Below are 57,671 nucleotides of genomic sequence, written 5' to 3'. Positions count from 1 at the left end.
CTTTATCGGGGTTGTCTTTAGCAATTTGCAGGCTATCTAGGGGAGAATACACCATACGAATATCCGCCCCAGTTGCTTTGGCTTGGAGGAGGCTTTTCTGGGAACCAGGAACCCGCATGGCGTCACCAAAGGTGGTGAGGATAACATTAGGATAATCCGCGATCGCGATCGCGTCATCTAAACGTCCCCTGGGCATGACACAGACGGGACAGCCGGGACCATGGATTAATTCGATGGTGTCGGGTAAGATTTCTTCTAGTCCATATTTAAAGATGGAATGGGTATGACCGCCACAGACTTCCATCACTTTTAGGGGTTGGGTTGAGGTTTTGCCTAATTGAGTGGTTAAGGTTTGGATTTCTCGCAGTAGGGCTTTGGCTTTTTGGGGATCGCGAAATTCGTCAACGTATTTCATAGTTTGTCATTTGTCATTTGTCATTTGTCATTTGTCATTTGTCATTTGTCATTCGTCATTTGTCATTTGTCATTCGGCTAAGGCGAGTTCTTGGAGTAGTTGTAAGGTTTCGGCGGCTTCTTGTTCGTCGAGGCGATTCATAGCGAAGCCGACATGAACTAATACCCAATTGTTAACACAAGCGTCAATGGGATGATTTTCATCAATAATACAGGCAATATTAACTTGGCGTTGGACGCCGCTAATATTAACCATGGCGAGTTGATGTTCTCTATCCGTTATTTCAGTAATTTGACCGGGAATGCCTAAACACATTTTTCTGTTGTCCTTTGTGGGTTGTTTGTTGTCCTGAGAAAGCATAGGTTTGAATTTGTAGTAGGGCTGGTTTTGTTGAAATGTTATACTTAGTTAGGGCGGGTTGTTTTTAAAGTTTATCTGTATGGAGGGCGTGTTTTGCGGACTGGTTATGGTTTGGGCGGGCGGGTTTTGTTGAATGGTTATCGGTAGGGTGGGCGGGTTTTGTTGAAAGGTTATCGGTAGGGAGGGCGGGTTTTGTTGAAAGGTTATCGGTAGGGAGGGCGGGTTTTGTTGAAAGGTTATCGGTGACATCTAATTGAGTCCCTAAACCCGCCCCTACAATTGTCCCTAAACCCGCCCCTACAATTGTCCCTAAACCCGCCCCTACAATTGTCCCTAAACCCGCCCCTACGTTTTGTTTCAATCTGCCCCTACGTTTTGTTTCAATCTGTCTCTACGTTTTGTTTCAATCTGCCCCTACGTTTTGTTTCAATCTCTCCCGATAACTGAGGGATTGTGCAGCGGCAATTACGGCTTGTCCTAAGGATAGTCCTCCATCATTGGGTGGAACTCGGCTGTGTGTCAATACTGTCATCCCCATCCTCTCTAAATTTTCCCTAACTTGGGTCAATAAAATCCTGTTTTGAAACACACCTCCGGTGAGGATCACTTGATTGCTGATTAAATCAGGACGTAACTGCTGAACCATATTCGCGATCGCGTCGGCTAATCCTTGGTGAAATTTGGCGGCAATGAGGGACTTTGACATAATAGTTTGCTGTAAATCGTCCAATAATGCAAGCCATAGGGGATAAGGGTCTAAAATTAATTCTGTTTCCTGATCTAGTTTGCCAATAGTAAAGGGATATGCCCCGACTTCTTTAACATAATTTAAACTATCTGGGGTAACCAGGGTTTCCATTTCAATCGCGGCTTGCCCTTCATAGCTACAGTCTGCCCGACAAATCCCCAACGCCGCCGCCACTGCATCAAATAATCGTCCAGCAGATGAGGCGAGGGGTGAGTTAATCCCTTTTTCCATAAGTTGATTCAGCAAGGGATGAGGTTTTTGATCCAGAAATTGAATCAGGTCTAAATCCCCATACTCTTGTTTTAACTTGTTCCAGTCCAATGCTGCCATTAAATGGGCGTAGGTATTGCGCCAAGGTTGATAAATTGCCTGTTCTCCGCCAATCATGGCGATGGGTTTAAATTTACCTAATCGTTTAAATCCCTGATAATCAGCTAAGAGGAATTCTCCCCCCCAAATTGTGCCATCTTCACCATAGCCTAATCCATCTAAGGCGATTCCTAATATGGGGGGAGTATTGAGTGGGATACAATTTTCTGCCATACAAGCGGCAATATGGGCATGATGATGTTGGATAGACTGTAAGGGGAGATTATTAGCGGTAGCGAGTTCTTGTCCGAGTTTCGTCGATAGGTATTCGGGATGTTTGTCTGTCGCGATCGCACTCGGTTTATGGTCAAATAAGTTTAGGTATAGATTTAGGGTATCCTGGTAAGCGTTAAAGGCGGCAGCATTCTCTAAGTCGCCTAAATGTTGAGATAAAATTGCTTGTCCGTCTCGCAATAAACAGACTGTATTTTTTAGTTCACTCCCCATCGCCAGAATCGGTGGACAAGGGTCAAATCCTGGGGGTAAAGGAATAGGTTTGGGGGCATATCCACGGGCGCGGCGTAGGGTTTGGGTGTGGATATGTCTTGCCATAGTTCGTCTGTAGGGGCGGGTTTCACAATTATCGTTTTTTGTCACCCTGATGTGACTAAACCCGCCCCCATCAAAGTTTTGAGGTTGTCGTTTAGAGGGAATAACTCGCACCACAGAATCATCGACACGATTGACAATATCACGGTTATGCAGCAGCAAATAATCAGCGATTTTGCTTAATTTTAAACGAGCGTCTTGATTATCGATACATTGCGGTTCATCGGAGAGATTCCCACTGGTTAAAATAATCGGATAATCCAGTCGTTGCATGACTAGATGGTGTAGGGGAGTATAGGGTAGCATAAACCCCAACGTTGTTTGTCCCGGTGCGACTGAATCCGCAATTTTTGCTGTAGAGACGTGCCATGGCACGTCTCTACAATTGTCGCGATTCGGGATAACATCAATTAAAACAATAGGTGCGGCGGGACTTTGTAATAATTCCTTTTCCTGAGCATTCAGAGTACAATACCGTTCAATCACCCCTAAATCTCGCGCCATCAACGCAAAGGGTTTATGATACCGTTGCTTACGCGATCGCAACTGTTGTACTGTGGTTTCATTGGTGGCATCGCAGGCTAAATGAATCCCACCTAATCCTTTAATCGCCACAATTTCCCCCTGTTTCAGCAAGGTACAAACAGTATCGATGGGGTTAGCTGTATCAATTTTTTCACCATTTGCCCGTTCTAACCATACCCTTGGACCACAAACGGGACAAGCGATCGGTTGGGCGTGGAAGCGGCGATTTTCGATATCGTGGTATTCCCTATCGCAATCGGGACACATCGCAAACTCTGCCATGCTAGTCTGTTTACGGTCATAGGGAATCGAGCGAATAATGCTTAGACGGGGACCACAATGGGTACAATTAGTAAACGGGTAATTGTACCAACGCGATCGCGAATCAAAGGTTTCGGCTTGACATTGGGGACAGGTGGCGGCGTCAGCAGGTATTTGAGTTTGAACAGTACTATTGACACTCTGGGTAATGGTAAAATCACAGAAAATGCGATCGCCTTGATAAAAAGTACGGTCAATCGATTCAATCTTGGCAAGGGGAGGGCAGTCTGTTTGTAAGCGTTGCACAAAATCTGCGATCGCGTCTGTTGTTCCTGATACGTAAATTAAGACGCCTTGACCATCATTACAGACTTCTCCGACTAGATTACACGCCTTTGCCAAACGATACACCGTTGGGCGAAATCCCACACCTTGTACTGTACCGCGCACGCGAATTTCTTCCTGGCTGATTGGGGATGGATGATTGTTGATTGCCATTCGCTTTTCTCCCCTAATATTTATGGGCGCAAGGATGGTGCCCCTACCAGGGTAATGTATCAATTTCAGCTTGCCAAGTCAGCCGTGGTTTTATAGCACTAGACACATTGATTAGGACAAGAGACGTTCCGCCGGAACGTCTCTACCAAATGATATGTCCTTTAAAGCAAATTTATCGTATTCTAAAACACTCGTTCACCGTAATCATACAATTAGGAAAAGCCAGGATATCAATCGACTGTTTCCATTTGAGAATTAACTGACGTTGGTAACCATCTAATTGAGGATCTCTAAAAACGTGGAGTTGCTGGGTTGTCAGATTAAACACCCAATAGTCAACAATACCTGCGGCGGCGTAAAGATTGGCTTTACTTCCTAAATCTCGATTGATTGTGGTATCAGCAATTTCGACAATCAGATAAACCTCCTCTGGGCGAGGATGATAGTCAGCATAAAAGTTAGCATTGGGATGGACGACGGCAATGTCAGGTTCTGGTTCTGAGTAGGTATCGAGTTGAATCGGATCTTGCAGTCGTACTAAGACTTGATCCCCCAGAAGCTTTTCCAAACATTTTTCAAGACGTTTACAAAGTGCGCTATGGGCAGGACCTTTGGGCATTTTCTGAATTATTTGTCCGGCGATGAGTTCAACTTTTTCATCCGCTGCTAAAATACCGACCTCTGCCATTCGATGGTAATCAGCCGTAGTAATCAGGCGAATATTGGTGAGTGGAAGGGGGGTTACGGTCATAGGTTGGATATCAGCTTAGAGCTTCATTTTATTATAAATTCTCAGTCATGAGTTAAAGTAGATTAAATGACTAATCGATCCATGTTGTGAATGTTAACACTTCGCCTCACTCAACAGGTTGAAAACCCACCCGACTCTTACCGAGTAGATGTTGTTCTAGACGACAAAGTAACGAGTCAGAGTACAAGAGTCTATTTTAAGTTCAACATCAACGAACAAGACCAAGAAAAAATCCGCTGGTATCTGGAAGACTTCCTTGAATACCCGCAAATCCCCGCGCCGACAATTGCAGCAACTATTGAACAGCAAATGGTAGCCATTGGGGGGGAACTGTTCGAGAAACTATTTCAAGCCAACGACGACACCCGCCAAATTTGGTCACAATTTCGCCACCGACTGAATCATACTCGTGTAGAAATTGTCACGGGTGTTACCGATGCGGCGGCTATTCCCTGGGAACTCATTCATAATCCTGATCATAATTTGCCATTGGTGTTACAGACGGGGGCGTTTGTCCGCACGCACCCTAATCCCCAACAGCCTCCCCAGCTTCCCGAAACAGACAGCAGTAAAATGCGGATTCTGCTGGTCATTTGTCGCCCCCAAGGTGGCAATGATGTACCATTTCGCTCTGTCGCCACCCAATTAATTCGGGGATTGACAGATAGCGCCCGTGAGATATTTCAACTCGATGTTTTGCGTCCCCCAACTTTTCAACGGTTGGAGGAAGTGCTGCGACAAGCCAAAGCCGAGGGAAAGCCTTATCATATCGTTCATTTTGATGGACATGGGGTGTATGAAGACCCCTATGCCAAGGATTCGGGAAAGCCAGCAAATCCGAAACGGATGCGGGGCTATTTATTATTTGAGAAACCTGACTATCAGAAGAATCGAGAACCAGTACATGGCAAGCGAATTGGTCAATTGCTAGCAGAGACAGAAGTCTCGTTGTTAGTTCTCAATGCTTGTCGTTCGGCTTACACAGAAGCACCCACTCAACCGGGTAAAACTCTGGCAGATAACCAGACAAGTGCTTATGGTTCCCTCGCGCAGGAGGTGATGAAAGCGGGAGTAGTGGGTGTGGTGGCAATGCGCTACAAAGTCTATGTGGTTACGGCTGCTGAATTTGTGGCTAAACTGTATGCGGCGCTTGCCCAAGGTCAAACCCTCGGTGAAGCTGTCACCCCAGGACGCCAGCAATTATACGACCAACCCCTGCGGGCAATTGCTTATGAGGCACAAACGCTACAAGATTGGTTAGTGCCAGTGGTATATGAGACTGTACCCAATGCGATTCGATTAACCTCTCCCCCAGCCTCTCTCTTGCAAGGAGAGGGAAGTCTAGCTTATCTGAGTAGTAGGGGACTTGATGGGCAATTGCCCAAACACCCAGAAGCGGGTTTTTTAGGACGCGATGAAACACTGCTAGGGATTGACCGCGCTTTCGATACCCAATCTATCGTTTTGCTACACGCTTATGCAGGGAGTGGCAAAACCTCCACGGTGGCTGAGTTTGGGCGCTGGTATCTTTTGACTGGCGGTGTGAAGGGATTGGTTTTGTTTACCTCCTTTGAGCGGTATCTGCCTTTAGCGCGAGTGCTGGATAAGATGGGTCAGGTGTTTGAACGTCAGTTAGAAGCGCTGGGAGTTCACTGGCTAACATTGAGTGATGAACAACGGCGGGATACCGCCCTGCAACTGTTGCAGCAAGTACCTGTACTGTGGATTTGGGATAATGTTGAGCCAGTCGCTGGCTTTCCTACGGGTACAGAGTCGGCGTGGAGTGGGGTTGAGCAACAAGAACTGGTAGATTTTTTACGAGAGGCGCAGCAAACAAAGGCAAAATTCTTGTTAACCTCCCGCCGGGATGAGCAAGGGTGGCTGGGTGATTTGCCGCACCGAATTACTATCCTACCAATGCCGATGCGGGAACGAGTGCAGTTAGCCAAGGCGGTGGCGAAGAAATACGGACATCAGCTAACGGAGGTGGAAGACTGGCGACCTTTGTTGCGATACAGTCACGGTAATCCGATGACTATTACTGTTGTGGTCGGTCAGGCGCTACGGAATGGGTTGAGAAGTAGAGAACAGATTGAAGATTTTGTCCTTCAGTTACGTTCTGGTGAGGCTGAAATTGATGATGATGAGCGTGAAGGGCGATCAAAATCTTTGGGAGCGTCGTTGAGTTACGGCTTTAGGAATGCTTTCACTGAGGAGGAAAGGCAGCAGTTAGCTTTACTGTACTTCTTCCAAGGATTTGTGAATGTGGGAGCTTTGTGTCTAATGGGTCTCCCTGAAGCAGAGTGGTGCGTGTCAACTGTGCGCGGCTTGACATTTGAGGCTGGTATAGCCTTACTGGATCGAGCTGTCGAAGTTGGTATGCTTATCAGGCTTGTTGAAAACTGGTATCGTATCCACCCAGTTCTACCATGGTACTTCAAGAAACTCTTCGACCAATACTATCTATCAGATGAGGGCAATAATCCTACATTAGCTTCCCATGCTTACGTCGAAGCAATAGGTGTGTTGGCGAACTACTCCAACAATCAATATGATGGAGGCAATCGCGATCTCGTGATCCTTCTGAATCTTGAGGAAGCCAACCTACTATACGCTCGAAAGCTAGCACAAGCCAATGGTTGGTGGCTGGCGCTGATGAAGATGGTGCAGGGTTTACGAACACTCTACGAACATACAGGTCGCCGATTAGAGTGGGCAAGGTTGGTGGAGGAGCTTATTCCACACTTCGTTGAGCCATCTACTGACGGCTCACTGCCTGGACGTGAAGAAGAATGGGCAATCATTACTGAGTATCGCGTGGAACTTGCCCGCGAAGGTCAGCAGTGGGAAGAGGCAGAGCGACTGCATCGCGCTAGAATGGAATGGGCGTGTCAACAGGCTTCTTCTGCTCTCGCTGCGCCTCCAGAGACGTTAAACAGTATAGATTGCAGGACTATTCGCACACTGAGCTGCTCGTTGCATGAACTGGGGCAAATTCTGCGAGAACAAGGTAAATCTGATTGTGTTACCGCTTACGAAAAAGCACTCGCCTTATTAGAGCGAATCGGCGACAAAGCTGGTGCTGCCGTCTGCTCCCTCAATCTGGGTCATGCCTACACACAAATACCTGCTATCCGTAACCTACACAAAGCAGAACAGTGGTATCAGCGCAGCCTAGAACTCCGCGATCAGCAGGATCGCTTGGGACGTAGCAAGTGTTTCAATGAGTTGGGGAGAGTTGCCCACGAACGCTTTCAAGAAGCTCAAACAACCAGCCAGCCAGATGAAAAATTGCGTCACCTTAATGAAGCCTTGCATTACTGCGCTCAGGCGCTTAATCTATTGCCCCAGAATGCCGTGAAAGATTTGGCGGTGGCGCATAATCAAATCGGTAACATTTGCAGAAGTGCGGGCGACTTAAATCGTGCCTTTTGGAACTATCGGGAGACCATTCGTTACGAAGAAGCGCAGAGAAATGTCTACGGTGCTGCCAACACCCGCTTCAATGTTGCCCTTGTCTTAACGCAAGCTAGTCGTTTCGATGAGGCATTGCGATACGCCCAAGCAGCTCTTTGTAACTTTCAAATCTTCGGCGATAGGGCAGCAGCGGATATACAAGATACAAAGCAGTTGATTACGTTGATTGAACAGTCTCTGAAACCTAGAGGAGGTTAAGCGGATAGCGTTCTTATACCAAAGTATTATTACTCTATTACTTGACAATAAATGACAAAACAAGGTTAAACATGACTACAGACAATTGGTTCGACGACTTACTCACAATTGGTGAACTACCACCGCAGGAAGCTGCTGCTAAATTACGGGAGGTAGGTGAGGATGAACTTGCCGATGCTCTAGAAGCTGCCCAATACAAAGTAACGGCAGATCCGACAAAGTTTGGTATTCTAGAAGATCTAAGGTTACGACCTCAACCCTGGTTGCACCCACATATTTTTGGATATTCAGTTCCTGAATTAAATAACGCAGAACTATCTATCCAATCAGCCAGCGATATTAATGCTGACCACACGCTACAGAATACCCCCATTCAAATCATACTCAAGCAGATGTATGTAGAAGCTTATCCTGGTGGCGGAACGCACCAAATATTATTTAATTTTGAGGCGACTCATCAACTCAAGGATCATGTAGAATCGCTGAACTTTCCAACGACTCAGCGAGTCCGTGAGAAATCAGTAGCCAATATAAATCAACCGATTTTTACAGCACTGAATGTAGGCGTCCAAGGTGTGGCATTTCGTTGTGCCGCTGTTAACGTCAAGAATGAAGAAGATGAACGTATACTTAAACGTCTAGAGTCTCCTTTATTTCAGCCAGGACTTACCTTATTTACAATGATTGCCAACCCAGCAATTGCCCTTTTCTCTGAGCTAGGTATTGCTTTCATCAACTCATTGGCTAATCACTACAAAAATTATACAGCTCAAAAGTTTGACCTGGGACTTGACTTTAGCAAAGACAGCAGCCGCGCACGCCTTGCCGAAGGTTACTATCTGGCTATACAAATTCCTGAATCTCTACAAACTAGCTGGGATTGGGAAGACTGGGTATACAATCCAACTAACGGTCAAATAGTCAGCCAATTCGACCCCACAGAGGTAATTCCCTACAACTACCTTGTATTCAGTGTCAGCCGCCACCAAGAAAAATAAAGGGTAATAATGCTGTCCAGTTACTGAGAAATAATTACGCGATCGCAATCAACTCTAACCTGACTAAATAGGACAAGAAATAATGGTAAATAGTCTCCAAGAACTGATTAACGAGCCAGAATTGACTCAAATTGATGACCCGGAGGAGAGATTCACAACCAGTGAGGTAAGCTGGAATCAATACGAAGCCCTCCTAGTAAAACTGGGAGACAACTCTCATTACCGCATCACCTATTTGGATGGAGTGTTAGAAATCGTGTCACCGTCTTTGAGACATGAAAAACTCAAAAAGCGTCTAGCCACTCTGATCGAGTTTTATTTGATAAAAAACCGAATCAAGCACACGCCAATGGGGAGTACCAGAGTCAAGAAGCAACTTAAAAAAGTGGGCGCTGAACCGGATGAATGTTATTGCATCGGAGAGGAAAAAGATATCCCAGATTTAGCGGTGGAAGTTATTCTTACCAGTGGGAGTATTGATAAGCTAGATATCTATCGACGCTTGGGAGTCACTGAGGTATGGCTCTGGAAAACGAATCGACTCAAACTTTACCATTTACGAGAGGAAACGCCATCTGTCTTTGAGGACACGTATGGGTATGAACAAACCGTAACCAGTGAATTATTGCCAGGATTAGATATAGCTTTGCTCGAACAGTGTGTTTTCATTTCTGACCAAATTGAAGCGATTGACGCTTTTGAACAAGGACTCAATGCTTAATGAATAAAAATGTTAACACCTGTCGCAACAACCCGCCAGGGATTCAAATCCCTGGCTAAAAGCTTAAGTCGTCTAAAGACGACTAAACACGAGTTTTAAGTAGTCGGACAAAAGTTTTGGGAATTGTATAAAGTTTTGTAAATGTGACTCTAATTGCCTTGAGGCAAAGGTTACAAGCATTTTTGGCTTTTGGGTACAGTGCTGTTTATTTATGTCCGACTACTTAGTCCACTTCAGTGGACTTAAGCTATAAGCCAAGAACTTGAGTTCTTGGCGGGTGACGGGGGGTTACTAATAATTATGATGCTGACAGATTTAAGAGGAATGGTTGTCGGTTGGGTTGACCCAGGAAACCCAACATCAAAGGTTAATGTTCTTACGGCAAACTTGGAAAAGCTAAGGTTCCCTGACTACGAACGAACTTAGATGGGTTTGTCGCCACGTTGCGTCTGTTTTGCGATTTGTGGATATTTCTAATACTCGAATTCCTTTACTCGGTAATGGATTCAGTAATTGCTGTAATTGTTGCCACGATTCAATCCGTTGATGTTCGACACCATACGTTAGACACAGTTGGGCAAAAGTGATATTTTGGGGGGTGGCAAAGAATTCTTCAAAGGGTGGCTCGAATTCAGAAATAGGTAACATCTCAAAAATACCACCGCCGTTATTGTTGATTAAGATGATGGTGATATGACCGATAAGTTTATTGTTGAGTAAAAAGCCATTGGTATCATGTAATAGGGCTAAGTCCCCCGTTAGCATGACTGTACTCTGATTCCGGTGAGCAATTCCTAATGCTGTGGATAAGGTGCCATCAATACCATTCGCACCGCGATTAAACCAGGGCTGAATTTCTGTATTCCCTGGCGACCAAAAGAATTCGACATCCCGCACGGGCATACTATTGGCAATAAATAAGGGTGTCCCTGTGGGTAAGGATTGAGAGAGTATCCAGGCGGCTTTTCCTTCAAATAATTGAGGCATTTCTGCCATTGTCTGATCAATTGCTTCCCTTACTTGCGTTTCTGCGTTACACCATTTTTTGAGGTAATATGGGTTTTGTTGTGATACAGTTTTTCCCTGTTTATCCATCGGGGCGGGTTTAGTTCCGTTATCGGTTTTGTGAACAACGTTATCTGTTAAACCCGCCCCTACAGTCTGATTTTGTGTCTTATTCGTGGTTAGCAATTGTACAATTTCTTCGATGGAAATCCGCAGATGTGTGGTTTTTCCATGCAGGGCATCTAAGTTATGATGACTGGGGTCAATAATCCAACGTTGGGGTTGATAAGTATTTAACCAAGCGCGTAGTTCTTTACTGGTGGGAAGTTCGCCAATTTGAATAACAATAGTCGGTGTAAGCTGTTGAGCGAGTCGGCGATTCCGCAGAATTAAATCGTAGGTGGAAATCAGATAAGGATTGAGGTGAGCATAGTTTCTCAGGGGTGAAAGCCCTTCCGCTAATACAGGAAAATGTAGGGCTTGGGAGAGTTGAGCAACAGCCTGACAATAGGCTTTGGGGTTTTGGGGTTGGGCTAAACCTGCAATAATTAAACCGCGATCGCACGCTTGCCAGTCTGAGTAGGGAATCGTTTGCACCAATGCAGGAGAGGGGGAATGCACAGATGGGGGAGTAATCCCGGCAAAGAAGTCATCCGCTGGGAATTGTGATTGTAACTCCGTGGCGTCGTCTTCCGGAATCGGTGCCAAAGGATCACGGAATGGGCAATTTAAATGAACAATACCTGGAACTGGAAAGCGCGATCGCTCCCAGGCGTGAATTACAGTTTGTCGCAGATATCTCAACATCCCGATTTCCAGAGAAGGCACGGCTAATTCCGTTTGCCAGTTGGGATAATTGCCATAGAGTTTTACTTGGTCAATGGTTTGCCCTGAATGACAATCGCGTAGTTCTGGGGGACGGTCTGCGGTTAAAATTAATAGAGGAATCCGGCTTTCTCGTGCTTCAATAATCGCGGGATAGAAATTCGCCCCAGCGGTTCCTGAGGTACAAACCAACGCCACAGGTAGCCCCGATTTTAGGGCCACTCCCAAGGCGAAAAACGCCGCCGAACGTTCATCGAGAATCGGAATTGCCTCAACCTGACTGTGTTGTGCAAAAGCAACAGTAAGCGGGGTGGAACGTGAACCGGGACATAAGACGGCAGTGGTTAATCCCAACCGCGTTAACGTTTCCACCAGTATAGAAGCCCAGACAGTATTGGTATTACGAAAGTCAATTAGCATCGCATCCCATACTATAGCAGAAGCCAAGTTCTGTAGGGGTACGACATGTCGTACCCCTACGATTCAGCGTCTGTGGGTCAATCCTAACTACAAACGAATCTCGGCTTTGACTAAATCATTACCTGCCCGTTCGAGATGGAACCCCACTTTTTCCGCCACCTTCTGCATCGGCACATTCTCTGCCAGAATATCAGCAGTAATCCGCGTCAGTTTCTCTTGGCGACCCACTTGAATAATGCGTTGCAGTAATTCCGTCCCTAATCCGCGACGCTGATAGGGGTCACTAATTAACATAGCGAATTCCGCTTCATTAATCCCATGCATCTTGCTCAATCGCGCCACGCCCAAGATTTGATGCTTTTTCGTCTCCGGATCTTTATAGTCTGCCACCAGCGCCATCTCCCGATCATAGTCGATAAAGCAGATGCGGGTTAATCGTTCATGGGCAATCCGCCGACTCAGCTTCATTAAGCTGAAGTAACGCAAATAGACACTTTCATCCGATAGCGTTTGGTGGAATTGCACGATTAAGGGTTCATCCTCTGGGCGAATCGGACGAATCTTCACGGGCGTACCATCATTAAGCTGCCATGGAGTGACATATTGCTGAGGATAGGGACAAACCGCAGTTTTGGGCAGTTGGTTTTCCTCAACGTCAACATCGTGGAGGATAATCCGGGCATCTAGGGCGATGAGTTGATCCGAAGACGCTTGTAGGGGATTGATATCAATTTCCTTGATCCAACGCTGTTCAATCACCAACTGACTAAAGCGAACCATAATCTGCTCAAGTTCGGCTAAATCAATGGCTTGACGCCCCCGTACTCCTTGGAGTGCCTTATAAATTTGCGTCTGTTCGATCATCCGTCGCGCTAGGGTGGTATTCAGAGGCGGTAGCGCGATCGCCCGATCCTTGAATATCTCCACTAACTGTCCCCCAGATCCAAACACTAACACCGGTCCAAACTGCGGATCAACGATGCTGCCGATAATCAGTTCATACGCACCATCCTGACGCACCATTTCCTGAACCGTAACCCCCAAGAAATGTTCAGCCCCAACTTTCTGTGTCACCGTGGATTTAATCGTGTTATACGCCCAGCGCACCGCATCTTCATCGGTGAGGTTTAACTGAACCCCACCTACATCAGTTTTATGGGTAATGGTTTCCGAGAAAAGTTTCAGCACCACTGGGTATCCCAGGGAATTTGCCCAATTCACCGCATTTTCTTCTGTTTTTGCCACCCCAGTATGCACAATCGGGATATTATAGGCAGCGAGCAGTTGTTTCGATTCCAACTCCGTCAGAATCGTTCGTCCCGCCTTGCGTGCCGTTTCAATCATCTGTTGCGCCAAAACGCGATCGGGTCCGGTTTCTTCGGATGATGGTAAAATCGGCGTTTCGTAGATCCCACTCAGGTTGTAGCTGTACTGCCACATTAAATTAAATAACCGCGCCGCATCATCAGGGTAGGGATAGGTGGGAATGCTGGCACGGTTGAGTAAGGTTTCCCCAGTTTTGGTTTCTGATCCTCCCATCCAACTAGCAAACACAGGTTTACCAGCTTTCTGGGCATAAGGTTTTAACTGTTCGGCAATTTGGGTGGGATCAGTCATGGCTTGGGGCGTGAGAATCACCAACAATCCATCACTATTGGGATCTTCAACCGCAATATCGAGGGCTTTGGTATAGCGATCGGGATCAGCATCACCGAGAATATCAATGGGGTTACCATGACTCCAATGGGGGGGCAGGATTTCGTTGAGGGCAGTTACCGTATCCTCAGAGAGTTCTGCCAATGCACCACCCGCGCTAATTAAGGCGTCTGTTGCTAACACCCCTGGTCCCCCGGCATTAGTAATAATGGTCAAGCGGGGTCCTTTGGGACGACGGGGCTGTTTCGCCCACACCTCTGCCATATCAAACAGTTCGGAGATAGTATTCACGCGCACCACCCCACAACGGCGGAAGGCAGCATCCAGGACATCATCGCTTCCGGCTAAAGAACCGGTATGGGACGCTGATGCCTTGGCGGCGGCTTCGGTGCGCCCAGTTTTAATCACAATAATCGGCTTGGTTAATGCCACTTCCCGCGCCGCTGAAAGGAACGATCGCGCATCGCCAATGGATTCCATATAAATGACGATGCTATGGGTGTGGGGATCATCACCAAGATAGTAAATCAGATCCCCCCAATTCACATCCATCATCGAACCAATGGAAATAAAGGCACTAAAGCCCACATTTTCCCAAAAACTCCAATCCAAGACAGCGGTACATAATGCCCCACTCTGACTAATAAACGCCAAATTACCCGGACGCGCCATGGTACTGGCAAAGGTAGCATTTAACCCACTGCGCGGACTCATTAAACCCAGGCAATTCGGACCAATAATCCGCATTTTGCCCCGGGCGGTTTCCAGGATTTGTTGTTCTAACTCGACTCCCTTCGGACCAATTTCTTTAAATCCGGCTGAAATAATAATCGCGCTTTTGACCCCAACATCAACGCACTCTTGGATGACTCCGGGTACCAGGGGGGCGGGTATAGCAATGATCGCCAGATCCACGAGATCTGGAATGTCTTTAATACTGGAATAGGCGGGAATCCCTAGGACACTATGGCGTTTGGGATTCACTGGAAAAATGGTTCCCCCGAAAGGATTACTCATTAAATTCCATAGCAGGGTTCGCCCCACACTGCCCTCTTTATCCGTCGCCCCAATTACAGCAACGGTATCGGGGGCGAAGAAGGTGTGCAGGGGTTGACGTTCGGAACGCAGAATATCGTAAGCTGGATCGGTGGTTGGTTTAAGTGGCTTAACCATTGTTTTTTCCTTTCCTTATTAATACTTCTGGGGAAAAATTGAAACGGAACGGTTAACACTGAACACACAAGGATTAAAACCTAGGGTTCTCCCTGATAATCTGCCATCTCAGTTGGAGAAGGTGGGGAAGATGGGAAGGTGAGGAAGATAATAGTTTGAAGTTTTACCCTTCACTTCGGAAAGAGGGCGTGGCGCTTTCTTTAACTCACCATCTCCCCCGGCTGCCCCGGCTGCCCCGGCTCCCCCAGCTCCCCCGGCTGCCCCGGCTCCCCCATCTCGGTGCAACCGGATGATTTTTGAGACGGCGATTCCGCTGGTATTGCCAACAGGCGATGAATATGAATCAGGGCGTCGGTAACTCCCTGTTGGGCAATGGGTGAGAGAATTTCGCCAAACTCGAAGTCAACAGCGGGGATGGTAACCAGCCAAGCGGGGGGAGAATGATCATAAAGGACTTGGGCTAACGCTAACAGCGATCGCGGATCACAATGATGCCCGACTGAGATTGTATCAGCATCCTCCGATCGCAGGGGAAAGACTTGCACCGTGGCTGTCTCTCCAGATACCGGATAAGCATCCACAAAAATCGCCCCCTCCACAGTGGCTAAGGTTTGTGCCAATTCTGGAGTCAGTTGGTGCAGGGAAAGCGATCGCACCCCCAGGCATCCCCACTCTTGTACCTCCATTGCCACAACTTGACCCACTCCGTCATCCCGCCGCAGCGTATTCCCATAGCCAATCACCACCCATTTGTCATTTGTCATTGGTCATTGGTCCTTTGTCCTTTGTCCTTCGTCAGGCTTGACTGGATGTTTACATAACGTAACATCATTCCCTTGATCTCCACTGACCTAACTTAGCAGTATTCTAACTGGACTTCTTTCTTATGGTTTTGCAAATACTTCACTACCTCTTCTACTAAATTCCGGCGGATGGAAATGTTTTTGGGTAACAGCGGATTTTGATAAAATTCGTTAATTTTCTGCCCCACCAAGAAAAGTACCGAATCCGCCATCAAGATTTCCTTAGCTAGAAGCGCTGCACCATTGCGATCCGTCGGTAAGCGATCGATATCACATTTACATTTTTTTAAGATTTCTAGGCTTTTCGAGATCGTTAATATCCCTTCAGTTACCAGGTCAATTTTGCTTAACTTCCCAATCGGCGGCAGATCCGGTCGCATCGTGGCAATATCCATTTCCACCTCTTCACCCAGATATTTGCCCACAATATTCCCCGTGGTTCCGCCACAGATCACTTTTCTGCCCTCAAAATTTAATAAGCGTTCCACATAAACCTTGTCGTGACGTTGATCCAGAGGGGGTCCCGTAAAAATCATTAACTCATTACGCTGCCGCACACAGACGCCCACAAACGTGGCATCATCCCCAATTTTCCCTTGATAGAGGTTGTGCGTTTCGCCAATCACTTTGCGGACAATATTACGAGCAGTGTAGGTATCCCGAATATATAGGCTTTCAATATATTTGGCAATATTTTCCCAGCCCCAGCCGAAATTTAAAACCGCACCCAGTCCCGCATACAAGACGCCATCACTAATCGCCCCCAGAAAATCCCCCCGTTCTAAATGCCCTTCGGAAATAACAATGTCTTTCTCCAGGATTTTCTCGGTTCGGGTTTCAACGGGGACAGGTTTTCCTTTCCTAAAATGAAAAATCGGTGGGTTATCAAAGTTTATAACTTTAAATTTATTGGTTTTATGATTAACACGAATTATAGTAAACGTGGCGTAAGCAATTTTCCGAACACTACAAATGGGCAACGTACCAATCACCGTTTCGATCACCTCGGTCAGGGACAGATCGGCATTCAACATGGTGATCAAGATTTCCGTCGTCAGCGTTGCTAGGATATTCGCCTTGACACCACTTCCTAAGCCATCGGATAAAACAATCGTCGTCTTATCCTTCGTCTTGATAAACTTAACCTGGTCGCCACACAGTTCCTCTCCCTTTTTATTTAAGCTTAAATCATAGATATCCAGAAAATGATCACGACTCATAAGCTTTTATATAGTTAAACGACATTTTAACTGTCTAGTGTATCGGCGCAAATATTGCGACTATCGTTTCTTCTCTCACCCAGATGCGCCTAAACCCGTCCCAAGTTGATGCTGCGCCCCCTCAATTTATGACAAATGACGAATGACAAATGACGAATGACAAATAACTACTACCCCATCTCCTGTTCCACCATTTGAATAATCTTCAATAGACTCACCTTCGTCGTTGCCGTCGTTTCTCCCAATATTCCCGCAATTTCTTGGACAACTTTCATTTGATTATCCACCACCTCATTAACCTTTTTCACCGTTTCTCGCTTAACTTTTATCAATTCTCGCTTACGCTGTAACTCATAACTCATATTCACCAAAATAGCTGCAATGATATTTTTCTCTTTAATCGGAAAAATAACTTCTCTGACATAAAGTTGGTGATTAGCGTACTCTTTTTCCTTCCCCTGAATCACCTCATCATTATCCCAGACCCGTTGAAAATCACTGACATCTGTCAAAATAGTGGAGGCGGACTCACCAATAGCCGCCTCCTGTTCTACATTAAACATTTTGCAAAAGGCAGGATTCACCAGCTTGATTGTCATATCTTTATCCACGACAATCAAACCATTCGGGTCATACTGCCACAATAATTCCCACAAACTCTTATCGTTACTTGCCATAGTATTTATTGATCAAGGTGCTATTGCCAGGTTAAGTGAAACTTATTGTTCCCTGTTCCCTGTTCCCTGTTCCCTGTTCCCTCTCCCTATACATCATTGAATACAAGGCAGAATCTCTTGTTTAAACTTTTGCTCAACATTATTCGCATTGATATTGACAAAGAATTTATCCTTAAACTTCATCACAATACCAGCGCTACAGGTCTCCAAACAAAAAGAACCCTTTAATTCAACTTTATCCTCCAAATTGTAGGTGCTAATCAACGCCTGAATTTTGGGTAATACTTCATAAACACCCAATTGATGACAGGCTGAACCCATACATAAATAGAGATTTTCTTTCCCGTCCATAGTCTACACCTCAATCTTACTGCACATGCAACCCCTGTCTTTGAAAGATGTCCATAACCTGCTGCACCTGTTGGGGCGTTGGCGAGGGTGTGTCTTTAAGCTGATAGTCATACCCTAGCTGTTGCCATTTATACTCTCCCATTTTGTGAAACGGCAGAACTTCGACTTTTTCCACATTGCCCAAGCTAGAGACAAACTGTGCTAATCCCTCGATACTCTCTAGGTTATCGGATAAATTGGGAACTAGGACAAAGCGAATCCAGGTCGGCTTTTTAATCTCACTCAGATACTGGGCAAACGCGAGTGTAGGTTCGAGGGAAACGTTGGTAATCTTAAAATAAATTTTGGGATCAAAGGACTTAATGTCCAATAAGACCAAATCTACATAATCCAGCACAGGTTTAGCGACATCCAAATTCACATAACCCGACGTATCTAGGGCGGTATGAATCCCTTGGTCTTGGCAACGTCGGAAAATTTCGCGGACAAATTCCGGTTGCATCAAGGGTTCACCCCCTGTTATCGTAACGCCGCCGCCGGAAAAGCGCATATAGGAACGATACTTTGGGATCTGGGTCATCAGTTCATCAACGGTAACTTCTTGACCTTCACGGATACAGCGACTATCCGGATTGTGACAATAAAGACAACGCAGGGGACAGCCTTGGGTAAAAATAACAAAGCGGATACCCGGACCATCTACTGTTCCGCAGCTTTCTAACGAGTGAATGCGTCCAGTTACAGAGGTTTTAGGAGTGGCGATTGGGGAGTGAGAAATTGATGATTGCATTACCATAGTTCAAATGTTGAGTGTTGAGTGTGTAGGGGCGGGTTTGATCACTATCTTTGCACCCAGATGTAACTAAACCCGCCCGTGTGTAGGGGCGGGTTTCACGACTATCGTTTACGAAAGCACCCAGATGTAACTAAACCCGCCCCGACTGAGTGTTAACTTTGTTCGAGGGAACCTGGTGCGTGATCCTTCGCTTTGCCGTGTTAGCTGGTGGGCAATGCCCACCCTACGGTGTATCTAGGGTTTCGGCGAACCCAAAATGTTTATTTGAGTCTAAATCCGTTCGTGGAATGTGCGATTAATCACATCCAGTTGTTGTTCGCGGGTTAACTTAATAAAGTTCACCGCATAACCCGATACCCGAATCGTTAACTGCGGGTATTTCTCTGGATGATCCATTGCATCTAGCAGGGTATCGCGATTGAAGACATTGACATTGATATGATGACCATCATCATGGAAATACCCATCCAGCATTCCCACCAAGTTGTTCACCTTTGCATCATCCGTCTTACCCAACGCTTGCGGCACAATGGAGAACGTATAAGAAATCCCATCTTGGGCGTGTTCATAGGGGAGTTTCGCCACTGACGCTAAGGCTGCGATCGCGCCATTGCTATCACGACCATGCATCGGGTTCGCACCCGGGGCGAAGGGTGCCCCAGCTTTGCGCCCATCGGGGGTACTTCCGGTTTTCTTCCCGTACACCACATTTGAGGTAATCGTCAGAATCGACTGGGTAGGAACAGCGCCGCGATAGGTCTTATTCTTGCGGATTTTATCCATAAACGCTTTCACCAGGTTGGCAGTAATGTCATCCACTTGATCATCGTTATTGCCAAACTTGGGATAATCTCCTTCCACCTGATAGTCTACGGCGAGACCCTGGTGATTGCGAATAACTTTCACCTTGGCATATTTAATCGCCGAAAACGCATCGCCAACCACCGACAAGCCAGCAATCCCACAAGCCATTGTCCGATAAACATCCCGGTCATGTAGCGCCATTTCCAAACGCTCATAACAATATTTATCGTGCATGTAGTGGATTACATTCAAGGTATTGACGTAGAGTTTCGCCAACCACTCGATCATTTGGTCAAATTTCCCCATCACCTCGTCATAATCAAGGTACTCTGAGGTAATCGGTGCGAGTTCTGGACCGATTTGTTCGCCAGCTTTTTCATCCTTACCGCCATTAATCGCATAGAGTAAGGCTTTCGCCAGGTTAACCCGTGCGCCAAAGAACTGCATCTGTTTGCCAATCGGCATTCCCGATACACAGCAGGCAATGCCATAATCATCACCATAGTGCGATCGCATCAGGTCATCGTTCTCGTACTGAATCGAACTGGTTTCTACCGATACCTTGGCGCAGAACCGCTTAAAGTTCATCGGTAGCCGTTCTGACCATAGCACCGTTAAATTTGGTTCTGGTGCAGGACCCAAGTTATAAAGCGTATGCAAGAAACGGAAACTCGTCTTCGTCACCAACGGACGACCATCTTCTCCCATTCCGCCAATCGCTTCGGTTACCCAAACCGGATCACCGGAGAACAGTTCATTGTAAGCAGGTGCCCGCAGGAAGCGCACCATCCGCAGTTTCATCACGAAATGGTCAATTAACTCCTGCGCCTCGGATTCGTTCAGCGTGCCGTTATTTAAATCCCGTTCAACGTAAATATCCAGGAACGTAGACACCCGTCCCAAAGACATCGCCGCACCATTTTGTTCCTTCACCGCACCCAGATAACCAAAGTACGTCCACTGTACCGCTTCTTGGGCAGTTGCCGCCGGACGGCTAATATCACAGCCATAGCTAGCTGCCATGTCTTGCAGTTCTTTTAGCGCCCGGATTTGCTCAGAAATTTCTTCCCGTTGTTGGATAACCGACTCGTCAATCGCATCGAATTCCAGGGAATCTTGCTGTTGTTTTTTATCCGCAATTAAACGAGTGATCCCATACAATGCCACCCGGCGATAGTCACCAATAATTCGACCTCGACCATAGGCATCTGGTAATCCCGTAATAATCCCAGAATGTCGCGCTTTCCGCATTTCCCGCGTATAGGCATCAAACACGCCATCATTATGGGTTTTGCGATAGTTGGTGAAAATCTCTTCTGTTTGGGGATCAAGTTGATAGCCGTAAGCTTCCAAGGATTTCTTGACCACTCGGATACCACCCAAGGGCATAATTGCCCGTTTTAACGGTTTATCGGTTTGGACGCCGACAATTTGTTCCAAGTTTTGATCAATATAACCCGGTGCATGGGCAGTGATACTGGTGGGGACTTTGGTATCGACATCTAAAATACCCTTTTCCCGCTCTTGCTGCATTAAATCGCAGACGTTTTGCCAGAGTGTTTTAGTCCGTTCAGTTGCTCCGGCAAGGAAAGAGTCGTCTTGTGTGTATGGGGTATAATTCTTTTGGATGAAATCCCGAACATTAATTTCATTCGTCCATTTACCGGGACTAAAATCCTGCCATTGTTCGCATAAGGAACTAGCTGTCTCTTGCTGTTGCGTAGATGTGTTAGGTGCAAATGTCCCAACCATAGGCATTATTTCCCTCTTTTTTTGTGCAAACTTTTGAACGTTAGACGTAGCCATGACCATTCTCCCTTTTGGGAAATTTTGGTCAAAAGCCTAAGGTTTTATTGTTCCGGCTAAAAACTCGTAGCGTTTTCTTTTTACCTCAGACTTTTGACTCTAGTCATGGGTCTATAGGAGGAACAGTAAGGTTTATCCTAACTAAATCTATTCCTTGCGGTCTATTTAGCCTGGACGTTTACTGCTCTCTCTAACTGTCTATCTATATCGTAACTCCATGGATATTAAATCAGCAAATTTTGGAGAAGTCAATCTACTGCTTTACAAATATTTTTAATGTCAAGGTTGGATGATTTTTCTATAAACTGTGCGGAGAATACTACCCTCGCTCAGGGTATCAGGAGAGGGACAAAGGACGTATGGCATGGACGCCGGGACTTGGCTAAATCGAGGATAAACCCATGTCTAGCAATATCCAAATCCATCCCATAATCACCACCAATAAGCTGTAGGGGCGAGTCGCTGCATCAATGTTCGGTGCGAGAATTAACCTATATCGACTCGCCCCTGTCTAAATGCGGTGTTGGAGCATTACTGATACCGGGTGGGGGCAACCCAATTAAATTAAGGGTTGGGGCGGGTTGCACCATTTTTACCTTTAATTGACGATACCTGATACAGGGCGACCCGAGCAAATTAAAGGTTAGGTGGTGTTAATTGGGTACGGCGGGTCGCACCATTTTTACCTTTAATTGACGATACCTGATACAGGGCGACCCGAGCAAATTAAAGGTTAGGTGGTGTTAATTGGGTACGGCGGGTCGCCCCTACAATTGTTTTTATAACCCACGCTATATTTTGGGGAAAGTTTGGCGCGTAAACCCGCCCCTACATAAAGACGCGCCATGGCACGTCTCTACATGATTCTATCTCCCTACCTTGATATCAACCTGTCACCACAAAATTGACCAGCTTTCCTGGTACAACAATCACCTTTTTCACCGTCTTACCTGTGATATAACGCTGGGCAACCTCTGATTCCCTGGCATACTGTTCCAATGCTGATTTATCGGAATCAGCGGGAACCTGAATGGTGCCACGGGTTTTACCCATGATTTGAATCACCAGGGTAATCTCATCGGCGACTAATGCCTCTGGTTCAAAAGTACACCAGGGTTGTAGGTGAACCGAGTCCGTGTGACCAATTCCATGCCATAACTCTTCAGCAATATGGGGGGCAAAGGGGGCTAATAACAGAATCAGTGTCTCGATTCCTTCGGCGTAAACGGGGGAGTCTTTGCACTTAGCATCACCGAGGGCGTTGCTGAGTTTCATTAACTCGGAAACCGCTGTATTAAATTGATACTCCCCATCTAAATCATCAGTGACTTCTTTAATCGCCGTGTGAATTGCCCGTCGTAGGTCTTTTTCCGGTTTAGTTAACTCATTGGGAGTGGTGGTGGAACGATTAGTTCCTTTTGCCGCAAACTCCTCCACCAAACGCCAAACCCGGTTCAGGAAACGGAACTGCCCTTCCACATCTGCATCATCCCATTCCAAGTCTTTTTCTGGAGGGGCTTTAAATAGGATAAACATCCGGGCGGTATCCGCACCATATTTGTTAATTACCGCTTCTGGTGCAACACCGTTATATTTAGATTTGGACATGGTTTTGTAGGACACCTCCAGGGTTTCCCCGGTTTCTGGGTCTTTGGGGTCACTGGGGTTGACTTCTACCGAGGGAACCCATTTCCCGGTTCTGGGGTTCATGTAGGTTAACCCCTGTACCATTCCCTGAGTTAACAGACGCTGGAACGGTTCATCAAAATTAAGTAAGCCGCGATCGCGCAAAACTTTGGTGAAGAAACGGGAGTACAATAGGTGCAAAATCGCGTGTTCGATGCCACCCACGTACTGGTCTACAGGCATCCAGTCATTAGTTTTACTAGAGTCAAACACCTGCTGGTGATTATTCGCATCAGGATAACGCAGGAAATACCACGACGAATCAATAAACGTATCCATCGTATCCGTTTCCCGTTTCGCCGCTGTACCACAGGTAGGACAAGGCACATCTACCCATCCCTCCACCTGGGATAACGAAGCGACACGCCCCCCACTCATCGCTACATTCTCCGGTAATTCTACAGGCAAATCTTGCTCCGGAACCGGGACAATCCCACAGTCAGGACAGTAAATCACCGGAATCGGTGCGCCCCAGTAGCGTTGGCGAGAAATTAACCAATCCCGCAGGCGGTACTGTACCCGGGCTTTCCCCCATCCTTTACGTTCGGCATATTTGACAATCTCTTCTTTGGCGGCGATGGATTCCATGCCATTAAACAAGTCAGAATTCACCACCACACCGGGTTCAGTATACGCCTGTTTCGGTTCAGCTTTCGGGTCAGCCGCATCTGCGGGTACAATCACCGTCTTGATGGGTAACGTCTGTTCCGTAGCAAATTGGAAATCTCGTGCATCATGGGCGGGAACACCCATCACCGCCCCTGTGCCATATTCATATAGCACGTAATCGGCAATCCAAATCGGGATTTCTTCCCCAGTAAACGGATTAATCGCCTTACCCCCAGTGGGAATACCCCGTTTCGGCTTATCCTCAGCCGTGCGTTCCAGTTCGCTTTCCTGAGTTACCTCGTTAATAAAGGCGTCAACCTCAGCTTTTCGGTCAGGAGTCGTAACCTTTGGGGTTAAGGGATGTTCCGGGGCTAACACCACATAGGTGACGCCATAAACCGTATCTGGGCGGGTGGTAAACACACCGATTTTTTCATCCAAGTCGATTATGGGAAACTCTAAATAAGCGCCGACGGATTTGCCAATCCAGTTGGCTTGCATCAACTTCACCCGTTCGGGCCATCCCTCCAGCTTATCTAAGTCGTTGAGTAATTGTTCGGCATAATCAGTAATTTTCAGGAACCACTGACGTAAGAGTTTCCGTTCCACTTTCGCACCAGAACGCCAGGAACGTCCCTCGCTATCTACTTGTTCATTGGCGAGTACAGTTTGGTCAATTGGGTCCCAGTTGACCGCCGCTTCTTTCTGATAGGCTAGTCCGGCGTGGAGAAACTGCAAGAAAATCCACTGCGTCCACTGGTAATAGTCCGGCGCACAGGTTGCCAATTCCCGGTTCCAATCGTAGGACAATCCCAGACGCTTTAACTCAGACTGCATCTGAGCAATATTTTGGTATGTCCACTTGGCGGGATGAACGCCGCGCTGAATCGCCGCATTTTCCGCAGGTAGCCCAAAGGCATCCCAACCCATCGGATGAAGGACTCGATAGCCCTGCATCCGGCTTTTGCGGGCAATGACATCGGTAATCGTATAGTTACGGACGTGACCCATGTGCAGGTTGCCCGATGGATAGGGAAACATCGACAGGGCATAGAATTTGGGCTTATCTGCCTTGTCCTGGGTTTGGTCTAGGTTTTGGTGTGACCAACTGGTTTGCCACTTTTCCTCTATCTCGACGGGGTGATAACGCGACTCCACAAAAGAATCTCCTACAGGGTTGAACTCATCCGTTCTAACAATTTTGGCATATCATCAGGGGTGACGGGGGATGGGGAGTTTACTTTTGACGCGAGGTAAGTGTTGAGGGTGTAGGGGCGGGTAATGGAACTTTGTTTTCGCTGTTGATGATAACGTTTGTGCAAAACCCGCCCTGACTTGACCCTTCGCTGCACTCAAAGACATGGTTTTGATTTGATGACTGGCATGCGCCCAGAAAACCAGCAAGGTTTGCTTGCGAGGTAAAAAACCGTAAAATCTATTCCCCTGTTCCCTTTTCCCCGTTCCCTTAAACTATGATTTTCATTAATCCGAAAACAGACTTTGCCTTTAAGAAAATATTTGGCTCTGAGCAAAGTAAAGAAATCCTGATTAGTTTTTTAAATGCCCTCCTCTACGGCGGACGCAGTATTATTGAAGATTTAGAAATTATCAATCCCTATCTAGCACCTAAAATTCAGGGAATTAAAGATACCTACTTAGATGTCAAAGCCCGACTCACCGCTAATACAACGGTCATTATTGAAATGCAAGTCTTGAATCTAGAAGGGTTTGAGAAGCGGATATTGTATAACGCCGCCAAAGCCTATTCCATTCAATTGGAACCCGGAGAAGATTATACGCTTCTGAGTCCAGTGATTGCCTTGACAATCACTGACTTTGAAATGTTCCAGGATTTGCCCCAGGTGACTTCTAACTTTGTCCTCAAAGAAAAGAATGTATTGACCGATTACCCAATTAATGACTTAGAGTTAGTCTTTGTTGAATTACCCAAGTTTACGAAAACTCTAGAAGACTTAGAAAGCCTAGCCGATAAATGGATATACTTTATCAAAAGTGCCAGACAATTAGAGACGATTCCCGAAATCATGGCACAAGTTCCCGAAATTCGCAGAGCTTTTGAAGTGGCAAATCAAGCCAATATGACTCGTGAAGAGTTAGAAGTATTAGAACAGCGAGAAATCTATATTCACGATCAACGGAATGCGATTCGACTAGGATTAAGACAGGGAATTGAACAGGGTATCGAAGTCGGGCGAGAACAGGGCATCGAAGTTGGACGAGAACAGGGTATTCAGGAATCTAAAATAGAAATAGCTAGGCAAATGCTAGGAGTGTTAGATGAAGAGACGATTAGTCGCATTACTGGCTTGAGTCTGGAAGAGGTGCGACGGTTGATGTAGAAATGGTTATTGTGAGGCAAGTTTACCTGGATTAGATGGCTTTGGGTTCTGGAATCGGAACCTCTTCAAAAGAAGTCATAAGTAGGGTCTGCTGCACAAGTCGGAAACCTATTAATTGTAGGGACGGGTTTAGGCAGGGTAGGGGCGGGTTTAGGGACTAACGCTAATTAAGTAGGTGGGGACAATTAATGTGAACGGTGGAGATCGTCATTCGTCATTCGTCATTCGTCATTTGTAAGGGTTGAAGGGGTGTTTACATAACTTAATATGGTTCAGTTTATTTATGACAGATTCTACAAGAAAGCAATACCTTGAGACAAACCCCTCCCTAACCCTCCCCTTGTCAAGGGGAGGGAATTCACAACGTCATCATTCAATTGCATCGCCAAATCTTAATGGTTTTATCCGCACTACCACTAACAATGATTTGCCCATCTAAACTAATCGCAATTGTATGTATAGCAGCCGTATGCCCTTTGAGGGTGCGAAGTTTCCGTCCTTTTCTAACCTGCCACAATTTAATCGTTTTATCGGCGCTACCACTAGCAAGAATTTGTCCATCGGGACTAAATGCTACCGCATTTACAGTATCATGATGCCCTTTTAAGGTTCGCAATATCCGTCCACTACTGAGTTGCCAGAGTTTAATCGTTCCATCGGCACTCCCACTTGCCAGCATCTGCCCATCGGAACTAAATGCTACTGCATTTACAGTATCAGTATGACCTGTAAGTGTGTGCAATTCCCGCGCCTTTCCCACCTGCCATAACTTAATTGTTTTATCGCTACTCCCACTAGCGATAATCTTGCCATCTGGACTAATCGCCACCCCATTTACTCCAGCAGTATGACCCTTAAACGTGCGTAGTTCTCGCCCCTTAGCCAGAGACCAAAGTTTAATCGTTTTATCATCGCTACCACTGCCAATTAGCTTACCATCGGGACTAATTATCACCGACTTAACCCCAGCAAATAAACCGGAATGTCCGGTTAAGGTTCGCCGTTCCTTCCCGGTACTAAGTTGCCAAAGTTTAATGGTTTTATCATTTCCCCCACTCACCAATATTTTCCCATCGGGACTAATCGCAATGGATTGAACATAGCCAAACCTACCTGCATGTCCTTTGAGAGTTTGCTGTTCCTTTCCCGTTTGCACATCCCATAATTTAATTTTTCCATCTGTACTACCACTCACCACTGTTTCTCGATCTGGACTAATCGCAACGGCGTAGACAAAATACGTATGACCTTTAAGAGTATGAACACAGCGCCAGTTCTGCTGGAGTGGCTGCAAGACTACATTTTGGAGCTTACTAATGCAGAAAAGGACATCTTGATAGTCTCGCAAATATTGGTATTGCCAATACAGACTAGCGGCTTGATTAAAATCCGCGATCGCATATCGGTATTCCCCCAGTTGAGAATACGCCAGTCCGCGATATTTATAGGCTTTAACCAAGTCAACATCCAGCCAGATAGCTTTACTAAAATAGTCGATTGCTTGCTGATATTGACAACCCTTTGCCAGTTCCATCCCCCACTGGTAATAGGTTGTCGCATCCACATCTTGGTCAACCTCTGGCTGAGGTAAAACCGGAGTGTATGACTTCAGATTTTGGTAAGCATCATTTATTTTTTTAAGTTCTTCTTGTCCTTTAGCTTGTCGTTGCGGATCATCAGGAAAACGATCCGGATGCCAACGTCTAGCTAATTCCCGATAGGCTTGTTTTATTTCCGCTAAAGACGCACCCGGTTGCAGTCCCAAAATTATATAATACTGATTAATCTGATCCATAAAACTGATGCATTATGAATTTTAACATTATGACGGTGAATAAACTCTAGCAATTGCAGCAAACTATTGAGGAAGTCTCGAATTTGCTGTTCAGTGAAAGCACCTTGAGCGATTAACATTTGAGCTAAATCGTACCCAGGAATATATTCTTGTACCAAATACTGGCGATTATCCCGATTAAAATGGGCAAACTTATTTGTCAGGGAACAGGGAACAGGCAATAGGCAATTAAAATTTATACCTAATTCATTGGGTATTATCTTGTAACCAAGCGGTTAAATCGGTAACATCAGTAAACGTCAGGACAGCATCGGCTAATGCTTCTAATTGCCCAGAGGGTAATTGACGGAGGCGGGTTTGCAGTTCCGGCGCGATCGCTCCGATACGACGTTCTAATAAACGCAAGATTAATCCAATTTCTCCTTCTTGTCTCCCTTGTTCTAAACCCTGTTCAATGCCTTTCAAAATAGCACCTTGTTGGTCTTCTAGAAACATCTGTTGCTTCTCTAGCGTTTCTAATTCTTCCAGGGTTAAGTTCGCTTGATTCGCAATTCTAAACGCTTTTTGAATAGCCACCACTTCATCCATTTTTTCCGGTACACTGTCTAGATTGCTCGTTTGTTTCATGAAATAAATCCATTTATCGGTTAAACTCTCTAATTCATTTAATTCTTTTTGAAAATTCGGTAATTCTACAAAAACTAATTCTAGAGAACGTTCAGGATATATAAATAAATCCTGCATATCGGCAAAAGTAAATCGGGAAATAACTTTATTTCGCTGAGGAAACATTTGAAAATCTGTAATTGTTAAAGCAATGACAGAATTCAGTTTAGAGTATCCTTCACCCGATTTAAGTTGAGTAGCAAAGGTTTTAGCCGCATTGAAGACAACTCTTTTATCAAAAGCGACTACATTTAAGACTTGCATTTCAATAATCACGATTTTATTTCCGGTGATTTTTGCCTTAACGTCCAGAAACGTATCTTTTAGAGCAGGAATATTCGGCGGCAAATACGGATCAATAATTTCCAAGTCTTCTATGATTGGATTACCTTCATATAGAAGCGCATTTAAAAAACTTATTAGGATATCTTTACTATCGGTAGATCCGAATATTTTCTTGAAAGCAAAGTCTGTTTTGGGGTTGATAAAAGTCATATATCGATCCTAATTTAGTTGCTAAACTATAGTTTATCCTGGGGAACAACGAAGCAAATACTTCACCAATTATCGAGGTTGGCTAAGCTGTCACACATTTAAATTGGGAATGGGTAGCGAGCAAGATGCAAAGCCTGCGGCATGGCTTCGCTTAACGCATTACAAGGGTTTTGCAGTTTTTGACATTAAGGTTTAAATGCCGAACAGCTTATAGATAAGAGGGGACTATAAAATATTGTATTATGTTCTCAAGTTATTGACAGATAGAATCGCGATCGCGGCGCAAGGCTGACCGGACTGGAGTTCAGGCGCGATCGCACTCCTAAAGCCTACGCCATATCTTGATTGTTTTGTCACTACTCCCACTAATCAATCGCTGCCCATCGGGACTGAAAACCACGGATGTCACCGCCCCTGCATGGTCAGATAAAGTGTCAATTAACTCCCCATGTCCTTTAAAAATGCGTTTTTGGGCTAAGGTATTAGCATCCCAAAGTTTAACGGTACAGTCAGCACTCCCACTCGCCAAGGTTAAACCATCAGGACTAAAGGCGACGGCGAGAAAATAGTAAAAATAGCCCTTTAGACTACGTTTCTGCTGTCCAGTGCGAGTATCCCACAGCTTAATCATAAGATCCGCACTACCACTGGCTAAGGTTTGTGCGTGAGGATTAAAGGCGATGGATAAAACTGGCTGGGAATGTCCTTTAAGGATGAGGTGTTTTTGTTCAGTTTGAATATCCCACAATTGGATTGTATTGTTAATCGTGTTAGTAGCGATAATTTGCCCGTTTGGATGAAGTGTAAGCGTGGTAATTGGCGCTAAATTTCCGGTGAGGGTGTTGACACATTGCCATCGGGTAATGGTGTCTGGTAAAAGCGGTTGAATTTCTACATCAGGCTCAATCGTGGGAGAATTGGGTTCTGGGGTTGGGAATTGTGCGATCGCACCCTGTAATTCTGCAATCTGGGATTTAAGCGAATCGGAGTTGGTAACTTGTTGTTGGAGGAGTGCGATCGCATCGCGTAATTCCGCAATCTGGGATTGGAGAGAGTCTAAGTTGGTAACTTGTTGTTGGAGGAGTGCGATCGCGGTTTCTGTCTGTGGATGAGTCTTCTGATCAAATCGCCCTCGATTAGCTAAATTTAATCCCAGAGTAATCGTAATCGGTGCGGCGGCGTAAACCGCCTGCTGAGTGGCGGCGGCGATAACCGTTCCCAATCCTGAACCAGCGAGGAAAAGGTATTCGGTAATCTTTAGCCAGTGGCTGTTACTCATAGCGGGTGCAACGGAAAATGGGTTGCGGGATTAGCTAAAAGGGTAGCCTAATTTTCACAGCATCTGGCAAAATCAGGGAAGAACTCAAATTGAGCGATCGCGACCCATTTCCCGATACAATATCTGGGCATTGTCGCAGCAAAAGGTAGGCAGAATGGTACAGGCAACGATTGGCATTATTGGCGGTAGCGGACTTTACCAAATGGATACCCTCAAAGATGTGCAAGAGGTGCAACTCGATACCCCCTTTGGCAAGCCGTCTGATGCTTTAATTGTCGGCACTCTAGAAGGAACGACCGTTGCCTTTCTCGCCCGTCATGGTCGTAATCATCATCTCATGCCCACTGAATTACCCTTCCGCGCCAATATCCACGCGATGAAACAGTTGGGCGTTAAGTATCTGATTTCCGCCTCAGCCGTGGGTTCCCTCCAGGAAGAAGCCAAACCTTTAGATATGGTCATACCCAATCAATTTATTGACCGCACCAAAAATCGTGTATCTACCTTTTTCGGTGAGGGGATTGTGGCGCATATTGGCTTTGCTGAACCCGTATGTAATCAACTCGCCGAGGTTTTAGCTGATGCGGTGGCTAGCTTACAGTTAACTGATATCACCCTGCATCGCGGTGGCACATACATCTGTATGGAAGGACCCGCCTTTTCCACTCAAGCTGAATCCCATCTCTATCGTAGTTGGGGCGCAACGGTGGTTGGGATGACGAATTTACCCGAAGCAAAACTAGCGCGAGAAGCAGAAATCGCCTACGCCACCTTAGCCCTAGTCACCGATTATGATTGCTGGCATCCCGATCATGACAGCGTAACCGTAGAAATGGTGATTGGCAATTTACGGCGCAATGCCACGAATGCTCAACAGGTGATTCAAGAAACCGTGCGGCGTCTTGCCCAAAATCCACCCCCATCCGAGGCACACTCAGCGTTAAAGTACGCGATTTTGACTCCACTCGACAAAGCGCCAGAGGCGACGAAGCAGAAATTAAGCATTTTCTTGGAGAAATATTTGTAGTCATTTGTCATTTGTCATTTGTCATTTGTCATTTGTCATTTGTCATTTGTCATTCGTCATTCGTCATTTGTTGATTGTTCATGGTTCATTGTTGATTGGTAGTCCTCTTCCCCTGCTTCCCCTGCTCCCCCTGCTCCCCCTGCTCCCCCTGCTCCCCCTGCTCCCCCTGCTCCCTCTAACTTCTGCCAGACTGAGAAAGTTTGCGTAATACAACGTAATATTAACAAACGTAAACTTATACCCATATTTACGTTTCCAATTGTGTATGATGGTTTGTATGACCCAACTGTATTACAGCGGCACCAAAAGATTTTCTCAAATCGCCGTTGTTACAGAAAGCCTCTGTTAGCTACAGGTTCCGACCCTGGTTGAGAGATGGTTAACAGAGGTTGGGTAAACAGGGTGCATCTACTATTCATAACTCAGACGCTTATGTGTCCCTCAACTCTCTCATTCAACTATCTCATACAACACTATTTGTAATACAAAATAAAATTTTCGTAATACGTTTGCTGTAGTGAGAGCAATCTCCCAGAGGATAGTCTTAGCTATAACCGCAAGCAGCCCTGCGCTCTACCGAAGGTGAGCGTCGGGAAGAATTGTGGGTTTGTCTCCGGGGTATTGAACCCCGGAGACAAACAAACTCCGAATGTATTGACGGAGTACATCGCTCCCTTGTTCTGTCGGTAATACGGCAGAATTCATCGAGGTGTTGCTTTTCAATGTCAGAGATTCGTAGAGAGATGTTCTTCATGTGTTGCATATAGGATTGATTTCGCGATACAATTATCCCATGAGAACCGCCTACCAGTACCGATTAAGATTGACGAAACAGCAACAAGCCACGGTTGATAAGTGGATCGAACTTTGCCGTCGTCAATACAACTATCGGCTGGCAGAGCGGTTTAATTGGTGGGAACAAAATCATTGTGATGTTAATGCCTGTCCCCTGGTTTGCCATCTACCAGAACTAAAAGACCGACTTCCGTTCCTGATGTAACTCCCGATACTCCAACCTGGGAAAATACTATTGGGATTGATATGGGGCTGAAGTCTTTCTTGGTGACGGATTCCGGGGAAGAGGTGGAGATTCCGCAGCATTACCGGAAAGCGGAAAAGCGTCTGAAAAAGTTGCAACGTTCCCTATCTCGCAAAAAGAAAGGTTCTAATCGTCGAAAGAAGGGGATTAAACGATTTGCAAAGGCACATTTAAAGTTTCAGCATGAGCGTCGGGAGTATGTCACGGAACGTTGCTATCTCACCGAACTCAACGCCCAGATCAACCAAATTATTACTCAGGATGCTGCTGCTAATACAAATAGATTAAGTGATTGCAACTAGAAAGCAGAGTAGGGGTTCAAAGGAATTGGCAAACGATGCTCAAATTAACAGCACCAAACGTTGGCAAAACCAAACGATGGTGTTATTCGAGTTGACTCAATCTCAGAGACTCAACGCCGGAGATTTGACCACCGTAATTTGTGACTTGACAAAAGCCGCCGCAAATGCATTAGACGTTGAGCGAGTCAGCGTATGGTTGTACAACGATGCAGCTTCCCAGCTTAATTGTGTGGAACGGTATGAGGACGGTAAACACTATCATCGCTGGGACAGAACCCCAGGGCAAAGCCAGGGAAAAGAGATTAGTCCACCTGTATTGCCGAAGACGTGTTGTTGTCTTACCAGTCCCCTATTGCTGGGGCGATTGGATGTACCGATCTGGCAAAACGAACAGATGATCGGTATGATCAGCTACGAACAAAGCGCATCCAGTCCGAGGGAGTGGACGCCTCAAGACAAAACCTTTGCCAGCGCGATCGCGAATTTAATTGCCCTGCGACTGGAACAATGGCATCACCAACAGGCAATGCAGGAGTTGCATCAGGGAGAAAGCCGTTACCGATTACTGGTTGAGAAGTCTCCCGATCTGATTTCTCACCATCGAACCGATGGGGTCTATATATATGCTTCACCCGCTTGTCGTACCCTCTTAGGATACGAATCTGATCAGTTGGTGGGACATTCCATTTACGAGTTAGTGCATCCTCAAGATGTCACCGCGATTAAACAGATCTACTCCAACCCAACGGATTGCCAACACCAGCAACCGATTCGCTACCGCATCCGTCATCAAAGCGGCGATTATCGATGGCTAGAAAGCACGATCAACCCGATACGCCATCCTCAAACCAATCAAGCAACCGAAATTGTCGTTGTATCGCGGGAGATTAGTCAACCCCAGCCCGCCGCAGAATCACGCCACAAAGCCACACCTCATGCCTTGAAGATGAACCCCTTAGCCGTGGCAAAACAGGCAAACCCATTTAAACCCTTGGGCTTAGGATCTCGCCTTTCCCGATTAACCCATACCCCAGCGATGCCGACAACCCCCGCTCCACCCAGCCACAGCCGGATTTCCGCACTGGCAGCGGTGGTAGAAGATCGGCTGATGAGTGGCATGATGCTATTGGGAAATCAATCCCTTAACTCAGAATCTCGGCGTACCTTTAGCTGGGTTGCCAATGCCATTGCCGTTGCCATTGACCAATATTGGGCGCGTTCAGAACTACTCAGCCGCCGCGAATCCCTGCTTTTTGGGCTTGCCAATCAAATTCGCAACTCCCTAGAACTTCATACCATTCTGGAAACAGCAGTAGAATCGATTCGCACCCTACTCAAAATCGATCGCTGTCAATTTCTCTGGTATCGACTCAAGACGCAACCCCCCCATTGGGATGTAGTCAAAGAAGCCAGAGCACCTGATTTATCCAGCTCTATCGGTCAACATTCAACCGAGCAAATTGCCCCCCTTGCCCAGCGGATTCTCAAGCGAGAAATTGTTCAGGTTGATGATGTGGAAACTTGTGATGACCCGATCCTAAAACAGTTTTTAACCCGACAGGGATATACCTCAATCTTGTCCCTACCGATTAAAACCCGGGCGGGAGACATTGGCGCGATTAGTTGTATTCACGGGACAGAACAACGTCCCTGGGATAATAGTGAGGTGGAACTATTGCAAGCGGTTGTCGCTCAACTAACGATCGCACTCGATCAAGCCTCCCTCTACACCCAAGCCCGTGAAAGCGCTGAGATTGCCCAAGCCCAAACCCAAGAACTCGAACAAACCCTAAATCAGCTTCAAGCCACCCAAGCCAAACTGGTGCAGAGTGAAAAAATGTCCAGTTTAGGACAATTAGTGGCAGGTGTGGCACATGAACTGAATAATCCAGTTAATTTTATTCACAATAACTTGACTTACGCCAGTGCCTATTTTTATGACCTCTTGAATCTGGTACGCCTTTATCAAGAGCATTATCCCAATCCGGCGGCGGCTATTGCCGAGCAAGCGGAACTCATTGATGTTGACTTTATCGCCGATGACTTACCCAAATTGCTGCGCTCCATGCAACGGGGAACCGATCGGATTAGTTCTATTGTCCTCAGCTTACGCAACTTCTCCCGCCTGGATGAAGCCGAGATGAAACAGGCTGACTTAAATCAAGGAATTGAGAGTACCTTACTGATGTTGCAACATCGCCTCAAACCCAAAGGGAACCAGCCGGAGATTAAAGTGCTGACGGAGTATGGCGATTTGCCTCAAGCAGACTGTTATCCTGGACAACTTAACCAGGTGTTTCTGAACATTCTCAACAACGCGATCGATGTTTTGGAGCAGTCTTTTAAAGATAATCCCGATTATCCTGCACCGATTATTGCCATTCGCACGGGGGTATTGGAATGTTCCACGGATTCCTCTCACCAGCCAGAATCTCAGCTCGATATCCAGACAGAGGAGAAGAAACCATCATTACCGAACTGTCCAAGGATTGCGATTCAAATTGCCGATAATGGACCGGGAATAACGGATGAGATAAAAGCACGGTTATTTGATCCCTTCTTTTCCACTAAAGCGGTTGGACAAGGAGTGGGTTTAGGATTGACAATTTGTTATCAAATTGTGGTCGAACATCATCATGGTATTCTCAACTGTACATCCACACCAGGGAAAGGAACTGAATTTTGGATCGAGATTCCTATCCAGCAAGTTACCAGTTCTTAGGATTCAGGTAGAGACATGCCATGGCACTATGGCGAGCAGATTTGTAGGAACATTTGATACTCTTAATTATCTGTAGGAAAGTTGCTAGGAAGGTAATAAAGTGTCAGTCAATGCCGACAAACCCCATTTGTGGAAACCGGATATCGCTCAGTCGGTAGACTTTTACAATAACTGGTTTATGCAGTTCGCTCCCCAAGCGTACCGCGACACTCGCATTACGACAACTCAACAAGTCGAATCCGCCTTAATCTTTACAGCGAATCTCACCACTATTACACCCACTGTCCTTCGGCAGCATCCAGAAGTTTTGCCCATCCTCCGGATGGCGACAGCACCACCAATAGCCCGCGATCGCTTGATTGGTTTAGCTGGGGTATCACCTAATCTGGTCAAAAACATGGAGGAGAAGCAACGTACTCCACCTCGGTTAGATAGTGCTACTCTAGAGGGACTATACTAATCCCAATAAGCGACGCAAAGAAGAAGCTGCTAAAATGGCTCAGTTGAGAAGTAACTATGGCAATAATGTCCGTTTTATTCTGTTTCTGTGCGGCTATTTCGACAGCGGTTATTTGGGTTACGAAGCGGCGGAAGGAATTGACTGGGTGTGGGAACATCGGATTGATGATTTAGCGCTGTTTGGAATATGAATGTAACTCTGACAGAATCAAGACGGGTGTTGCGACAATTGCAACTGGATGAAGCGAAAACCAAAGCAGAACGAAACAAATTGGGTCAATTTGCTACACCGATAGCGCTGGCAGCAGATATTATCAAATATGCTAAGACGCTATTACCCACAGACCCAAAAATTCGTTTTCTTGACCCCGCTTTTGGCACAGGAGCGTTTTACTCGGCGTTGTTACAGCAATTTCTCCCATCGCAAATTGTTAAGGCAGTAGGGTATGAAGTTGATTCTCATTACGGGAATGAATCGATAAAACTTTGGTGCGAAACGTCACTTAAACTGCATATTGCTGACTTCACCCAGGCTGTACCTCCTAACTCGGACTTGGCTAAAGCTAATTTGCTCATTTGTAATCCTCCCTATGTTCGCCATCATCATTTAAGTCGGGTTGACAAGGTAAGGTTACAACGAGTCACCGAGGAAATAGCGGGAATAAAACTTAGCCAGTTGGCTAGTCTGTACTGCCATTTCTTGTGTATTTCCGATGCTTGGATGGCTCCCGATGGTTTGGCTGGGTGGCTGATTCCTACGGGGTTTATGGATGTGAATTATGGGCAACCAATTAAGGATTATTTGCTCAACCGGGTTACGTTGTTACGGATTCATTGTTTCGATCCAACTGATGTACAGTTTGAAGATGCACTCTGCACATCGGCTATGGTTTGGTTTAAGAAAGCTTTGCCACCCGCGAACCATGTTGTCAAATTAACCTATCAGGGAAGTCTGATAGAACCTAAGATGTCCTTGATGATGTCGGTCAAGTCGCTACGCCAAACCGCTAATTGGACTCAGTTTGGATTGGTGTCGGCTGGGGGAAATTCTCCAGAGCAGCCGTTAAAGCTATCAGATTTATTTACTATAAAACGGGGGTTGGCAACAGGAGCAAATCGTTTTTTTGTGTTGACATCAGAGCAAGTTTATGATTATCAATTGCCCAAGGAGTTTCTCAAGCCAATTTTGCCGAGTCCTCGGTTTTTAGGCGTTGATGAAATTGAAGCTGATCCTTGGGGAAATCCAATTCTTGAGAACCCGTTATTTCTGCTGTCGTGCGATTTGCCCCCAGATGAAGTGAAAACGAAGTATCCGATGCTTTGGGACTATTTGCAGAGGGGAGTCAAGCAGGGAATTCGTGATCGCTATTTGTGCAAGCATCGTTCTCCCTGGTATTCTCAGGAAAAGCGTCCGTCTTCTCCATTCCTCTGTACCTATATGGGGCGTCGCGATACCGGTAGAGGTAAACCTTTTCGATTTATCCTAAATCATTCAAGGGCAACAGCTACGAATGTCTATTTGATGTTGTATCCCTTACCGATTTTGGCTCAAGCACTTTTAGATAAGCCTGAATTAAACAAACAGGTGTGGCAGGCTCTTAATCAGATTTCTGATCAGGCGCTGATGGGTGAGGGGCGTGTGTATGGGGGTGGGTTGCATAAGCTGGAACCGAGAGAATTGGGTAATACTCTGGTTGAAAAAGTTTTTGATATTATATCCATTTAAGATGCTGTCTGAGGTATGAGGAAATAGAAGCGGTTAAAAAAAGTGTAGCAAAATGGCGTAGACAGTTCAATCCAAAAGGGATTATTGCCATAGATTTATTGAGGTGGGAATCATGATTAAAAATGAAAAGCAGTATGAATACAGCCAAGAATGTGCCAGAAAATTTGAATATTCCATCAAGATGTTAGATCAAGATGAAGCACTCAAGAATAAAGATCCTGATATTTGAGACGGCTGTGATGCAGGTAGATTTTGAGGAAATAGAAGCGGTTAAACAAAGTGTAGTAAAATGGCGAAAGAAAAAAATGAATATGGCAACTAAAACGTCATAAAAAGTAGTGAGTCGCTCTAAAAAGTTTGCTTATTTAAGCCACAAAACCAATTGACTCTTCCTATAACCATGAGTTTTGACCTGCCTGGTAAATTAGCCTACATCTTTATTATAGGACTTACGCAAAACCTATATGTGTAGGGTGTGTTAGCGTAGCGTAACGCACCTTTGTCACGATATGTGGTGTAGCTGCGTAAGTCCTGTATTAATTGGAATTTGGAAAAATAGGATTTTTACACTGCATATAGTGCAATTATTCCAAGTTATGACCCTAGATGTAGTGCTTATAAACATTTTGTCCAAAGTCCAGGGGATCTAAAAGGGGGACGGAAGGGGGGTAGAGGGAAACTAAAGTCGTTCGAGTTCCCTCCCCTTGATAAGGGGAGAGTTAGGGAGGGGTCAGATCAAAGTATTGCTTTCTTTTTGAGCTTAAGTTGACACGAATGGACAATAAAGCGTAGGGGCGAGTCGCTGGATTATCGTTAAGGGGAAATCAATTAATTTTGTTGACTCGCCCTTATCTTTTGTTAACGCTGAATAAAGGATATGGTGGTGGGTTACGGCGCAGTGAGCATTAAATGATTTGTTTCCTCAATTGAACACCGCCTAACCCACCCTACAGATTAAGAATAAAGGATATGGTGGTGGGTTACGGCAGAGTCATCATTAAATGATTTGTTTCCTCAATTGAACACCGCCTAACCCACCCTACGATTAAGGTTTATCTATATTTACAGGAGTGTACCTTTGACAAAGGTGGAATGCATCAGAATCAGTCTTGGGTTGAACACTATTCTCGCTTCCGATGAGGGTAACGCATCCTTGCTGCAACAGGTGGTTCAGATTCAAATTCCACAAGTTAACTGTTCCATCTGGATTCGCTAATGCTAATTGTTCACCATCCGGGGAAAAGCTAACCCTGGCGACTGGATTTTTATGACTCGGTAAGGCTTTAAGTAATGTACCATTTTGATGCCATAGTCTGACGCGGTTATCGGTACTCGTCGTCGCTAGCATTTGGTTATCCGCACTAAAGCTAAAGCTGGTGACTGGTTTGGTATGTTGTAAGATATTCAACAATGTGCCATTTTTACGCCAGAGTCTTACTGTACCCTCTGTACTGCTAGAGGCAATGAGTTGACTATTGGGACTAAATTGGATATCGATAATAGCATCGTTGGTTGTATTAAAGGTGTGGAGTAACTTCCCATCCCGACACCGCCACAGTGCGATCGCGCCTTGGTGATCCACGGTTGCTAGTTTATCACCGTTGGCGGAAAAACTGACATGGGAAACATGGGGACGAGTTAACGTTTGCGATAATTGATCCTCTCGATATTGCCACAGTTGAATCTCCTTATCGGTACTAACGGCAATTTGTGGGCTATTGGGATTAAAACTGATACTGGTTATCGTATCAGCATTGACTTTTACAGTTCGCTGTTGTTGACCATTTTGATGCCAAATCTTAATCATACCATCAGCGCTAGCGCTGGCGAGGGTTTTGCTATCAGAACTAAAGCTGAGATTAAGAATGCGATCGCCTGCTTCCTGTAAGGTATAAACTCGGTTAGATTTATCGGGATCACTCAGATGATGCCACAGCTTTACTGTACCATCCTGATAAGCAACAGCCAACATCTGACTATCCGGACTAAACCGAAACTGAGTCACACCAGAAAAATGTCCGGGTAAGGTATTCGGCTGACTGAAACTCAAAATCGCTTGATTTAATGCCATAATCACCCGCATTTTGGTATCCGCCGTCACGCCCAGGGATTGTTTCAGTTCTTTCGCTGCACGCATACTTTCGATGAGTGCATCTCGCGTTTTATTGGTGGCTAAAAGGGATTCGGATAATAAACTTAGGGTATTGATTTTAGTATTCCGTTCTTCAATCGAGGGTTTAACCCAAAATACACCCATCAATAGGGTTATAATCACCGCCGCCGCCCCAGTAACATATTGAAATCTCAACTGCTGTTCCCGATTTAATTTCGCTTGGATTAATTTTCGCTGCTGTTGTTCTTTGGTTAATGCTTCCAGTAATTCTTTTTCGCGACGCAGTTGCTTAATTTCCGCTTGATTTTGGCTTTCAATTTGCCGTAATTGTGCCAGGGTTGCTTCTTGAGACGCAGCGAGGAAATGATAGTCGCGATCGCTTAAACTTTTCCCTGTCGCCCAATCTTGAGCATCTTGTAAAGCCTGTCCGCGCAATAATCGGGATTCATCTTGACAATCTGAGGCAAACCAAGCAGTTAAGGCTTCACTGTAGGGGCGTAATTCAGCCAGGGCGTTTTCTACCCAATTGGCGGTAAAAATTGACTGATAAATTTGATTTTTGACTCGAAGTTTTCCCCCTTGGCGAACAACTAATCCACTCAGGCATAATTGGGCTTGTTCCGGACTCTCATCAGCAATCAGTTCTCCCTGGTGTAAAATGCGCTGATAAAGTCCCAATAACCTGCCAGCCAATTGCTCATTTTTGAGAATGCGATCGCGGATGGTTCGGATATGAGCAGGTTCATCTTGAGATTCCCAGTTTTCCAGGATTTTGGATTGGACAATTTTCTCAATTAAGGGTGAATTTAAATTGTCTGTTGAATCATTAATATTCAAGTCATTTACCCCGACTATACTTGAATATTGCACCACTACCTTACAGAGTTTTTGGCTAAGAAAAGGTTGTCCACCTGTCCAGTCTAAAATCTCCTGTAAGACAGCTTCAGGATGATTAACATTTCCCGCTAATCCCTGAATCAACGGTTGACAATCTTTGAATTTAAACCCCTGCAATTCTATCGCCCGACCAATATTAAACGGGGTGCGGGTGGGGTCACGAATTAAATCCAATGGCGTAGCGACTCCGACTAGGGAAAACGTCAGGCGCTTATACTCACTATTTTGGGCGCGTTTATTATAGCAAGCACGAATCAAGGCAAAAAAGTCATCGGCAGCTTCTTGCAAACTGAGAATACTATCGATTTCATCGATAAAAATAACAATAGGTTGAGATAACTCTTTCAGCAATACCGTTGAAATAAGTTCACTCAATCGCTGCACCGGAGACATCCAATCTCGCCCTTGCCACCAGTCCATAAATTCCAGAGGATTGAATAGATTAAAGCTATTTAATAACTGATAGGCGACACCACCATACCACTGTTCCAGGGATTGACTACCAATATCAGATAAATCAATCGCAGCACAGGCACATCCTTCAGCAGAAAGCCTTTGCATGGTGCGAACCAGTAAACTAGATTTACCCATTTGTCGAGAATTGAGTACATAACAAAATTCTCCGGCTTTGAGCCCTTCATAGAGTTCGGTGTCCGCTTGTCGGATAATATAGGTGGGGGCATCTTCCGGAAGACTACCACCGATTTGATAGGGGTAATCGTGCATGATTTATTAGGTTTTTGGCTATGGGGATAAGGCGAGACATTTAAGTTGAATGGCACGGCAATAAGCATTAGGTAATCGCCGAAACCTTTGAGCTACCGTAGTGGCGTGGCACACCTTAATTGGTGGATTAGCATTGGTTCGTAGTGAGGGAACCTCAGCCCTCTCCAGATAGGCGAAGCGAGAACTAAAGTTCTCACTACAAACAAAGTCCTATTTTAGTAGATTTTTTCATTAATTATTGTAAATCCACTTAACTGGTTTATTTTAAATCCAGCCAATCCAATATGGTTTGAAGTAACCAAGCACTATCTATGTTGTCTAAATTGCCACTGATTCTACAGAGACAATGGGTTGAAATGATGCCAATTTCGTAACTGGAATCTCCATGAATCAAAAAAACATTGCCAATGTCTGTGATTTGGGTCTGTTGTTGAATAGTTTTAGACAACCATTTTTTACGCTTAATTTCTAGTTTATCACAAGTGCGATCAAATAAAACATAAGTTGTTTGGGTCTGGGCGCGAAACCAATTAAGGGATAGATTTATTGACACACCTAACAAAACCAAGTTAAAAGCTGTAAAACCGATCGCTTGAAATGATGGCATTAGAACCAACGTCGGCAATGACCCAATGAAGCAAAGAAAAATTAATAAATTAAACAAAACTAACTCTACATAAACAAACTTAATTTTCTGGATTATTTCAACAAAAGCAGGGGACAGTAGAATAATTTCTAAACGGTCTCTAGTCGTTTTAACCTTGATTAGCTTATCTGAAGGTTTCGACAGTTTCTGGAAAACCGGACGTGGGGGAGGATTAGACGGTGGAATCTGCCTATCTCTAAGTGCTTCTCTAGCTTCTTGAGCCGTGCTAAAGCGCCTCTCTAACGAAAGTTCGGTCATCTGTTCAATCCAACTGATAAACTGGGAATTGAGACTAAGGCGTGAATCGCAGCTATCCCGAAGGAAATCACGAAATTGAATTTGTCCTTCTGTTTGCGGTAAATCAGCAGGCGCTATACCTGTTAACAAGTGAATTAAGGTAGCCCCTAACGCATATAAATCTGACGCCGCCACCGCCCGCCCCCAAAACTGTTCTAAGGGTGTATAGCCACTCGTTCCCACCACCGTAAATGTAACCCCAGTAACAGCCGCTTGAGCTTGAACTGTCCCAAAATCTACCAGATAAACCCACTTTTTTTTCACCAAAACTAGATTACTGGGTTTAATATCTCGATGCAATACAGGCGGACTTAATTCATGTAAATAGACGATAATATTTAGGACTTCACTGGCAATCCGGCGAACCTGTTTTTCTGTAAAAATTTTATTATTATCTAATAAGGTTTGCAGAGAATTTCCTGGAATGTAATTTTGAACTAATCCAAACCACGGCAAGGTTAATCCTGAGTCTTTATCCAATGAAAAATAATCCCGATAGTGAGGAATGCGAGGATGATTCAAGGCTTGCAAAACTTGGGCTTCGCGTTCAAACAGTTTAAGTTCTTCCCACTGCATTTCTGGGCTAAAAGCCAGCAATTTAACAACAACTTTCTTCTTGGACTGTAAATCTGTGGCTAACCAAGTCTGTCGCCCTGCTGCTGTGCGTCCTAATCTCTGATGGAGCTGGTATCGTTCTTTTAAGCATTGATTTGGACTGAACATAATCGTTTATTGTTGAATACCAATTTGGCTATCATTTTTAATTTTTATTTGAAATACAACCAATTTAATAGTTCTTGGAGTAAGAAGGTGCTTTCATGCTCTCCTAAAGCACCACCAAATTTACACGTTGAATCAACGTAAGGAATTATGACTTCGTAAATCGCGCCTCGATTCATTAAGAATGCATTGCCAAGCTCTGAAATACTGAACTGCTGCTGTCCATAATACAAAAACCAGAGTTGGCGTTTTAGGCTTAAACGATTAAGGTTACGCTCCAATACGACATGAGTTTTTTCACCCATGCTATAGAAATAAAATAGGCAAAGAAATAGTGAAATGCACAATATACTTAAAGTCGTGTCCAAATATCCAGAATATATAGAAGATAATACACTGCCGATAATAATGATTAAAATTGCTGTATGAAAAGAGACAAGCACCAAAGCCGCTAACCAACTGTATTGGGTGATTTTTCTCAGTCCAGGAGCTGGAATAGTAATCGCCAATTTGTCTCTATCCGCTTTAAGTGTAATCAGGCTACCTGAAGGTTTAGAAAGTTTACCGCGAACGGGAAGTGATGTAGAACTCGACTGTTGAATTTGCCCATATTTCAGCGAATCTAGAGCCTGTTTAGCGGTGCTAAAGCGTTTCTCTAAAACAATTTCCGTCATCTGCTCAATCAAACTGATAAAATTGGAGTTAAGGCTGACGCGCGAAGCGAAGCTATCCCGAAGGGAATCGCGAAAATAAATCCGCCCTTCTTTTTGCGGTAAATCAGCCGGGGCTGTACCCGTTAACAGGTGAATTAAAGTTGCGCCCAAAGCATATAAATCAGAAGCCGCAACTGCACGTCCCCAAAACTGTTCTAAGGGCGCATAACCACTCGTTCCCACCACAGTAAACGTAACACCTGTAACAGCCGCTTGAGCTTGTACTGCACCAAAATCTACCAAATAAACTTGCTTGTCTTCCCCTAAAATCAGATTACTGGGTTTAATATCTCGGTGTAATACAGGCGGACTCAGTTCATGTAAATAAATCAGAATATCCAGAACTTGAGTCGCAATTGCACGAACTTGCTTCTCACTAAAATGTTTACCTTTATCTAATAATTCTTGCAGAGAATCTCCCGGAATATAATCTTGCACCAATCCAAACCACGGCAACTGTAACCCGGCTTCTTTATCTAACGAAAAATAATCCCGATAGCGGGGAATTCGGGGATGATTCAGGGCTTGTAAAACTTGTGCCTCGCGTTCAAAGAGTTTAAATTCTTCCCACTGCATTTCCGGGCTAAATGCTAATAGCTTAACCGTCACTTTTTCATTAGACTGTAAATCCGTCGCCAACCAAGTTTGTCGCCCTGCAGCCGTGCGTCCTAATTTTTGTTGCAGTTGGTAACGTTCCTTTAAGCATTGCTCTGGATTGAACACGAGATTACCTCTGATAAATGTTGACGGTATCTGGCGCTTGTGTAGGGGCAGGTTTTACTGTCATCATTTCTTACCTTAACCTAGGTATGACTAAACCCGCCTTGACTGACAATTATCTCATCTCCCTTATTGCCTTTTTTGATCAGGAATTACGCAGTTACACCACAGATGGGGGCAAAGGTGCGTTACGCTTCGCTAACACACCCTACATATAGAGGCTTTGCGTAAGTCCTATTGATAATACGGCTCTATCCTGTTTCCTGGGTACAGTTTCAGGTTATCGAGACTTCCGCCGCAACATTCCTACCCGGTGTTGTAAATTGCCGATTAACGTTAATTTTTGTAACGCTCAATTGTCGCCATGGCTTGATTTTTACCGCCATAGTAAGATTGGATAGTTTGAGCAATCTGAATCGCTCGTTCAGGGTTCCCTGTAGCAACTAATCGACGTACAATGGCATCCAAGGCTTTGGCTTTTTGTTCGTAGTCTGTAATCGTTTTAGCCACCTGAATGGCTTGCTCATGCTCAGTAGGCGTGGTTAAATAGGGTGCGATCGCGTGGATAGTCTTACTCTGAATCGAGTCATCGGTAATACTGTGAGTCACTCTCAGGGCTTGGGTATACTCACCAGCATCGGTTAACTGGAGTGCGATCGCTTGTATCTTTTCGACGATTGTCAAAGCTTGCTTAGACTTACCAGCAGTCGCTAACTCTGTGGCAATAACTTCCAATGCTTTAACTCTCTCTCCTACAAAGTAAACAGTACAAAACCACCCAACTTAAATCCAAAAATTAATCATTGCCCTTTGCACCTCTCTCTCCCTCTGCGAACCTCTGCGCTAACCTCTGCGTCCTCTGCGTTTCAAAAAAAACCTTAAACCAACCCCTACCTACCCTTGAAGCTGCATCAAATAATAAGCCATGGGAATAATGCCAAAGGAACCTATATGCATCGACATAACCGTCATTGCCAAATTAGGATGCTTCTGCTTTAATAAACCTGCGATCGCAAACCCCTTCGTCACAAAGCCAAAAATAAAGCCAATCAGCAGTAATCCGGCTGTCACACCGTAAAGAAACGCTAGGTTTGCGGAACTATCCATGGCGCTAATCAGGAATAACGTAGCAAAACCTAAAGCCATGCTGTCACACCTTTAAATTGGCAATGGGTAGCAAGCAAGAGGCTTAATGCAGTGAGCAAGATGCTCACACTACAACAAGGATTTTATTGACATTAAGATTTAAATGCCAAACAGCTTAACCGTTGCCACCGCGATGAATTACAAGGTTGTTTTTGTACAACTTCACCCTACTCACAATTGAAGAATCAGCGTACTGGGAAAATCAAGACCATGGAGAGAGTTGGTTGACGAACAAAGCCCACCCTGACCTAAATTAACTGTTTGTAGTCAGCGCTTAAGCGCTTCTGCCACTAAAGTGGCTACTACGAACTCAGGTTAAGGCGTGCCATTCGACCTCAATTAGATGCTGAATAGAGATGTGTTAATTTGTCGCCAGACATAAGCCTATTGATAGAAGGTAAACCCTTCTATTTTTTTTAGAATGAACGTAAACCAAATATAAACGGAGGTACAATTATGACGACTCCACGCAACAAGTATTCAAAATTAAAATTACCGCGTTTACCCGATCGCACTCCTGAATCTCAAGGGTCAGTATCTAGACTAGGCGTGGATTCTACCCTTATCAAACTAGGGACTCTAGCCATCGCCGTAGTCCTAACCAATCTGGGTTTAACCCATTCGGCGTTTGCTCAAACTCAACTTCCCAGTAATCCTAACTCGCTTCCCGCCACAACCCTTACCATCGGGTCAGACTCCAAATATAGACCTCCCTGACGCCGAACCGCCTCAACGATTAGCACCGCCTGGGATCTATGAACACCCCGACTTCTTTGAGGAAGGTGAGGAAAAGCTAGAACGACGCATTGACAGGCTCAGAGAGAGACGCGATGAGGACGAATCAGAAGAGGATGTACTCACCATTGAAGTTTTCAATTCCTTTGAGCCAATTACTCAATCGGATAATTAGGGTCTGCTGAATAAGTCTTAACGAGGCTTTATACCCAATTTATCGGTAAAAACCTTGCACTTGTTGGATGAAAAAATAGCTTGAAACCCTTATCTGCTCTATCTTCCACACTCATGCAGCAAGCCCTACTTATCACGGATTTGCTCAGATCATTTATGGTGAAAACGAATTCCCAGGAAAATATCATAGACGAAACTTAAGAAATCTTTGCCTTGTAGCAGTCCCAATGACTGATGACAGCCCTTTTGTTCTAATAAAGGCTGAGTGGCTCGATAGGCTCCTTGATATTTGTACCAGGGAATAGAGGGCCACAGATGATGAATCAAATGGTAATTCTGACCCATAATCATAATATTCAGGATGGGGCTAGGATAAACCCTGGCATTTTTCCAGCGATCGCGTTCTTTGAAGGGACGATGGGGTAAATAGTCAAAAAACAAGCCCAACGCCAATCCCACAACCAAGGCTGGGGTAAACCAAAAGTTCATGATATAGCCCAAAAAGCCATAGTGACACGCCAGGTAAATTACCCCCGCCACAAACGCTCGGCTCAAGAACCATTCCAGCAGTTCATACTTACGCCACAAGCGACGCTTAAAGAAAAACACCTCATGGTAAAAGAAGCGTGCCGCAATTAACCACAGAGGACCCCCTGTTGATACAAAATGATCGGGATCGTTTTCTGGATCATTCACATTGGCATGATGCTGCATGTGTACCCGGGTAAACACTGGGAACGCAAACCCTAACATCAGCGCACTCCCATGACCCATCAGCGCATTCGCGATCCGATTTTTGTGGGCAACATTGTGAGAGGCATCATGGATTACCGTACCTGCCATATGCAATGCTAGGACATTAATCCCAAAGCACAAAGGTGCAGGTAACCCCCACAGCCAGTAACCGCAGGTCGAGAAGACGATCAGAGCAATCGCTACTATGAAAATTAGTAACGTTAGATTAAAATCTTCGGGGGCACCCAAGAATTCTCTGGGTACGGTCAGTGGCTTGATTGCCTCCGACATCGTTGTTTGTACTCCTTATTAACTATCCTTTGGTAGTATAAGATGTCTTAACAGAATTATAAAGTTTTGTTGACATCAGGTCATTTAATCAAAATTGACCGACTGATAAGCTTAACACGTTTTTGGGGCTTCGCTCAGGATAGGGGGAGCAATGTAGAGACGTAGCATGCTACGTCTGGGAGCGGAGGGAGCTGGGGGAGCGGAGGGAGCTGGGGAAGCTGGGGAAGCTGGGGAAGCTGGGGAAGCTGAGGGAGTAAACGAATGACCAATGACCAATGACCAATGACGAATAACTGTGAAGTGTTCAGGGAACCTCTGATCGTACTGCTATGGTCTTAATCTCATAAGTAGTTGCTTATCCACAGCGTATCCATCCATGAAACTTTCTTCCCGATTCCCTGTTCCCTCTACTCAGATGACCCGCAATCGGTTAGCCAATAGGGTGTCTTTGGGGTTAAGAACCACAGGTTGGTCAGCGAGTTTAGCCATTGTCCTCGCTAGTACAAATGTTTTGGCATTCAACCCCGCCAACCAAAACCTCCCCGTTCAAAATCAGCCTCAGCGCGATGCTACCGTTGCTCAGAATAACACCAATGACCCTCGATTCACCTGCCAATTCTTTGAGGGGGAGTATACGGTGATGTATCATCCCGAAAGTCAACCTGAACAGGTTTATGCTTGGGCGACTCCGAGTTTGATGGGTGGGGGTTGGACTCCCGAACGGCGCTGTAATGAAATTAGCCGTCGGTTGGAGTTTTATCGACCCGATGGGTTATTGGAAATGCGGACAGCGACGGAAAATAACTACAACATTATTTGTGTCACGACTCAGAAAAACCCAGACTGTCAAATTGTCCTGACTGTACCGCCAGGTGAAGATCCTCAACTCATTCGCGATCGCGTGTTTGAAAATTTGACGGTTGCTGATAGTGGTCAATTGACGGATGCTGTGACCACATTTATTGAAGATGATAACCGTTCAGATGTGCTTAATCAGGTGTTAAATGAAGGATTATCAGTCTTGGGAATTGGTCAACCGTCTAGACCGAATTCTGAGTCGCTCAATTTGCGACCTTTTCTTGATCCGGCTGATGGTGGAACAGGAACTCAATTGCGTCAGGGGACACCTGTACACTCAAGTCCTCGCTTAAACCCCGATAATTTCCGATAAATCGGGTTCGATTGCGGGCTGAGCAACACTGAGATCTAAGAAATTTTGGTGTTTTAATATTTCAAATAGGTTTACCTCGGTTTCCAGAAAACAAGCATGACCTGACTTTGGCAGCACTGACATCGTAGCGTTTGGCAGATAGTTGACTAAGGATTTGGCTTCTGAGACTGAAGACCACAACCGATCCGCAGCGCTGGCGAGAATGAGGACGGGTTGGGTTAACTGTTCGAGTTCTCCTGGATTAACTTTAAAATTCCTCAGCATGGAGACTCGCCAATGCATCGTTTTTGCTGGCAAAGACCGCATTGCTTCTAAGAGGGCGCGGCGATTTCTGGGAATCATCCGATTGAGGGATGATAAGACGGGTAACACTGTCAAAGTAGATAGGTGATAAACATTATCGGGTAATACGCCTAACCATTGTGATCCCCACAGCAACCAAGAGGGTTGACTCACGGATGTGGCTGGGTTACTTAAAATGATTCGGTATAACAGATGGGGGGCGGTGAGGGCGACCTTTAGCGCTAAAGAGCCACCAAAGGACTCGCCACACAGATAAACGCTTTGGTTGCGTCGTTGGCTGAGTTCTGTGGCAATTAAGCTAGCCACCTGATTGGCTAAGTCTTGCCAGTTACTCAAATCATGGGGAGGAATGACCAAACAACGAATATCAAACGCTGCGGCTAAGTTGGGTATCTGCGATCGCAAGAGCTGACCGGTTCCATCCATCCCCGGTAAATAGACAAACAAGGGATAATCCGGATTTGGCGATCGCGGTTTCAGAAAATCAGGATAACTTTTTAGCTCTGGCATCATTGACTTTAGGTAGCCTTCGCTTATACTAGACAATTTCCCCCCTAGGGGCTTTCTCGGCTAACGCTGAGATCTGTATCGATTAGTCCTGACACAACCCTTAGGGATCGTTATTTAATCTTTCTTTACAATAAGCGGTAATACCGCTGACTGGCAAATATTCTGAAGGTGGGGATGATTGAAATGGTGGGGAATAGGGGAACAATTAGGGAGCAGGGGCAGCTTATCGCAGTAGTCTTAGCCCCAATTCAACAACAGGAGTTGACAAAATCGCTATTATATGAATATACGGCAAATTACCAAGACTTACCTCTGCTGCTGCTAACCAATTCCTTGTCAAACAAGAGTTTGGCAGTTCGTCCAAGATACGGAAATACTACCCTAACTGTTTAGGTCTTGTACAGTATCGGGTAATCAGTTAGACTAACAGCTTGTCTACTCGCGCTGACTAAACGAGAAGATGGTTGGGAAGGGGGCATCTATTTCTTTCATAAAAAACTGAGGCATAAAAATCATGTTGAATAATTTTAGTACCGATCCCATTTTTACACCTGAACAAGTTTTAGAAAATCGCGGTCGAGTTGCCATATTCATTGATGGCTCGAATCTGTTTTATGCAGCTTTGCAATTAGGCATTGAAATTGATTACACCAAACTGTTGGTTCGTTTAACGGCTGGTTCACGATTACTGCGCTCCTTCTTTTACACCGGTGTTGATCGCACCAATGAAAAGCAGCAAGGCTTTTTGCTGTGGATGCGCCGTAATGGATACCGGGTCATTGCTAAGGATTTAGTCCAGTTACCCGATGGCTCGAAAAAAGCGAATCTAGATGTCGAAATTGCTGTCGATATGATGGCATTAGTGGGGTCTTATGATACTGCCATTCTCGTCAGTGGTGATGGTGATCTAGCTTATGCGGTAGATGCCGTCAGTTACCGAGGAGTGCGGGTTGAGGTGGTTAGTTTACGTTCAATGACTAGCGATAGTCTGATTAATGTCGCGGATCGATATATTGATCTGGATCAGATTCAAGAAAGTATCCGCAAATCCCCACGACAAAACTATACCTATCGTCCTTTATCCGGTATTGGTATGATGGATGATCACGGAGATCCTTCCATGGGTCATTAAGCTGTTCGTCATTGAAACGTTATTGTCAATAATGGCAATGGCGAAATTCTGGTAATGCGAGCCAGAAAGCTCGCTACGAATACCCGAATTTGAATTCATGACAGTTTACTCATGAGTTATGAGTCATTAGTCCTGAGTTTTTAGCGATAAGGACTAATGACTCATCATCAAAATTTCACTCAGCTAGCTCCAATGATTTTGAGTTGGAAACGATGTTTTGCAGTGAGCCTCTGTCTATTGGCTTATGCTCCACTCTTCGGCTGTCAGACTGATAGTCAAACGGTCAAGAAAATTCAACAAGATACAGAGTCTACCGATATTGAAGGATCTCTTATATTCAACAATGTCACCTTGGAGCAAGCTGATGAACAAGGTCGTCCTTTATGGCGGGTAAAAGCTAACCAAGCAACCTATACTAAAGACAAAAAAATAGCTAAAGTTGAACAGCCCATCGGTGATTTATTTCAGGATGGAAAGGTTATTTTAAAAGTATCAGCCAAGAGTGGGGAAGTTCGGGAAGATGGGAAACAAATCTTTCTGCGAGGAGATATTACGGCTACCGATACCCGCAATGGCGCGGTTTTTAAGGGTGAGGAGTTGGAGTGGTTACCTCAGGATGAGTTGTTAGTGGTACGCCGAAACTTAGAGGGACGCCATCCTGAACAAATCGATGTCACGGCTAATGAAGGACAGTATTTAACACGAAGTGAGCAAATGGAACTTAAAGGCTCTGTTCAGGCACTCTCGAAAGATCCCAATGTGCAACTGAAAACAGAGCAGTTACTTTGGCAAATCAAAGGGCAAAAGTTAATTGGGGATCAACGGACTCATCTCGAACGGTACAAGGATAACACTGTAACCGATCGCGTAGTCGCTAACCAGACGGACTATAACCTCAAAACCAAAGTCGCGATCCTGAAAAAAGATGTTCAGCTTACGTCCATTGATCCCCCGGTTTTAATATCCAGCAATGAGGTAATCTGGGATGTCAAGGCGGACACAGTCCGCTCAAATCAGCCTGTTCAAATTCTCCATCAGGAGGAGAAGGTGGTGATTACGGCGAATCAAGGACAGGTGGATTTAGAGAGCGAAGTCGCCAATTTAAAGGGGGGTGTCCAAGGGCTAGGAAGTCGCAATCAAGCAGAACTCTATGCCAATCAGGTTAGGTGGGACATTCCCACTCAGAAGATGCAGGCGTCAGGAAATGTGATTTATAAGCAAATTGATCCCCCCTTTAATGTCACCGGAGCCACCGCCGTGGGTAAATTACAGGATCAGAGCATGATCGTCAGGAGTGGATCGAGCGATCGCGTCGTCACCGAAATTGTCCCCTAGAGGAAGCAGGGGGAGCAGGGGGAGCTGGGGGAGCTGGGGGAGAAGAGACGTTCCGATGAAACATCTTTTGTAGGGGCGGGTTTTACTACTAACATTTCGTTTTCACCCTGATGTAACTAAACCCGCCCCAACCTAACCATTCAATTATCGCAAATGACGTAGCTTGCTTCTCGCGATAGCGAGTATGACGAATGACCAATGACGAATGACAAATGACAAATGACTACGGCACATCAAAAAGAATACTATTGGGCAGATTACTAATAGCACGTTGCAGGGTGGCTAGCGCTCGGTTGTAGTCTAGTATTGCTGTCAATAGGTTGACTCTGGAACGAGTTAATGCTGTTTGCTGATTAATTACATCGGTTTGAGTACCAACCCCAGCGCCAAATCGTAACCGTGCCAATCGTAAGCTTTCTTGTGCCTGTTCTAGGGCAAAGGATGCCGTTTGAATATTCTCCTGGCTAGCTGTTAACTGGAAAAAAGCTTGTTCAACCTCAAGGCGAATTTGGTCACGTTCATTGGCAAAATTGGATTCCGCGATCGACACATCTGCTTCAACTTGTCTGGCTCTGGCTTTCGCGGCTCCCCCATCAAAGAAATCCCACTGAAGTCGGGCTCCTAGGGTCAAGCCATCTGTCGGACCATCACTATCATCCAACTGGGTGGAAATATTATATTGGGCAAACAGATTCACCTGGGGTTTATTGGCGGCTAGGGCAATGCGCCGTTGTTGTTCATTGATATTGCGTTGTGCCAGTTGCTGTTCTAACTCCGCCCGGTTTTTCAGTGCTAAAATAATGCTTTCTTCTAGGGAGAGTTCCCAGTCCCCTGCCACATCTATGGGATCAGCCGCAGAAATTCCCACCTGCTGATCCAAACTTAACAATTGTGCAATTTGGCGGCGGGCAATGCGTTGCTGACTGATGGCGTTGGTTAACGCTTGATTATTATTGGCGAGTTCCACCTGCGCCTGCAACACTTCAAATCGAGTTCCTAAGCCAGCTTGTTCGAGTAACTGGGCATCCCGTAGACTGCGAGCCGCATCATTAACCGCCGCTTGGCTAATTTCGACTTCGGCATCTGCTTGTTGTAAATTGTAGTAAGTCCTAGTCACATTTAGTCGTAAATCTGCCAGGATGCTTTCTAAACCCAGTTGTTGGAAGCGTACCTGTTGTTCGGCAGCTTGAATGGCTGCGGGACGACGCCCCGCTGTATAAGCTGCATAATTTAATTCCAGTCTGGTATCAAAGTTTGTCGATGTGAAAGTTTGGCTGCCTTGAAACTGTAGCTGTTGTTCCGACTCAGTTCGGACAAATTCGGCAATGGCACTAATTGATGGAAACTCGGCAGCTAGCTGTTCTTGCAGCGCAAACTCCGCTTGTTCTAACTGGAATCTAGCGATTTGTAACTGTTGATTGTTACGCCGTGCCAATTCTATTGCCTGTTCTAGGGTAATGGGCTGAGTCGTCTGCACTTGGACTTCTTCGGTTTCGGTGGGAAACAGCAATGGATTAGCACTGGGATTGAGCAAGTCTGATATCGGTAGATCAGGAGTGGTAGACGGTATTGGCACAGATTCAATCTCTGGTGTGAGAAAGTCGGGTAAAGGTGTTTCGGGTTCCTCTAGCGTGGGAAGGGGAGGAAGGAATTCAGGGGTTTGACCAATCGAATTTTCTGGCTGTTGGGTAACGAGTTGCTGAGAGTCTTGAGCCAGTTCTGTGGGATTGGGGGAATGTTCAGTCTCAGAGGTTACGGGTTCACTTGTCGAGTTCAAGGACTCACTTGTCTGAGCATGGGTTGGTTCCTCTATGGTGTTCCGGTGGAAATGACGTTGCTTCCTTTTGATCGCGCCTAAGCTCGTGCTGAAGCCATCAGGATCAATTCCTTCTGCCATCTGCCTGGTTGGTGAGCCTGTCGAACCACTGCCATCTACCTTTGGTCGGTCATCGTCCGCATCAACGAGTACGTTCTCCTCAGTCGATTGGGGAGCCACATCTGTCAATCCTCTGTGTGTCACCTCATCACGTTGATGAGTTGGGGCTTGACGTTGAAAAGTAAGCGGCGACGGTAAATTTTGAGAGGCGCTTGGTTTTGTATAGATCAGAGCGATCGCAGTCCCCACACCTAGAGCTACAAAATCACGAAACGTTGGCATAAGTTTAAATTTGGGTCTTTAGTCTAAAAAAAAATTATTTTGCTTCCATGAGTAGAGTCACCATAGGCAGAATAATCGCTTATCTGCAAGCTTGGCAAACCTGTCAAGGTAAGAGTTTCTCAATCCAGCTTGACACAAGGAATCAGAGGCATCTCATAGTGTTGTGCCGTTGAAACCCTCAGTTCTGCCAGTTAGTCTGGCAGTATTGGAGAGAGCCGGATAGAGGAAACACACAGCCGGGCCATACTTGCACCGATTGCCAGTTATTTTTACGGTAGAACTTATTCAGATATACTTTTGGATAAAGATCAGGATAAATTTTAACCCAATATGGGGAAGCAATGAGTGACCTTTTAGCCTGACCCAAATTAATGGGATTCCAGCCGCAGCCGTCAATAGATGAATCAGTCCATTGATCATGCGATCGCGTTCTCAGGGCAAAGTGTCACCACCATGCATGATGGTAAACACTCTACCAGCAACGTTGTCAAGCCAGCCACAATGATTGGGTACAGGTAAGACGCCACAATGGTTATATTTTCCCAGCACACGATTTACATGCTCGCTCAACGGCGCTTGAGAACCTGCAAATGGGTTCTGCATTTTTTGTCGCGTTAGATTAACCTATAACTAGCCCTAGTGGATCAATAGCTTCCATATCCAGATTGGTAAAGGCTCTGTAGGCAGTGCCACAATTATCAACTATAACTCGGAAATGATGAGTGAATCGAGTCCAGTGTGTCTTGCTTTTATTTACCCCACGCCAAGTATGCTCGAATCCTGTACTCCCTTGCTGTTTAATTTTTTGATGTAAGTCGTGTAGATCTTCAGGATGCCAAAAGTCGGTCATCTTGCGCTGAACAATTTCTTCTGGGGTAGCATCCCATACTGTTGCTGCCATAGCTGGGGTAACTAAGAGTTGACGTTCGTCTCTTAGCCGAACTAAACCACCTTTGATGTTTGGTGTTTCGATAAACCGTGAAATTACATCAACGAGTGGGCGGGATAACTGAGTCCTAAATTTCCTGATTCTCTTTCCCAAGCCCCCCAAGCTGAATAGGAGACGCCAACCTTTGGCGTAAACTGGCGTAAAGGTTCATCATCTCTTAGCTTTAAGCACAGCCTGGATAGGCGGTCTTTTCCTTCTACTGTGAGCAAAATTTTGACAAGTGTATAAATGTTATATTCAAACAGTATCATGCCTGATCCTGTGCTGTCAGACCCAGTTCTGTGCTTGATTTACACACTTGTGTTTAATTTTTGCACAAATATTATAGCATCAAGTCATCGAAGAGCGAAGATAAATTTCCCAAAAACTCCTAAGCTGTGATGCCTGAAAACAGAGCATCCCGCATTTCTCACCAGTCTTGCCATCTGAGTCGTCGAAACCTTGACCTGGAGTAGGTTTCGAGCACCATTGACCGACCTGACTTTTCACGGGCTCTCTCCAAACCTCTCTCCAAACCTCTCTCCTCCCCAGGAGAGAGGCTTTGAATTCTCCCCCTTCCGTGCTCTCAAAAGCTCCCGCATCCTCTGGCTTCCCCCATGGAATACAGCTTATCACTAACCTTATTGACTAAATTTTGATGGGTATAATAATACTCTCAAACTTGCCATTAAACAATTCTCCAAACAACTTAACCCCTCAAAATTAATACAACCAATTATTCGTTAATATACAACGTAACTCTATATGCTTTAATCGAGGTAATTGCGTTAACTTACCACAACCATGAGTTCTAAATTATCTCAAAAGGTTGGCTCGCTACCAAGGATATTAAACTATCGACAATCAGCTGTACTGGACTTTGGTCGATCCGTTGTTCTTACCAGCGCCGTTATTGCCACATTGGTTGTTGGGATTCGACAGATAGGAATCCTAGAGGCAGTGGAGCTAGGAGCATTCGACCAGATGATGCGGTGGCGTCCAGATGAGCGTTCAGATGAGCGCTTACTAGTCGTCGCCATCACCGAAAAAGATATACAGGAAATTCAGCAAGCGACGCTGTCTGACCAAACCTTGAATCGACTCTTAGGGAAACTCCAAGAGTATCAACCCTTAGCCATAGGTTTGGATATTTTTAGAGATGTTCCTGTCGGAACGGGTCGCGCCGACTTACTCAAACGTTTCCAGCACAGCGGTAACATCATTGCGGTATGCAAATCGGGGAGTGCTGACAATCCTGGAGTTCCACCTCCACCCGGAATTCCAGAAGAGCGAGTAGGATTGTCCGATCAAGTGATAGACACCGATGGAATTATCCGCCGCAGTCTGTTGTTCATCAGTCCTGCTCCCTCTAACACACCAGCCGATTCATCTGACGCTAACACAGATAGTTTATGTGATGATTCATCGGGTCCCCTGTTATCCTTAGGTTTTCAGCTAGCGCTTCGTTACTTACAACCGCTCTTAATTCAGCCAGAATTCACAACCGCCGATGAACTAATGTTGGGTTCAACGGTATTTAGTCGGATCAAAGAGAATGATGGCGGCTACCAAAAGGCGGATGTGGGGGGATATCAAATCCTGCTCAACTACCGCTCTGCTGAAACCGTTGCTAAGCAAGTAACGCTGACACAGGTACTTGAAGGTAAAATTGACCCGACTTGGATAAACGATCGCATTGTCTTAGTCGGTTATACTGCCCCCAGTAAAAAGGATGATTTTTTCACACCCTACAGTGCTGGTCAACAGGAAACATTTAAAATGCCAGGGGTTGTTGTTCATGCTCAAATCGTGAGTCAAATTCTCAGCGCCGTTCTGGATGATCGACCCCTGTTTAGGTTTTGGACTGAGTGGGGTGAAATGCTTTGGATCGCCGGGTGGTCACTTATCGGAGGAACGTTGGCTTGGCGCATTCGTCATCCAGTAGGCTTTGGCTTCGCTGGAATAGTAGCAATCGGGGGATTATTTGGGATTAGTTTTGTACTTTTCACCCAGGCTGTGTGGATACCGATCGCCGCACCGACAATAGGTTTAATCGCTACAGCCGGAAGTGTAATCGTAGTCGATAGATTCGAGAAGGGAGGATACGCTAATAAAATTTACCAGGGTGTTCAGAAACTTTTTAAGATTGAAATTGATCAGGAAGAAAAAGATCGTCAGTTAGCTGAATACGAGGGCATGATTAACCGAGTTCAGCAATGGCAGGAGCAAGCGCAGGAGCTGGGGGTTCAGGAATCCTTACCGGCTTTAGACCAGGGTTTGCAGCCGTTGAGTGACGTTGATGATGGGGAGGCGTTTAACCAATCAGCGGATAGTTTAGAGATCGACTACTTTGAGCAGTTGCAACAAAAAGCTAAAGCGCTGGAGAATCAGGAGATCACCCAGCAGCTAATTATAGAAATTACCGAGCAAGACGTGACGATACTTGAACGATACTGCCAGAAAACCGAGCGCAATAAAAATGATGTTTTGCGGGAGTTCATTCACTCACTTGAACAGACCCTAACTAATTACAAGTAATCTAGTTAGGGATTCTTTCCCTGCTGTTACCACTGGGAACCGCTGTTCTCGGTGGGTATCAGGAACTTTTGCCTTTATACCCCTCCAAGCCATTTCTACTAAGGAGCTAAGA

At 45.4% G+C, this 57,671-nt stretch carries 42 protein-coding genes and 2 pseudogenes (1 of these 44 running past the window's edge); 15 read left to right on the top strand and 29 right to left on the bottom strand.

Going from position 1 to position 57,671, the window contains the following annotated elements; all coding sequences use genetic code 11:
* From hypD to RIG27_RS18975, 5 genes are all read right to left on the bottom strand, one after another.
* Positions 1-415, bottom strand: partial view of a hydrogenase formation protein HypD gene (gene hypD, locus RIG27_RS18995; RefSeq protein ID WP_446347709.1) — the beginning only. Its footprint begins 728 nt before the window's first position; only the first 415 of its 1,143 coding nucleotides appear in the window; it begins with the start codon at positions 413-415; its stop codon lies off the left edge, out of view.
* Between the two features lie 69 nt (positions 416-484).
* Positions 485-730, bottom strand: coding sequence for a HypC/HybG/HupF family hydrogenase formation chaperone (locus RIG27_RS18990; protein WP_446347707.1), 246 nt, complete (start codon positions 728-730; stop codon positions 485-487).
* A gap of 109 nt (positions 731-839) precedes the next feature.
* Complete coding sequence (locus RIG27_RS18985) at positions 840-1,136, bottom strand: hypothetical protein (RefSeq protein ID WP_446347705.1); 297 nt, start codon at positions 1,134-1,136, stop codon at positions 840-842.
* Positions 1,137-1,178: 42 nt separating this feature from the next.
* Positions 1,179-3,725 (bottom strand): carbamoyltransferase HypF, encoded by a 2,547-nt coding sequence (hypF, locus tag RIG27_RS18980; protein WP_446347703.1) that lies wholly within the window; start codon positions 3,723-3,725, stop codon positions 1,179-1,181.
* 172 nt (positions 3,726-3,897) lie between these two features.
* Complete coding sequence (locus RIG27_RS18975) at positions 3,898-4,476, bottom strand: Uma2 family endonuclease (protein ID WP_446347701.1); 579 nt, start codon at positions 4,474-4,476, stop codon at positions 3,898-3,900.
* Between the two features lie 90 nt (positions 4,477-4,566).
* On the opposite strand from RIG27_RS18975, the gene RIG27_RS18970 reads away from it, so the two are divergent.
* The 3 genes from RIG27_RS18970 (at position 4,567) to RIG27_RS18960 (ending at position 9,870) form a co-directional block, all read left to right on the top strand.
* The gene (locus RIG27_RS18970; RefSeq protein ID WP_446347699.1) at positions 4,567-8,151 is read left to right on the top strand and encodes a CHAT domain-containing protein; all 3,585 of its coding nucleotides are present in this window, start codon (positions 4,567-4,569) and stop codon (positions 8,149-8,151) included.
* Positions 8,152-8,222: 71 nt separating this feature from the next.
* Entirely contained in the window at positions 8,223-9,149 is a 927-nt protein-coding gene (locus tag RIG27_RS18965; protein WP_446347697.1) for a hypothetical protein, read from the top strand.
* Positions 9,150-9,231: 82 nt separating this feature from the next.
* Positions 9,232-9,870, top strand: a complete 639-nt coding sequence (locus RIG27_RS18960; protein ID WP_446347695.1) for a Uma2 family endonuclease — start codon at positions 9,232-9,234, stop codon at positions 9,868-9,870.
* A 396-nt stretch (positions 9,871-10,266) separates the two neighbouring features.
* On the opposite strand, the gene menD is transcribed toward RIG27_RS18960, so the two are convergent.
* The 9 genes from menD to leuS all read right to left on the bottom strand — a co-directional run bounded on the left by menD (position 10,267) and on the right by leuS (position 24,859).
* Positions 10,267-12,120, bottom strand: a complete 1,854-nt coding sequence (menD, locus tag RIG27_RS18955; protein WP_446347693.1) for a 2-succinyl-5-enolpyruvyl-6-hydroxy-3-cyclohexene-1-carboxylic-acid synthase — start codon at positions 12,118-12,120, stop codon at positions 10,267-10,269.
* 87 nt (positions 12,121-12,207) lie between these two features.
* Entirely contained in the window at positions 12,208-14,949 is a 2,742-nt protein-coding gene (locus RIG27_RS18950) for a bifunctional acetate--CoA ligase family protein/GNAT family N-acetyltransferase (RefSeq protein ID WP_446347691.1), read from the bottom strand.
* A gap of 200 nt (positions 14,950-15,149) precedes the next feature.
* Entirely contained in the window at positions 15,150-15,713 is a 564-nt protein-coding gene (locus RIG27_RS18945) for a hydrogenase maturation protease (protein ID WP_446347689.1), read from the bottom strand.
* Between the two features lie 92 nt (positions 15,714-15,805).
* Positions 15,806-16,972, bottom strand: coding sequence for a SpoIIE family protein phosphatase (locus tag RIG27_RS18940; RefSeq protein WP_446347687.1), 1,167 nt, complete (start codon positions 16,970-16,972; stop codon positions 15,806-15,808).
* A gap of 170 nt (positions 16,973-17,142) precedes the next feature.
* Positions 17,143-17,649 (bottom strand): PAS domain-containing protein, encoded by a 507-nt coding sequence (locus tag RIG27_RS18935; protein WP_446347685.1) that lies wholly within the window; start codon positions 17,647-17,649, stop codon positions 17,143-17,145.
* A gap of 93 nt (positions 17,650-17,742) precedes the next feature.
* On the bottom strand, positions 17,743-18,000 hold the full coding sequence (locus RIG27_RS18930) for a (2Fe-2S) ferredoxin domain-containing protein (RefSeq protein WP_446347683.1): 258 nt from the start codon (positions 17,998-18,000) through the stop codon (positions 17,743-17,745).
* A gap of 16 nt (positions 18,001-18,016) precedes the next feature.
* Entirely contained in the window at positions 18,017-18,790 is a 774-nt protein-coding gene (gene pflA, locus RIG27_RS18925) for a pyruvate formate-lyase-activating protein (protein WP_446347732.1), read from the bottom strand.
* A gap of 276 nt (positions 18,791-19,066) precedes the next feature.
* Positions 19,067-21,352 carry a formate C-acetyltransferase gene (gene pflB, locus RIG27_RS18920; RefSeq protein WP_446347681.1) on the bottom strand — a complete coding sequence of 762 codons (2,286 nt, stop codon included), beginning with the start codon at positions 21,350-21,352 and terminating at the stop codon, positions 19,067-19,069.
* A gap of 939 nt (positions 21,353-22,291) precedes the next feature.
* Positions 22,292-24,859: a leucine--tRNA ligase gene (gene leuS / locus RIG27_RS18915; protein WP_446347679.1), complete on the bottom strand. Its 2,568-nt coding sequence runs from the start codon at positions 24,857-24,859 to the stop codon at positions 22,292-22,294.
* 314 nt (positions 24,860-25,173) lie between these two features.
* Between leuS and RIG27_RS18910 the strand changes: the two genes are divergently transcribed.
* A complete protein-coding gene (locus RIG27_RS18910; protein ID WP_446347677.1) occupies positions 25,174-26,061 on the top strand; it encodes an Rpn family recombination-promoting nuclease/putative transposase in 888 nt (295 codons plus the stop codon).
* Between the two features lie 373 nt (positions 26,062-26,434).
* Here RIG27_RS18910 and RIG27_RS18905 read toward each other — a convergent pair whose 3' ends face one another.
* From RIG27_RS18905 to RIG27_RS18890, 4 genes are all read right to left on the bottom strand, one after another.
* Positions 26,435-27,856, bottom strand: a complete 1,422-nt coding sequence (locus tag RIG27_RS18905) for a WD40 domain-containing protein (protein ID WP_446347675.1) — start codon at positions 27,854-27,856, stop codon at positions 26,435-26,437.
* A complete protein-coding gene (locus tag RIG27_RS18900) occupies positions 27,829-28,077 on the bottom strand; it encodes a protein kinase domain-containing protein (RefSeq protein WP_446347673.1) in 249 nt (82 codons plus the stop codon). Before RIG27_RS18900 ends, RIG27_RS18905 begins: the two co-directional genes overlap by 28 nt.
* Positions 28,078-28,102: 25 nt before the next feature.
* Positions 28,103-29,017, bottom strand: coding sequence for an Rpn family recombination-promoting nuclease/putative transposase (locus tag RIG27_RS18895; RefSeq protein ID WP_446340360.1), 915 nt, complete (start codon positions 29,015-29,017; stop codon positions 28,103-28,105).
* A gap of 322 nt (positions 29,018-29,339) precedes the next feature.
* A complete protein-coding gene (locus tag RIG27_RS18890) occupies positions 29,340-30,296 on the bottom strand; it encodes a hypothetical protein (protein ID WP_446347671.1) in 957 nt (318 codons plus the stop codon).
* Between the two features lie 154 nt (positions 30,297-30,450).
* Between RIG27_RS18890 and RIG27_RS18885 the strand changes: the two genes are divergently transcribed.
* The 6 genes and pseudogenes from RIG27_RS18885 to RIG27_RS18860 all read left to right on the top strand — a co-directional run bounded on the left by RIG27_RS18885 (position 30,451) and on the right by RIG27_RS18860 (position 37,571).
* Complete coding sequence (locus RIG27_RS18885) at positions 30,451-31,323, top strand: S-methyl-5'-thioadenosine phosphorylase (protein WP_446347669.1); 873 nt, start codon at positions 30,451-30,453, stop codon at positions 31,321-31,323.
* Between the two features lie 4 nt (positions 31,324-31,327).
* A complete protein-coding gene (locus tag RIG27_RS18880; RefSeq protein WP_446347667.1) occupies positions 31,328-31,531 on the top strand; it encodes a hypothetical protein in 204 nt (67 codons plus the stop codon).
* 585 nt (positions 31,532-32,116) lie between these two features.
* Positions 32,117-32,562: pseudogene (locus tag RIG27_RS18875) on the top strand (transposase); the annotation flags it as partial.
* A 127-nt stretch (positions 32,563-32,689) separates the two neighbouring features.
* Positions 32,690-35,386 carry a GAF domain-containing protein gene (locus tag RIG27_RS18870; protein ID WP_446347665.1) on the top strand — a complete coding sequence of 899 codons (2,697 nt, stop codon included), beginning with the start codon at positions 32,690-32,692 and terminating at the stop codon, positions 35,384-35,386.
* Positions 35,387-35,486: 100 nt separating this feature from the next.
* Positions 35,487-36,036 (top strand): annotated as a pseudogene (locus tag RIG27_RS18865) (XamI family restriction endonuclease).
* A complete protein-coding gene (locus tag RIG27_RS18860; RefSeq protein WP_446347663.1) occupies positions 36,033-37,571 on the top strand; it encodes an Eco57I restriction-modification methylase domain-containing protein in 1,539 nt (512 codons plus the stop codon). Before RIG27_RS18865 ends, RIG27_RS18860 begins: the two are co-directional and overlap by 4 nt.
* Positions 37,572-38,616: 1,045 nt before the next feature.
* On the opposite strand, the gene RIG27_RS18855 is transcribed toward RIG27_RS18860, so the two are convergent.
* The 5 genes from RIG27_RS18855 to RIG27_RS18835 all read right to left on the bottom strand — a co-directional run bounded on the left by RIG27_RS18855 (position 38,617) and on the right by RIG27_RS18835 (position 45,549).
* Positions 38,617-41,307 (bottom strand): AAA-like domain-containing protein, encoded by a 2,691-nt coding sequence (locus RIG27_RS18855; RefSeq protein WP_446347661.1) that lies wholly within the window; start codon positions 41,305-41,307, stop codon positions 38,617-38,619.
* 259 nt (positions 41,308-41,566) lie between these two features.
* On the bottom strand, positions 41,567-42,973 hold the full coding sequence (locus tag RIG27_RS18850; protein WP_446347659.1) for a serine/threonine protein kinase: 1,407 nt from the start codon (positions 42,971-42,973) through the stop codon (positions 41,567-41,569).
* Positions 42,974-43,017: 44 nt separating this feature from the next.
* Entirely contained in the window at positions 43,018-44,406 is a 1,389-nt protein-coding gene (locus tag RIG27_RS18845) for a serine/threonine protein kinase (RefSeq protein WP_446347657.1), read from the bottom strand.
* Between the two features lie 333 nt (positions 44,407-44,739).
* Positions 44,740-45,138, bottom strand: coding sequence for a hypothetical protein (locus RIG27_RS18840; protein WP_446347655.1), 399 nt, complete (start codon positions 45,136-45,138; stop codon positions 44,740-44,742).
* A 159-nt stretch (positions 45,139-45,297) separates the two neighbouring features.
* Positions 45,298-45,549, bottom strand: a complete 252-nt coding sequence (locus RIG27_RS18835; RefSeq protein ID WP_446347653.1) for a hypothetical protein — start codon at positions 45,547-45,549, stop codon at positions 45,298-45,300.
* A gap of 628 nt (positions 45,550-46,177) precedes the next feature.
* Between RIG27_RS18835 and RIG27_RS18830 the strand changes: the two genes are divergently transcribed.
* A complete protein-coding gene (locus RIG27_RS18830) occupies positions 46,178-46,459 on the top strand; it encodes a hypothetical protein (protein ID WP_446347651.1) in 282 nt (93 codons plus the stop codon).
* A gap of 149 nt (positions 46,460-46,608) precedes the next feature.
* On the opposite strand, the gene crtR is transcribed toward RIG27_RS18830, so the two are convergent.
* Positions 46,609-47,484 (bottom strand): beta-carotene hydroxylase, encoded by an 876-nt coding sequence (gene crtR, locus RIG27_RS18825; protein ID WP_446347649.1) that lies wholly within the window; start codon positions 47,482-47,484, stop codon positions 46,609-46,611.
* Positions 47,485-47,860: 376 nt separating this feature from the next.
* On the opposite strand from crtR, the gene RIG27_RS18820 reads away from it, so the two are divergent.
* Positions 47,861-48,655, top strand: coding sequence for a COP23 domain-containing protein (locus RIG27_RS18820; RefSeq protein ID WP_446346238.1), 795 nt, complete (start codon positions 47,861-47,863; stop codon positions 48,653-48,655).
* Here the strand turns inward: RIG27_RS18820 and RIG27_RS18815 are convergent.
* On the bottom strand, positions 48,632-49,471 hold the full coding sequence (locus tag RIG27_RS18815; RefSeq protein WP_446346240.1) for an alpha/beta fold hydrolase: 840 nt from the start codon (positions 49,469-49,471) through the stop codon (positions 48,632-48,634). The genes RIG27_RS18820 and RIG27_RS18815 overlap by 24 nt on opposite strands.
* A gap of 511 nt (positions 49,472-49,982) precedes the next feature.
* Between RIG27_RS18815 and RIG27_RS18810 the strand changes: the two genes are divergently transcribed.
* Positions 49,983-50,600 carry a LabA-like NYN domain-containing protein gene (locus RIG27_RS18810; RefSeq protein ID WP_446346242.1) on the top strand — a complete coding sequence of 206 codons (618 nt, stop codon included), beginning with the start codon at positions 49,983-49,985 and terminating at the stop codon, positions 50,598-50,600.
* Positions 50,601-50,756: 156 nt separating this feature from the next.
* Complete coding sequence (gene lptC / locus RIG27_RS18805; RefSeq protein ID WP_446347646.1) at positions 50,757-51,935, top strand: LPS export ABC transporter periplasmic protein LptC; 1,179 nt, start codon at positions 50,757-50,759, stop codon at positions 51,933-51,935.
* Positions 51,936-52,158: 223 nt separating this feature from the next.
* On the opposite strand, the gene RIG27_RS18800 is transcribed toward lptC, so the two are convergent.
* From RIG27_RS18800 to RIG27_RS18785, 4 genes are all read right to left on the bottom strand, one after another.
* Positions 52,159-54,093: a TolC family protein gene (locus RIG27_RS18800; RefSeq protein WP_446347644.1), complete on the bottom strand. Its 1,935-nt coding sequence runs from the start codon at positions 54,091-54,093 to the stop codon at positions 52,159-52,161.
* A gap of 432 nt (positions 54,094-54,525) precedes the next feature.
* Positions 54,526-54,696: a hypothetical protein gene (locus tag RIG27_RS18795; RefSeq protein ID WP_446347642.1), complete on the bottom strand. Its 171-nt coding sequence runs from the start codon at positions 54,694-54,696 to the stop codon at positions 54,526-54,528.
* A 16-nt stretch (positions 54,697-54,712) separates the two neighbouring features.
* Positions 54,713-54,994 (bottom strand): hypothetical protein, encoded by a 282-nt coding sequence (locus tag RIG27_RS18790; protein WP_446347640.1) that lies wholly within the window; start codon positions 54,992-54,994, stop codon positions 54,713-54,715.
* 83 nt (positions 54,995-55,077) lie between these two features.
* Positions 55,078-55,293 carry a hypothetical protein gene (locus RIG27_RS18785; RefSeq protein WP_446347638.1) on the bottom strand — a complete coding sequence of 72 codons (216 nt, stop codon included), beginning with the start codon at positions 55,291-55,293 and terminating at the stop codon, positions 55,078-55,080.
* Between the two features lie 532 nt (positions 55,294-55,825).
* On the opposite strand from RIG27_RS18785, the gene RIG27_RS18780 reads away from it, so the two are divergent.
* Positions 55,826-57,559, top strand: coding sequence for a CHASE2 domain-containing protein (locus RIG27_RS18780; protein WP_446347637.1), 1,734 nt, complete (start codon positions 55,826-55,828; stop codon positions 57,557-57,559).
* Positions 57,560-57,671: the final 112 nt, after the last annotated feature.

This window comes from Coleofasciculus sp. F4-SAH-05 (assembly GCF_040222985.1).
Taxonomy (GTDB): Bacteria; Cyanobacteriota; Cyanobacteriia; order Cyanobacteriales; family Coleofasciculaceae; genus Coleofasciculus; species Coleofasciculus chthonoplastes.
This window is presented reverse-complemented; position numbering and strand designations above follow the sequence as displayed.

Coding starts and splice junctions, on each gene's coding strand:
- RIG27_RS18990 (WP_446347707.1), bottom strand. CDS start 730: ATGTGTTTAGGCATTCCCGGTCAAATTACTGAAATAACGGATAGAGAA.
- hypF (WP_446347703.1), bottom strand. CDS start 3,725: ATGGCAATCAACAATCATCCATCCCCAATCAGCCAGGAAGAAATTCGC.
- RIG27_RS18975 (WP_446347701.1), bottom strand. CDS start 4,476: ATGACCGTAACCCCCCTTCCACTCACCAATATTCGCCTGATTACTACG.
- RIG27_RS18970 (WP_446347699.1), top strand. CDS start 4,567: ATGTTAACACTTCGCCTCACTCAACAGGTTGAAAACCCACCCGACTCT.
- RIG27_RS18965 (WP_446347697.1), top strand. CDS start 8,223: ATGACTACAGACAATTGGTTCGACGACTTACTCACAATTGGTGAACTA.
- RIG27_RS18960 (WP_446347695.1), top strand. CDS start 9,232: ATGGTAAATAGTCTCCAAGAACTGATTAACGAGCCAGAATTGACTCAA.
- menD (WP_446347693.1), bottom strand. CDS start 12,120: ATGCTAATTGACTTTCGTAATACCAATACTGTCTGGGCTTCTATACTG.
- RIG27_RS18950 (WP_446347691.1), bottom strand. CDS start 14,949: ATGGTTAAGCCACTTAAACCAACCACCGATCCAGCTTACGATATTCTG.
- RIG27_RS18945 (WP_446347689.1), bottom strand. CDS start 15,713: ATGACAAATGACAAATGGGTGGTGATTGGCTATGGGAATACGCTGCGG.
- RIG27_RS18940 (WP_446347687.1), bottom strand. CDS start 16,972: ATGAGTCGTGATCATTTTCTGGATATCTATGATTTAAGCTTAAATAAA.
- RIG27_RS18935 (WP_446347685.1), bottom strand. CDS start 17,649: ATGGCAAGTAACGATAAGAGTTTGTGGGAATTATTGTGGCAGTATGAC.
- RIG27_RS18930 (WP_446347683.1), bottom strand. CDS start 18,000: ATGGACGGGAAAGAAAATCTCTATTTATGTATGGGTTCAGCCTGTCAT.
- pflA (WP_446347732.1), bottom strand. CDS start 18,790: ATGCAATCATCAATTTCTCACTCCCCAATCGCCACTCCTAAAACCTCT.
- pflB (WP_446347681.1), bottom strand. CDS start 21,352: ATGGTTGGGACATTTGCACCTAACACATCTACGCAACAGCAAGAGACA.
- RIG27_RS18910 (WP_446347677.1), top strand. CDS start 25,174: ATGATTTTCATTAATCCGAAAACAGACTTTGCCTTTAAGAAAATATTT.
- RIG27_RS18905 (WP_446347675.1), bottom strand. CDS start 27,856: ATGGATCAGATTAATCAGTATTATATAATTTTGGGACTGCAACCGGGT.
- RIG27_RS18895 (WP_446340360.1), bottom strand. CDS start 29,017: ATGACTTTTATCAACCCCAAAACAGACTTTGCTTTCAAGAAAATATTC.
- RIG27_RS18890 (WP_446347671.1), bottom strand. CDS start 30,296: ATGAGTAACAGCCACTGGCTAAAGATTACCGAATACCTTTTCCTCGCT.
- RIG27_RS18885 (WP_446347669.1), top strand. CDS start 30,451: ATGGTACAGGCAACGATTGGCATTATTGGCGGTAGCGGACTTTACCAA.
- RIG27_RS18860 (WP_446347663.1), top strand. CDS start 36,033: ATGAATGTAACTCTGACAGAATCAAGACGGGTGTTGCGACAATTGCAA.
- RIG27_RS18855 (WP_446347661.1), bottom strand. CDS start 41,307: ATGCACGATTACCCCTATCAAATCGGTGGTAGTCTTCCGGAAGATGCC.
- RIG27_RS18850 (WP_446347659.1), bottom strand. CDS start 42,973: ATGTTCAGTCCAAATCAATGCTTAAAAGAACGATACCAGCTCCATCAG.
- RIG27_RS18835 (WP_446347653.1), bottom strand. CDS start 45,549: ATGGCTTTAGGTTTTGCTACGTTATTCCTGATTAGCGCCATGGATAGT.
- crtR (WP_446347649.1), bottom strand. CDS start 47,484: ATGTCGGAGGCAATCAAGCCACTGACCGTACCCAGAGAATTCTTGGGT.
- RIG27_RS18820 (WP_446346238.1), top strand. CDS start 47,861: ATGAAACTTTCTTCCCGATTCCCTGTTCCCTCTACTCAGATGACCCGC.
- RIG27_RS18815 (WP_446346240.1), bottom strand. CDS start 49,471: ATGATGCCAGAGCTAAAAAGTTATCCTGATTTTCTGAAACCGCGATCG.
- RIG27_RS18810 (WP_446346242.1), top strand. CDS start 49,983: ATGTTGAATAATTTTAGTACCGATCCCATTTTTACACCTGAACAAGTT.
- lptC (WP_446347646.1), top strand. CDS start 50,757: ATGACTCATCATCAAAATTTCACTCAGCTAGCTCCAATGATTTTGAGT.
- RIG27_RS18800 (WP_446347644.1), bottom strand. CDS start 54,093: ATGCCAACGTTTCGTGATTTTGTAGCTCTAGGTGTGGGGACTGCGATC.
- RIG27_RS18795 (WP_446347642.1), bottom strand. CDS start 54,696: ATGCAGAACCCATTTGCAGGTTCTCAAGCGCCGTTGAGCGAGCATGTA.
- RIG27_RS18790 (WP_446347640.1), bottom strand. CDS start 54,994: ATGGCAGCAACAGTATGGGATGCTACCCCAGAAGAAATTGTTCAGCGC.
- RIG27_RS18785 (WP_446347638.1), bottom strand. CDS start 55,293: ATGATACTGTTTGAATATAACATTTATACACTTGTCAAAATTTTGCTC.
- RIG27_RS18780 (WP_446347637.1), top strand. CDS start 55,826: ATGAGTTCTAAATTATCTCAAAAGGTTGGCTCGCTACCAAGGATATTA.